A 55,372-nucleotide genomic window follows, 5' to 3' on the forward strand; every position below is an offset into this window, starting at 1 on the left:
CAGGCATCTCCCAGCCCGCAAAATCAACCAACTTACCTCCCAACTCAACATGCAAAGCATAAAGTGGAGTGCGACTAAGTGAGGTCATGACGGATACCTTTCGCAAGTCTATCTGCAGCATGCCGTCAGTCTGAAGAAAGCAGAGCATTTTGCAACGATCTACTTGATTCCATCCCGTCGGCATACGGGTGCATACGTTTCGAATTTCCTATAGGAAACTTTTTTTCGCGGGGCAACACTCAAGATCGTGAAAGTCAATGTTCAGGCGATTTCGACCGCGCGCTCCAGCACCTGCAGACCGGCAATCAGATCCTCCTCGGACGTGTCCTCGGCAAAATCATGGCTGATGCCATTGATCGAGGGCACGAATACCATCGCAACCGGCATCAGACGCGAAACGTTGGAGGCATCGTGCAACGCACCCGACGGCATCCTGCACCAGTTACCCGGTGCGACTGCCTCGGCCCCAGATTCCAGCGCGCCGCGCAGGGTCGGGTCCATCGCAACGGGCTCGATGCCGAACAAATGGCCCATTTCCAAGAACATACCCTGTTCACGAGCCACCTCTTCAACCGTTGTCTGGATGATATCCTCCATCCGCTTCAGCCGGTCGGCATCGCCGTCGCGCCACTGCATCGAGAACTGGACCCGTCCGGGAACGATGGACGATGCGTTGGGATGAAGATCGACGCGCCCGATGGTCCAGACGGTTTGCGGTGCCACCACATTGCGCAGCCGGTCATTGAGACGCGTGTTGAACTGCGACAACGCCTGAAACGCATCGCGGCGCAGATGCATGGGTGTCGTACCGGCGTGGTTCTGCTGACCTGTCAGAGTGATGGTGCGGTCGCGAATACCGACGATATCGGTGACCACACCAATCTGCTCACCCGATTCGTCAAGGGCGGGGCCCTGCTCGATATGCATCTCGATAAAACCGGTGAACCGACTGGGGTCCACGAAATCCTGCGCCAAGCCCCGCATAGATGCGCGCGCTGCCTCAAACGGAATGCCAGCGTCATCAAGCAACTGATCGGCCTCATCCAGCGACCGTCCGCCCGACCAGATCGTCGATCCTGTCAGGGTACCGAACCGCCCTTCTTCGTCCTGAAAACTGACGACCGAGATCGGTCGGTCACTGGCGCGCGCGATTTCTAAGGCGGCAATTACGCCCAACGCGCCGTCCAGCCAGCCGCCTTCGAGCTGGCTGTCGGAATGCGAGCCCATCAGAAGCGACGGCCCATCGGCTAGCCCAAACAGGTTGCCAACCGGATCGAAATGCGGGGTCAGCCCGGCCTGCGCCATACGGTCGGCCAACCACTTGCGCGCGGCGATATCTGCGTCGGAAAAAGCGGGGCGAACAACGCCTTTGCCCACGCCAGAGGCCCCAAATGACCGCAGTTTATGCAGACCGGCCAGAAAACGCGTGTGATCGACAGCCATGCCTTTACCCCTCATTCAATCCTTGGGGGGGACCATAGCGGCAAACCGCGGCGTGACGAGGATTTTTCCACCGATCCACCAAACCCCTCTGGCCCCGGCCCCGAACCTGCCCTAAGACTGCCCCGCAAGAGGGACGGACATGTCACATATCACATTGGTGCGCCACGGGCAGGCCAACACTGCGGCGCGCGACGAGATCAGTTATGACAAGCTCAGCGATCTGGGGCATCAGCAGGCGCGGTGGCTGGGCGCACATCTGCGCGATACCCGCAACCACTATACCCGGACCTATTGCGGCACCCTGACCCGCCATTCCGAAACCGCCGCCAGCATGGGGCTGAGCGAACCGGTCCGCGATGCCCGTTTGAACGAGATCGAATACTTCACGCTCGCGCAGCTCTTCGAAGAACAGCATGGTGTTGCGATCCCGACCGACCGAGAGGGTTTTGTCGAGCATCTGCCAAAGACCTTTGCCGCCTGGGCCGATGGCGCGCTTGAGGGCGCACCCGAGACGTTCGAAGCGTTTGAAACCCGTGTTCGCGAGGCGCTGCATGATATCGGGACCCAGGGTGGGCCAGCCATAGTTGTGACGTCGGGCGGGCTGATCTCGATGGTGGTGCGGCAGGCGATGGGTCTGGATATCCCGTCGATGGCCCGCGTGGCCCTTGCCATCATGAACACGTCGATGCATCGTCTGCACCCGATTGGGGCACATCTCAGCCCGGTTTTGTTCAACGCAGTGCCCCATCTGGAAGCCCCCGACCGGCAATTCGCGCAGACCCATCTGTAAGGAGACCCCGATGCAGCTTTACTACGCCCCGCGCACGATCTCGGTCGCTATTGCGATTGCTTTGGAAGAAGCCGGGCTGGAATACGAGGCGATCAAGCTGGACTTCGCCGGGGGCGAACAGACCAAACCCGCCTATCGGCAGATCAACCCAAAGGGCCGCGTTCCTGCCCTGATCGTTGACGGCGGCATCCTGACCGAGACCGGCGCGTTGCTGGATTATGTTGCGTCCCTTGCGCCGGATGCGGGTCTTGTGCCCGATGATCCGGTGATGGCCGCTCGGATGCGCGAGGTGATGTATTACCTTGCTTCGACCATGCATGTGAACCATGCCCACAAGATACGCGGTGCCCGCTGGGCCGACAAGAAATCCAGCTGGAAGGATATGCAGGGCAAGGTCGCGCAGACCATGACCGCCTCTTGCAACTACATCGTTTCAAACGGGCTGCGCGGGCCATTTATACTGGGTGATGCGTTCTCGCTGGCCGATGCTTACCTCTATGTGGTGTGCAGCTGGCTGGAAGGGGACGGCGTGGATGTCTCGGCCTTTCCCAAGATCCTCGCCTTCCGCGACGCGATGGAGGCACGCGCCTCGGTTCAGGCGGTGCGCGCCGCCGGAATGCTCTGACGCAAAGGAACTGACATGACACATCTCTGGGTCCGGGCAGAACAGCGCCCGAACGAGGAACGGGTCGGGCTGACCCCCGAAGGTGCCGCCGCCCTGATCGCCGCAGGTATCCGCGTGACGGTCGAGGACAGTTCCGTCCGCGCCATCCCGCTGGACGGCTACAGAAACGCCGGGTGTGAGATTGCGGCTGAGAACGCGTGGCCTGACGCGCCGCAGGACGCGATCATCTTTGGCCTGAAAGAACTGCCCGAGGACGGCACTCCCCTGCCCCATCGCCACATCATGTTCGGCCATGCCTATAAGGGTCAGCATTCCGGGCGCGCGCTGCTGGAACGCTTCAAGGCGGGCGGTGGCACGCTGTATGATCTGGAGTATCTGGTCGATCCAGATGGCCGGCGCGTCGCCGCCTTCGGCTATTGGGCCGGTTACGCGGGCGCGGCAGTGACACTGAAAACATGGGCCGCGCAGCAGCGCGGCCAGGAATGCCCCCCAGTCGGCGTCTACCCAAACAAAGACGCGCTGAACGCCGAATTGCTGGCTGAACTGGACGCCACTGGCAACCGCCCGACCGCTATCGTTATCGGCGCTTTGGGGCGCGTGGGCACGGGTGCGGCTGACATGTGTCAGGCCATGGGCGTCGCCGTCACCAAATGGGACATGGACGAAACTGCCAGCGGCGGGCCTTTCCCGGAAATCCTGAACCATGACCTGTTCCTGAACTGCATCTTCGCCCGCCCCGGAACGCCGGTCTTCGTCCCGCGCGAGGCGCTGACCGCGCCGCGCAAACTGACCGCGATCGGCGATGTGGCCTGCGACCCGGACAGCGACTATAACCCCGTGCCGGTCTATGACCGTGCCACCACTTGGGACGCTCCCGCCCTGCGCGTCGCCAGTGATCCGGTGATGGACGTGATGGCCATCGACAACCTGCCATCCATGCTGCCGGTCGAAAGCTCGCAGGACTATGCCGCGCAATTGCTGCCCTCGCTGCTGACCCTGACAAATCTGGACAGCGGCGTCTGGGGCCGGGCGGAAGCAACTTACAAATCACATATTGAAGGGATCTGAGCGATGACAATTCACTGGTGTGGCACCGGCCTGTCGGCCATCCCCGGCCTGCGCCGCCTGATTGAAGGCGGCCACAACGTCACTGTCTGGAACCGAACCATTGAAAAGGCAAAAGCCGAGGTCGGGGACCTGACCGACGACATCCGCGTCTTTGACATCGACGCGCTGGGTGCGGTGCTGGAAAAGGGCGATGTGATCGTGTCGATGCTGCCGGGCGACTGGCACGTTCCGCTGGCAGAACTTGCCATTTCGAAACAAGCTAATTTCGTCTCGTCCTCTTATATCGCGCCCGAGATGCGCGCATTGGATGATGCCGCGCGCGAGGCCGGTGTTGCACTGGTCAACGAGGTCGGGTTGGACCCGGGCATCGACCACCTGATGGCACATGCGCTGGTCGCCGACTACCGGGCATCGGACGCGTTCGATCCGCAAAACCACCTGAGCTTCATCTCTTATTGCGGCGGCATCCCCAAGAACCCCAACCCGTTCCGGTACAAATTCAGCTGGTCGCCTTTGGGCGTGCTGAAAGCGCTACGGTCCCCGTCGAAATCCATCCGCGACTACGCCCCGCTGGACGTCGCTCGCCCGTGGGACGCAATCAGCAGCTATATCGCGCCGCTGCCCACGCCCGAAAGCTTTGAGGTCTACCCGAACCGCGACTCGCTGCCTTTTATGGCCGAATACCAGTTCGAGGATCACTGGACCGTCAAGGAATTCGTCCGCGGCACCCTGCGCCTGAACGGCTGGGCGGATGCGTGGGCGGATGTTTTCACCGAGATCGAAACTCTCTCAGGCCCCGAAGGCGAAGCGCGCCTTAAGGAAATGTCCGATCAGTTCTGGGCCGAGAACGCCTATGACGAAGGCGAACCCGACCGCGTGGTTCTGTGCGTGGGGTTGAAGGCCGAGCGCGACGGTATCCCGGTTTGGCACAAAACCTATGTCATGGACGCCTGGGGCGACGCGCGCGGTACGGCGATGGCGCGGCTGGTCTCGGTCCCCGTCTCACTGGCTGTCGAGGCCGTCCTGAACCGCGCAATCCCGGCCGGTGTTCACGCAGCCCCCAGCGATCCGAAACTGGTGCAGGACTGGATGGGCCAGATCGACATTCTGGCGCAGCATTTGCAGGTGGTGGATCACACGGTTTGAATTTCGGGTGACGACCGGGCTTTGCCCCGGTCGGAGCTCAATTTGCGTAGACATGGGCCAAGTCCAGCAGGTTTAAGCGAACCGCCATGTTGAATTGCTTCTCTGCTAACCGCTCAAATTCCTCTTTTTCCATCGGCGCTATTCCTATCTGCTCATAATCCTCTTTTTCTTCTTCCGATAATTCAAAATAGATGAATTCGCCTCCAGATACACAGTCAAACAATTTGTGAGTTTGAATTAACCGTCTGGGCAAGTCCGATGGAATCGCTTGACTGTCAGAGAGGGGGAACCAACCGCCAAACGTCGAAATGTATTCCCCTGAAATGTAGCGCGTGGCAAGCTGAGTGTCGGAATCGATTAGATCACGCAGCGTCTGATATTCTGTGTTCTTTAGAATGCGCTCGACTTCTACGGGCCTTTCCCGGGAATAGTCTTCAATTACATCATCGCATTCGAGGATTGGGTAGGACCCACGTTTGTCAGGCAACAATGGAGGGCAGTTTTCAGCCAAAAGCATGCAATGATAGCCATATCTCCATCGATATTCTGAGTTATGTAAATCGTCGACCAGATCGTCTCTAAGTTTTAAGGTGATTTTCAAGAACGCTGCGTGACTTTTAGGAAATCGTGATGGGTTCCAGGTTACTTCTTTAACACTGTCACCCGGCAACAGAACTGCAATTTTGCCTTTGGCCCAATCCTGACTAACCAACTCGTCTATGACTTCATATAGCTCCAGTTCCGTGAGAAGTTTGTACTTGGTTCGTAAGGAGTACTTATTGTCGGGGTCCACAACCAGCGACTGATCAATTGCTGTCAGAGCATCCAAGTAGTTTTCGGACTTTATGAAAACGGTTGCTTTCCATTGCCAGGGAACAGGGCTTTCCGGGTCCTCTGCGATGGCCAGATCAGCCTGAACCAAAGCGTCGTCCAATTTCTGCTCGCGTATGAAAGCCCGCAATTTATGCCGGTGCAACAGCGATCGGGTCGAGGGTTCTTTGGCCGTCCAGGTCAGAAGGAAATCACAAGCCTGCAAGGCCTCTTGCGGCGTGGCATCGACCCCGTTGCATGTAAGGACCATTTCCTTGTGTTTCTGACCCAGAAACAAGACCGCGCAGATCGCAAGGATCGTAAACGCCAGCAGCCAGCGGGCAATGGGTGATTTACGCTTTGGCGCGGGATCAGAGGAATTCAAAGACATTAAAAGCAACCAGTTTTATACTTCTGGTTGCATCTAAGACACTCACGCCGAACAAGTAAATGGGTGCGGGTGGGCATCTGGCACTTTGCGGGCCAAACCGAAGGTCTGACCCGCAATTCGTTGTTTCAGATATACTGCGCTATAACCGCTTCGACGTCGATGCGGTTGATGCCCAGCTCGGACAGTTCGTGGTCTGACAACCGGTTCAGCTCTTGCGCGGCATTCACGACATCGGCGCTGATTGCACGCATTTGCATGGCCCGATCAAACAGCAAAAGCGTGCTGTTGTTGGTGCCGGCTCCGATAATTGGTTCTGCGTCAAACATGGTCGTCGCCTCCTCTTCAGGGGTTACAATGTCTCGGACGGCGCGTTAAGCGCCCAACGAAGCGTGTTCGTAGACGCTCTGATGGGCACGTTGCCTGATCTCGGCACGCGGCACGCCAATGTCGTTGAGTTGCTTGTCACTCAGGCCTTCAAGCTGACGCACGGTTTTGGCAAAAAGCTGTTTGCGGAATTGTTCGACCCGCGCCTCGGCATAGTTCGAAAACAACCCGGCAAAGAAGCCGCGATACGGTGTTGCGGTATGCGTATATTCCATGACTTGTTCCTCCAAAAAACTGTTCACCTTGGTTTGGTTACAGTTCAGATAAAGGAACTCATCCTTAACGCTGGCACAGCGTTGCATTAAGACGCGTTAACCTAAGGTCAACTGCCGTCCCGGCTCACATCAGGTCGTTTTCTACATCCTCGGCAGAAATGCCCATCGCATCCAGACCGTTTTCAAGGTGATCCGACATATGCGGCGTCCCGATCATGTAATCGGCGCAGGGGGTCGAGGCCTCGGCCTTGGCGGTTGCGATGGCCTCGGGCAGATCCTCGGCAAAAAAGCTTTCGCGCCCGATCCACATGATGGCAACCAGTTCGGCTTGCTCGTCCTCGCTCATACGGTCGATGAAGGCGCGCAATTCGCCCTCGGCGCGACCCAGTTCGCGCCCCATCATGGCCACCTGAGCAACTTTTCTGGCAGAAATCTCCAGCATCTGACCCTCTCCTTCGTGTTCGCGGTTTCAGGGTCATTCAAACCGCGCAAGAAGGGGATCGTCTTTGATCTCACGCAAACAGCGCAATCATTGCTGCCGTGACCGGGACACCGGATCTGGCGGAACCGGCGCGGTTCGAAACGGCGTGAACCGGGCCTTTTTGAGCGCCAGAATAACGGCCTGCCAAAGGATCAGCGCAAAGGCCCGGCGCGCACCAAAGGGTCGTCGGACCAGCGCCCACAGTATCGCCCGGTTGCTGAGCGAGGCGCGCGGACCGGTCAGGGTCGCGATCAGCCCGCCCTCTTCACGGCTATAATCGATCCAGACGCCAACCCGGTCCTGTCGGTAATCAAAACGGAACGTATAGCTGCCTTCGATCTTCTGGAACGGTGAGACATGCATCAACTTGTCCGCCACGATACGGTCGGTCGGTTCGATCGGCGACCAATCCGGTTTGTGACACAGATAGCTGTGGCGCGTGCCATAGGTGTTGGTGACCTCAGCGACCACGGCAACCAATTGATCCGCGCTGTCAAAGCAGAACCAAAAACTGACCGGATTGAACACATGGCCAAGCACGCGGGGCTGTGTCAGCAGCTCCAGCCGCGCGGGTTGCGCCACGCCCAGCTCATCCAGGCGTGCGCGCAGCCACGCGGCACCTTCCCCTTTGCCGGGTGCACCGCCATGATCCCGATCCCGCCAATTGGTCACATTCGCCCGGTTGAACGAAAACAGTAAAGGCGTCTTTGCCTGCACCTCGGGGTCAAAGAGGATATAGTCAATGGAATATCGAAAGGCGTTTTCAATCGCACCCTTGCGCCCGTGAAAGGTATGCCCTGCAATGTGATCCAGCAAATTCGTTGCGCCTTTTTGCCGATGGTGGCCCTAAACTGTTCTGAGGGCGCAATTTTCCTTGCATTCCTCTGTCAGTCCTTACGATATTTAGCGCAGACCGGATTAAAACAACCAATGAAAGTGATCCGATTTGGGGGATCCCGCGTAATGGGTATATGTTTACCGAACCTGATACCGCGACGCTGGACGCACCATCGCACGATACGGTTGTGGCGCCTCTGCTTTCTGCCAGGAAACGTGTCAGGGGCAAACCGGTGAACGGATCGAATGACAATTGCGATGCACGGCAGGCGTGGGTTCTGCATGTCAGGCGCATCCGGGACGACAAGGATCAGGCGGCCTTTGCCGAACTGTTCCAGCATTTCGCCCCCCGGATCAAAGCGTTCCTGATGAAATCCGGATCCGACGCCACCATGGCCGAGGAATGCGCGCAAGAGGTGATGGCGACCTTGTGGCACAAGGCGCATCTGTTCGATCCGTCCCGTGCCACGGTGGCGACCTGGGTGTTTACCATCGCCCGGAACAAGCGCATCGACGTGCTGCGCAAGCAACGCCGTCCCGAACCCGAAGATTTGGGTTGGGGACCTGAGGCCGAGCCCGAGCAGGCGGACGTCATTGCGCTGCAACAGGAAACCGCGCAGCTGCGGGACGCTTTGAAAGCGTTGCCAGAGGCGCAAAGACAGCTGATCGAGAAAGCGTATTTCGGAGATCTGAGCCATCGAGAGATTGCATCTCAGACCGGATTGCCGCTGGGCACGATCAAATCACGGATACGGCTGGCGCTGGACCGCTTGCGCCATGCGATGAACTGAGATGACGATGATGAGCAACGAGATCAAACATCACCTGACGGACGACCTGCTGATGGCCTATGCCACCGGCACCCTGCCCGAAGCGTTCGACCTGATGGTCGCCACGCACCTGTCGCTGTGTGATCACTGCCGGGCGCGGGCTGAAAGCTTTGACGCCGTGGGTGGTCATGTGCTGGAAGAACAGGCAGCCGCGGCGTCCCTGAGCGAGGACTCACTGGCCGCGACAATGGCCCTGATCGCGCAGAGCGAACCAGTGCGCAAGCCGACGCAGACTTCGTGCTCGGTCCTGCCCGGTCCTCTGCAGGATTATGTCGGCGGTGATGTCGATGCGATCCGCTGGAAACCCATTGGGATGGGTGTAAAGCAAGCCATTCTTCCAACCACGAAAGAGGCGACAGCCCGTCTGCTGTTTATCCCCGCAGGTACAGCGGTTCCGGATCACAGCCACAACGGCATGGAACTGACCATGGTGCTGAAAGGGTCGTTCTCGGATGAGGTGGATCGCTTCGCCCGTGGCGATGTCGAGATTGCAGATGAACATCTGCACCACACGCCCACGGCGGATATCACGGATGACTGCATTTGCCTTGCGGTCACCGACGCGCCGCTGAAATTCAACAAGCTGATGCCCCGGTTGTTTCAGCCCTTTCTTCGAATCTAAAGCGCCGTCAGGAACCGTGATACACTGACCGGGGTTCAAACCACGTGGGTGATCATGATCAAAGCAGCACTTCTTGGGATTTTGCTTCTGCCGCTAGGCACAGGGGCCTTCGCGCAAATGTCGGCCGAGGTGAAGTTCCAGCCCGGCAATTTCGGAACGATGGTGAATGGCACCATCTCTGGCAACGAATACTTCGACTACACCCTGGGCGCCAAAGCCGGGCAAGAGATGTTTGCCGACCTCAAGGTCAGTGGCACCAATGGCAATGGGGTGATCTATTTCAACATCCTGCCGCCCGGCAGTGACGGGGTCGCGATTTATAACGGGTCCATTGACGGCAACACGGCCCGGATCGACTTGTCCGAGGATGGGAACTACACGATCCGCGTCTACCTGATGGGCAATGATCGCGATACCGGCAAGACTGTCGGGTACAATCTGGACCTGTCAATTCAGTAGCGTTCAGCCTTCGGATTTGCCCAGCGGCACGACGTTGGTGTGTTCGTCCGGGGCCAGTTCTTCGAAATCGAAATTGTCCAGACGCTGCGCCCGGCGACCCGCCTTTTCGGCGCTGATCTTGATTTCGGATATATCCTTGGCCGCCTGCCCGAAATGCCGGTCAAGGTTGGTTACACGATCACCAAGTCGGTTAACGTCTTTATGTAAGGCGGTTAGTTCCTTGCGGATCGCGCCCGCCTGTTCCCGCATCCGTGCGTCTTTCAGGATGGCGCGCATGGTGTTGAGCGTGGCCATGCAGGTCGTGGGCGACACGATCCAGACCCGGGCGGCGAACCCCTCACGCACCACATCCGGCAGGCGCGCGTGCAGCTCGGCATAGATCGCCTCGGACGGAACAAACATCAGCGCACCGTCGGCGGTTTCGCCGTCCAGAATATACTTCTCGGAGATCGCCTTGATATGCACCTTCACCGCCGCGCCGAAGGCGCGTAGACATTTTTCAACCTCTTCGCGGGTCTCCGCTGCGGCCAATGCTTCGAAATCCTCCAGCGGGAATTTGGCGTCGATGACGATGGGGCCGGGCGGGTTGGGCAGGTGGATCAGGCAATCTGCCCGTTTGCCATTCGACAACGTGGCCTGCAGCGAATAGCTGTCGGCGGGCAACGCCTTGGAGACGATATCGTTCAGCTGAATCTCACCGAACATCCCCCGCCGCTGCTTGTTCGACAGAATGTCCTGCAGGCTCAGAACATCGCCGGACAGCTTGGTGATATTGTCCTGCGCCTTGTCGATGGCGGCCAGCCGCTCCTGCAATTGCGTCAGCGAGGTCGCGGTTTGTTTCGATGACCCATGCAGGGTTTCTTTCATCCGCTCTTGCATCTCAGCCAGCGCGCGGGCGGATTTCATTGCGTTATCCGCCAGCCGGTCATTCATCTGCTGCTGCACCGAGGACAGGCGGGATTCTACCGTCTGGATCACTTGCACCTGCGCGTTGGCCTGCGTATCCGACACATGCTGCAACCCGCCGCGCAACTGGTCTTGTCCCTGCCCCAATTGCTGCACGTGCTGGCCCAGATGCGCCATCTGCCGTGCCAAGGGCTCGGCCATTTGGGCCGAGCGTTGGGACGCGCGCAAGGACAGGAACAAAAGCAACAGGATCAGCGTCACAACCCCGCCCGCGATCAGGATCAACGGGTCGTTCAGTGCGTATTGGGTTCCAGAAATCTCGATCATATCGCCTCGGATGTTCTTGTTTTATTCTACATGGCCCGACAGGGCGTTTGGTTCAACTCCGCCCGAACAGACGTTCGATATCAGCGAGCTTGAGTTCTACGTACGTTGGACGTCCATGATTGCATTGACCGGAATGGGGCGTTGCCTCCATTTCGCGCAGCAAGGCGTTCATTTCTTCGGCCCGCATCCGGCGGCCCGACCGGACAGAGCCATGGCAGGCCACGCGGCTGAGGATCGCCTCGATCTTTGCTTGCACCATCTGGCTTTCGCCCTGATCGGCCAGTTCATCCAGAATATCCAAAACCATCGCCCGGGCGTCGACCTCGCCCAGAATGGCCGGGGTCTCGCGTACAGCGATGGCTCCGCCGCCAAAAGGTTCCAGTGTCAGGCCAAGACGTGACAAGTCATCGGCGACCGCCATCAGGCGGGCGCAGTCGGTTTCGGACAATTCTACAATCTCGGGGATCAAAAGCGCCTGCGCGGCCACGCCGTTTGCGGCCATCTGGGTTTTGAGTTTCTCGTAAACCAGACGCTCATGCGCGGCGTGCTGATCCACGATCACCATGCCGTCGGCGGTTTGCGCGATGATGTAATTCTCATGCACCTGCCCACGCGCAGCACCCAGGGGCAGGTCTTGCGGGGCGGGGTCTTCGGGCGCCGGCGTGACAGGCGCGGGGTCAATGACGCTGCCGCTGTAATCCCGCGACAGTTCGGCAAATCCGGGCGCTTGCGCCTGATAAGCCGCGTGCCGCGCCGCAACCGAGGGGCGATCCATCTGATAGACGCGTGCCGGGGTCGGCTGGGCGAGTTGCACCGCCTCGGGTCGCATCGCACCTAATGTGGCATGGGCCACGGTCGACGAGGCGCGATGTCCGGCCTCGGCCAACGCGTGCCGTAAGCTTGAGACGATCAGGCCACGTGCAACGCCGGGGTCGCAAAACCGAACCTCGGACTTGGCGGGATGGACGTTCACATCCACCAGCGTTGGATCACAGTCGATAAACAGCGCCGCCGCCGGATGGCGATCACGGCTGAGAAAGTCGAAATAGGCGGCCCGCAAGGCGCCGGTCAGCATCTTGTCACGTACCGGGCGTCCATTGACGAACAGGTACTGCGCGACGGCTGCACCACGAGAATAGGTCGGCAACGCTGCGTAACCGAACAGGCGGATCCCATCGCGTGTGGCGTCGATCCGCAACGCGTTCTCGGCAAATTCGCGGCCAATCACCCGCGCCAACCGGGCGTGCAAGGCATCGAACAGATCGCCGTTTTCGCGATCCGCGCGGAAGGTCACACGGCCCTCACCCCCGCCCGAGACGTCGCGCAGGGAAAAGGTGACAGCCGGTTCCGCCATGGCCAGACGCTTGACCGTATCGGTGATGGCCTGCGCCTCGGCCCGGTCGGTGCGCATGAATTTCAACCGCGCAGGCGTCGCAAAGAACAGATCGCGCAGTTCAACCACCGTGCCCGCGCGCAGGGCCGCGGGTTTCACCGCGCCCATATTTCCGCCATCCACCTGGATGGTCGCGGCATCTGACCCGGGCACCCGGCTGGTGATCGTCAACCGCCCGACGGCCCCGAGGGATGGCAGGGCCTCACCCCGAAATCCGAAGGTGTGGATGTTCAACAAATCCGACCCGTCGATCTTGGATGTTGCGTGCCGGGACAGCGCCAGAGGCAATTCCGATGCAGAGATGCCACACCCGTCATCCGTGACGCGAATCAGCGTCTTACCTCCGTCAGCGATGTCGATGGCGATCCGCGAGGCCCCTGCATCGATGGCGTTTTCAACCAGTTCCTTGACGGCTGAGGCCGGTCGCTCGACCACTTCGCCAGCGGCGATGCGGTTGATCGCGGCATCATCAAGCTGCCGGATCACCGGAGGATTCGCGCGGATGTTGGGGTTTGCTTGTGCCATACCCCAAGACCTAGCACAGGCACCTACGATTCTACCACTGGTTTGAATGCGGCACCAAAGGGGAAACTGTGGGGAAAAATGAATTTGCCCGACCAAGTGAACATTCCGTCAAGGGGGTCGATTACGGTTGGTTCAACTGGCCGGGCAATTCGAAGTGAGTGGTGGTCGTCGTTTAACAATTGAAGAACATATAGCACGAGACAAGGAATAAATCGCCTTAAGAATCCCTTATTGTTTCCGTGCGGCAAAGTTCAGCCGAAACCGCCGAGGACAGCTTGGCATGAATACGCTTGCTAGCCCTGAACGGGCGCTCCGCCACGGGTCCGGCAGGGGCCAAAAACGGCACAGACGGCCAGAACAAGGCCGGACAGGGTGGCGATCATCCCAGCGGCACTGACCGCATCGTTCCGGCCCAGCCATAAGGGCCCGTACCCGGCCAGCACATAGCCTGCCACCGCCGAAAACGCGGCAAACAGAATGCTCCACGCGATCTGCGCCTCCAGCCGGTTTGTCATCATCCTTGCCGCGGCGGGCGGGCAGATGAACATAGCAATCACGATGATCGAGCCCACCGCATCAAAGGCGGCAACGGCGGCAATGGCGGCCATGATAACCAAAACGATCCCAAGCGCCCCGGTGCGGATGCCGATTGTGCGGGCAAAGCCTTCGTCAAAGGTTGAGATTTTCAGGGGTCGCCAAAACAGCCAGGTGAACAGCGAAACGCCAGCCATGGTGACCGCAATGCGCGGCAGTTCCGGCGGCAGCCCCGCCAAAGCCACCGGATCCAGGACCGAACCCCAACCAGTGGCATCCAGCCAGATCAGGCTTTCGAGATTGCCATAGAGCGCATGTTCAACGTCCAGATGCACGGTCGAGGTATCTGTTTGTTCCAACAGCAGCACTCCGGCCGCAAACATGGTGGTGAACACAACACCCATCGCCGCACCCGGTTCGATCTGTCCCAGTCGGCGGATCGCCTCGATCAGCACAACGGCCAGGATCGCCGCCCCAGCGGCACCCAGCATCATGGGCCAGGTCGAGATTGACCCGGTGACCAGAAAGGCCACAACAATGCCGGGCAGAACGACGTGGCTGATCGCGTCCCCGATCAGCGCCTGTTTGCGCAGCACCAGAAAATTCCCTGGCAACGCGCAGGCAATCGCAGCAAAGGTGCCGATCAGCAGCGGTGTGAGGGACAGGGGCACAAATTCTTCACCGCTCATGAGCCAACCCCCTGCGGACCACCGATACGGCGGTCAATTTCAGCGATCTGGTCGCGGGTCAGGACCGTTTCGATATCGCGCAACCCGTCATAGAGCGCCGCTGTTGCCTCGTGCGACTGATCGGAGCGAACGATTTCCCAGCGTTTCTCATCGCGCAGCGCCTTGGCGGCGCGCGCTTTGCCGGCCTCGGTCGCCACACCATCCGCGCGCACAAGATCGGCCCGCCGCAGCAGGCGCAGTGTCAGCGGTTCATAGATCTTTTGCCCCTGCGCCAGGGCCAGCAGGCCCTGACGGATATGGACGCGGCGCTGGAACCTGAGATGCCGCAACACCGCCGCCAAAACCCCACGCGCAGGCGCCAACAGCATGGACAGGGCAAAAAACCCGAAGCTGACCAGAACGATGATCGGACCGGTCGGCAGGTTCGGAGCCGAGGCCGACAAAGCCGCGCCCAGGTATCCGGCCAGCCCGCCAATCGCACCTGCAAGCAGCACAACCTGGTCTGAACGCTGGGTCCAAAATCTGGCTGTAACAGGCGGCAGGATCAGCAGGGCAACAATCAGGATCAAACCGACGATTTTCAGGCCAACCACGGTAACGGCCAGAACCAGACCCATCATGGCAAGATCAATCCGATGGACGGGCAAACCACGGGCCGCGGCGTATTCGGGATCAAACGCAACCATGGTCATCGGCCTGCGGATGATCATCACCAGCAGCAACGTCGCCGCCCCGCCAACGGCGATGATCATGGCATCCGCCCACAGCATCCCCGCGGTCGAGCCAAGCAAGAAACCCTCAAGCCCCGCCTGTCGACCAACGCCCATCGTCTGGATGATGGTCAACAGCACCACGCCGAACCCAAAGAACACGGACAAAACCGCCCCGATCGCGGCGTCTTCGGCCAGCCGGGTATGGCGGGTCAGCCAGTTCATGCACAGCAGGCCCACGCCTGCGGACATGGCAGAGCCCAAAAGCAGGCCTGCCAGATTGCGACCATCCCCGCCCAGCGCGACAAGGACCATAAAGGCCAGGCACACGCCTGGTAGCGTCGCATGGCTGATTGCATCGCTGACCAAAGCACGCTTGCGCAGGAACAGGAAAGTGCCGGTCACGCCAGCGGATATGCCCAATAATGTCGCACCAATGGCGACCAGCGTGGCGTTATAGCCAAGCTGAAGGCTCAGCGCGTCCCAAAGCATGAGTTATCCCAGCGCCCGCGAAATCTGATCGATTTGGGCGGTGGCCAGTCGGCCTCCGTAGGCCAGTTGCAACGTCTCGGCCGTAAAGACCTGAGATACCGGGCCTTCGGCGACTTTGCGCGTGTTGATCAGGAACACATGATCGAAATAGTCGGTCACCGTTGCCAGATCATGATGTACAACCACAACGGTTTTGCCCGCCTCTTTCAGCGATTTCAGAACCGCAATGATGGCTTTTTCCGTGGCCGCGTCGACACCTGCAAAGGGCTCATCCAGCAGATACAGATCGGCGCCCTGGGTCAGGGCGCGCGCCAAAAAGACACGTTGCTGCTGACCGCCGGACAGTTGCCCGATCTGACGATCCGCAAAATCCTGCATTCCAACGCGCGCCAGCGATTCTGCGGCTCTTGCCCGGTGGTGCGCGCGAACGCGCCCCAGCAGGCCCAGTTCACGCGACAGACCCATCAGCACAACATCAATCACGCGGGTTGGGAAATCCCAGTCCACACTGGCCCGCTGCGGGACATAGGCGACACGGCCCCGCTGGCTGTCAAGCGGAAGGCCAAAAACTGTGACCTGCCCGGACAGCGGTTTCAGGATGCCCAACGCAGCTTTGAGCAGCGTGGATTTTCCCGCCCCGTTCGGTCCGATGATCGCCGTCATCGCACCGGGCTGCACCGTCATGTCGATGGAAAACACGGCGGGTTTTTCACCGTACGAGACCGTCAGGCCACGCACGGCAAGGGGGCTGCTGTCCAGCCCCTGCTCGGATAAAGCAACGCCGTGATCGGTGACCAGGTCCAGCATGGTTCAGAACCCCGCCGAAAGTTTGCCGTTCATGCCGCGCCCCGGCACGTCCGCGCCCAGGGCCCCCGCAATCACCGTTATGTTGTGATCAAGCATCCCGATATATGTGCCTTCATAGGTGCCCGGTTCGCCCATCGCATCGGAATAAAGCTCACCGCCCACGCTGACCGTATGGCCTTTGGCGGCTGCCCCTTCAATCAGCGCCCGGATCGACCGGTCCGAAACCGAGCTTTCCACGAACACCGCCGAAATATTGCGGTCGACAAGCACATCCACCAATTCGCCGATCCGGTTCAAACCGGCCTCGGATTGGGTCGAGATGCCTTGGATGCCCATGACTTCGAACCCGTAGCTGCCGCCGAAATAGCCGAAGGCGTCATGGGCAGTGACCAGCAGACGATTGTCTTCAGGCACCTGTGTCAGGGATTGTTTTGCATAGTCCGACAACTTTTCGATCTCGGCCAGATGGGCCTGCGCGTTTGCTGCAAACATATCCGCCGCCTCGGGGCGCGCGTTGGTCAGTGCCGCCTGCACTTCGACCACCACGTCCTGCCACAGATCGGGCGTCATCCAGACATGAGGGTCGAACTTGTCGTCATAGTCATCGTGACCCCGCAATTTGGCCGGGTCGATCCCTTCGGCCACAGCCACCACTGCCTTTTTACGCTCCAGATCGTGAAAGAAATCTTCCATCTGAGCTTCAAGGTAGAGCCCGTGCCACAACACCAGATCCGCCCGTGTCATGGCGACGATATCTGTGCGCGTCTGGCGATAGGAATGCGGATCAACGCCCGGACCCATCAGGCCTTTGACCTCGACCTCATCACCGCCGACTTGGCGCACCGCGTCCGCGATCATGCCGGTGGTTGCCACCACCTTCAGCGGTGCCTCGGCCCATGCCGCGAAGGGCATGGATGCTGCGAAAGCGAGAGCTACAAGAAAGCTGCGACGAATCATTTGAGATCCCCAAAACCGAGTCCTGTTGAGAATGAATATGCGAACCATTCGCAACATAGTCAATGCTATTGAGAATTATTCGCAAGAAAACATGTATTATTTGTCCAAATGGTAAAAATACTACCGCACAGGGACGGGTTTGCCTTCCATTTACGGGCGACCCGTGCGATTTTGGCGCAAACCTCCCAAAGGACACATCAGATGGATACGCAGAGCTCAGACAGCGCCGTGCGCACCGCGCATCTGCCGCAAGTGACCGAGCCCCGAAACCCCGGAACCGAGCTGGATCTGGATTGGGTGCGCGCGGTGCAGGCCAATACCTCGGCCATTGAACGCCGCGCGGCGACCCTGCCCGGGCGTCGATCGGTCAAAAAGGACTATCAGGCGGCGTGGCTGCTCAAGGCGATCACCATGATCGACCTGACCACGTTGTCAGGTGATGACACCGTTGGCCGCGTGCGCCGCTTGTGCGCCAAGGCACGTCAGCCCGTGGCCCCTTCGGTGCTGAATGCGCTGGATATGCCGCCGATGACGACGGGCGCGGTCTGCGTCTATCACGACATGATCGAAACCGCGGTTGCGGCGCTGAAGGGCACCGGTATTCCGGTCGCGGCTGTGTCGACCGGTTTCCCCGCCGGTTTGTCGCCGTTCCATCTGCGCGTGGCCGAGATTGAAGAAAGCGTCAAGGCTGGCGCCGAAGAGATCGACATCGTCATCTCGCGCCGCCATGTGCTTTCTGGCAACTGGCAGGCTTTGTATGACGAGATGAAAGCCTTTCGTGTCGCCTGTGGCGAGGCCCATGTCAAAGCTATTCTGGCAACCGGAGAACTGGGCAGCCTGCGCAACGTCGCGCGCGCCTCGGCCGTGTGCATGATGGCGGGGGCGGATTTCATCAAAACCTCGACCGGCAAGGAAAGCGTCAATGCCACCCTGCCCGTGTCGCTGGTGATGATCCGCGCGATCCGCGACTATTATGACCGCACCGGGTATCGGGTAGGCTATAAGCCTGCAGGCGGGATTTCCAAGGCGAAGGATGCGTTGGTTTATCTGTCACTGATCAAGGATGAGTTGGGCGACCGTTGGCTGCAGCCGGACCTGTTCCGCTTTGGCGCGTCCTCACTGTTGGGCGATATCGAGCGGCAGTTGGAACACTTTGTAACCGGAGCTTACTCAGCCGGATACAGGCATTCGATGGGCTAAGCCCGTGGTGAAGTCCGGACAGTGAGTATTTGGGAAAAGATGAAGTTATGACCGTCAAAGAAATCTTCGAAACCATGGAATACGGCCCCGCACCCGAGAGCGCCGCCGAGGCTTTGGCCTGGCTGGTCGATCAGGGCGACAAGTTTGGGCACTATATCGATGGCGCGTTCACCAAACCGGCCAAGGGCTTTGACAGCCGCAATCCGGCAACCGGCGAGGTTCTGGCCAAGCTGAGCCAGGCCAAGCAATCCGACGTGGACGCTGCCGTGGCAGCCGCGCGCGCGGCACAACCGGAATGGGAGAAGCTGGGCGGCGCGGGTCGCGCGCGGTATCTTTATGCCATTGCGCGGCTGTTGCAGAAGCATTCTCGCCTGTTTGCGGTGCTGGAGAGCCTCGACAACGGCAAGCCGATCCGTGAATCGCGCGATATCGACATCCCGTTGGCGCAGAGGCATTTCTATTATCACGCGGGCATGGCGCAGTTGATGGAATCTGAGCTGCCCGACGCGCAGTCCTTGGGCGTGTGCGGACAGATCATCCCCTGGAATTTCCCGCTGCTGATGCTGTCGTGGAAGATTGCGCCTGCACTGGCCATGGGCAACACGGTGGTTCTGAAACCAGCAGAATATACCTCACTAACCGCGCTTTTGTTTGCTGACATCTGCACGCAGGCCGGGCTGCCGAAGGGCGTGGTCAACATCGTGACCGGAGACGGCGCAGTGGGCGAGATGATCGTGAACGCCGATGTGGACAAGATCGCCTTTACCGGATCAACCGCCGTTGGGCGGCGCATTCGCGAGGCGACTGCCGGATCAGGCAAGGAACTGACGTTAGAGTTGGGTGGCAAGTCCGCATACATCGTGTTTGACGATGCCGATATCGATTCAGCCATCGAAGGTCTGGTGGATGCGATCTGGTTCAATCAGGGTCAGGTCTGCTGCGCGGGCTCGCGCCTGTTGGTGCAAGAGGGCATCGCCGATCGGTTCCACGACAAGCTGCGTGCGCGGATGGATGGCTTGCGCATCGGCGATCCGTTGGACAAGTGCATCGACGTAGGCGCGGTTGTCGACCCGATCCAATTGCAGACGATCAAGGGCATGGTCGACAGCAACACTGTTGGCGAGGTCTATCAGGCCGCCTGCGCGCTGCCCGAGAACGGTTGCTACTATCCGCCGACGTTGATCTCAGGTCTGGAAACCTCGGACCCGCTGATGCAGGAGGAAATCTTTGGCCCGGTTCTGGTGTCCTCGACCTTCCGCACGCCCGCCGAGGCGGTCGAATTGGCCAACAACACCCGCTACGGGCTGGCCGCGACAGTCTGGACCGAGAACGTCAACCTCGCACTCGACATCGCGCCCAAGCTGGTCGCAGGCGTGGTCTGGGTCAATGCCACCAACCTGTTCGACGCCGCCGCCGGATTTGGCGGCGTGCGCGAAAGCGGCTTTGGTCGCGAAGGCGGATGGGAAGGTCTGGCGGCCTATACCAAGCCCAAGGGCAAAGCCAAGCCGCTGGCCAAGGTCGAAGCCGCGATGGGCGAAGGTGCCCCGGTCAACCCGATTGACCGCACCGCCAAGATGTATGTCGGCGGCAAGCAGGCGCGGCCTGACGGTGGCTATTCGAAACCGGTCTGGGGCAAGTCCGGTCTGTTGGGGCATGTCGGCATCGCCAACCGCAAAGATGTGCGTAACGCGGTTGAGGCTGCAGCGGGAGCCAAAGGGTGGTCCAAGACAACGGGTCATCTGCGGGCTCAGATCCTGTATTACATTGGCGAAAACCTTTCGGCCCGCGCGGATGAGTTTGTGGCCCGTATCAACGCCATGACCGGCAAGAAAAGCGGCGCGAAAGAAGTTGAGGCGTCGATCCAGCGCCTGTTCACCGCCGCCGCCTGGGCCGACAAATATGACGGTCAGGTGCATGGCGTCCCGATCCGGGGCGTTGCGATTGCGATGAAAGAACCGGTCGGTGTGATCGGCGCGCTATGCGCGGATGAGGCACCTCTGCTCGGTCTGGTGTCGGTCCTGGCCCCGGCGATTGCGATGGGCAATCGGGTGGTGCTGGCCGCGTCCGAGCCCTATCCGCTGGCCGCCACCGATTTCTACCAAATCCTGGAAACCTCAGACGTACCGGCGGGCGTGGTCAACATCCTGACCGGCAGCCATGCGGAACTGGCCAAACCGCTGGCGTCGCATCTGAACGTGGATGCGGTCTGGTCGTTCTCGTCCACCGATCTGTCGGCCCAGATCGAGACGGCGTCCGCCGGGAACCTGAAACGCACCTGGGTCAATAACGCCACGGTATTTGACTGGGGCGTGGACCATTCCCGCCGCTTCCTGCAGGCTGCGACCGAAGTGAAAAACATCTGGGTGCCCTACGGCGAGTAGAGCTCCCGTTCAAGGGAGGCCTACATGGGTTTTGCAAACCAAACCGTCATCGTCATTGGCGGCACCAGCGGCATCAACCGCGGCATTGCCGAGGCCTTTGCGGCCTCGGGCGCCAAGCTGGCCGTTGCCAGCCGCTCGCAAGACAAAGTGGATGACACGGTCGCCGCGTTAATAGCCGCGGGCGCCGCCGACGCAATGGGGGCGGCCTTTGACGTGCGCGACCCGGATGCGGTGGCCGCAGGGCTGAAACAGTTCCACGACGCATATGGCGATATCGACGTGCTGATCTCGGGCGCGGCGGGAAACTTTCCGGCGCTGACGGCGGAGATGTCGGTCAACGCCTTCAAAACCGTTGTCGATATCGACTTGATGGGAACCGTCCATGTTCTGAAAGGGGCCTATCCGTTCCTCAAACGCCCCGGTGCCAGCATCATCAACATCTCGGCCCCGCAATCCTATCTGCCTTACGAAGGTCAGGCCCATGTCTGTGCAGCAAAGGCAGGCGTCGATCAGATCACCCGCACCCTGTCGATGGAATGGGGGATCGAGGGCATCCGTGTGAACTCGGTCGTGCCCGGGTTCATCGAGGGCACAGAAGGGGCGAAACGTCTGGCCCCAACGCCGGATGCCGGAGAAGCCCTGCGCCGCGACGTGCCGCTGGGCCGATGGGGGCAGCCACAAGACGTGGCCAATGCCTGTCTGTTCCTCAGCTCGGACATGGCCAGTTATATCAGCGGCACGGTGCTGGCCGTGGACGGCGCGCTTTATCAACGCGGGTCGGGCAAGTTTGGCCAGATGATGGGGCAGATGTTGCGTGCGCAGGCAAAGGCGCAGTCATAAGGACGGAATACTTGTGACCTTGTTCATATACGGCCGTTAACCTTTAGGTCAGTGTCCAGCCTATCCAATATTGTGGGTAGGCCGAAACATGCTGAATTTACCAGTGGAACTTCCCGAGGTCGCACAGATTGCAACACTGATCGGTGTGCTGGGCGCGGGGCTCTATATTCTGAACTATTTCATGCTGCAGCTGAATGTCATCCGAGGTAGCGGCGTTCTGTATCCGATGATCACGATATTCGCCGCCAGCTTCGTGCTGATCAGCATGTCGGCCGAGTTTAATCTGGCCGGGTCAATCATCCAGATGGCCTATATCTCGATCTCGGTCATGGGGTTGTTGCGCGGTTATGTTTCACGCCATCTGGTCCGGTTCTCAAAGCCGGAACGGCAGTTCATCTCACACTACCTCGAAACGCTGAAGCCTTATCAGGCACGACGTTTGCTCAACACCGCGAAAACCGTCCAGTACAAGCCCGGCGAGGTTCTGATCGAAGAAGGCAGAACCACCGATTTCCTGGGCTTTGTCCTCAGCGGCAAGACAACCATTCTCAAGGAAAACCAGGTCATCAATCGATGCGGCGCGGATGAGATCCTGGGCGAGCTGACCTTTGGTCTTGGCATGCCGGCCACCGCAACTGTCCGCGCAAGCGAGCCGACATCCTGTCTGATCTTCGACAGTTTAAAACTGACCCGCCTGCTGCGCAGAAACCGTCATATCGATGACGCGCTGAAAGCCGCGCATTTCAGACATGCGCGGCAGAAACTTCTCAGCAGCAACTCTCATACAGTCAGCGCGCAAAATCGCGTCGCCGCGGCCTGACGGTTAGCCGTCCAGACCCACCGGCTTGCCCACGATGGTGAAATGCAGGCCCTCGGGGTCCAGCAACTCGGCCGCGACGCGGTTGATATCTTCCAGCGTTACCGCGTTCACCTTGTCATTGCGCGTGGCGATGTAGTCGATGGGCAGATCGTCCATCTGCATCCCCACCATGATCCCGGCGATCTGGCCATTGCCGTCAAACCGCAGCGGATACGCGCCGGTCAGATAGGTTTTGGCGTCGTCCAGTTCCTTCTGCGTGACCCCTTCGGTCGCGGCCCGCGCCCATTCGGCCCGGATCACATCAACGGCGTCGGCAATCCTGTCATTGGCCGAAGACACCGACCCCAGATAGACCGAGGCCAGATCCTTGGGCACCAGATAGGTTCCAATCCCGTAGGTCAGGCCGCGTTTTTCGCGTACTTCCTGCATCAGGCGGCTTTCAAAGCCGCCGCCGCCCAGAATGTGGTTCAAGACAAAGGCCGCGAAAAAGTCCGGATCGTCGCGATCAATGCCGCGCTGCGCAAACAGGGCAACGGATTGCGGCGTGTCGAATTCGACCACACTGACGCCGCCCTGAATGTTCACATTCGCCTTGTCCGGGATCGGCTTGCCGGTTTCGGGAAAATCGGCCAGCAGCTTGTCCAAAATGTCACCCAATTCAGCCGGGGTGATGTCGCCGACAGCCGAGACATAAAGGCGATCTTTGGCGAAGACACTGCCATAGGCTTCGACCACATCGTCTCGCGTCAGGGCGGTCACGCTTTCAATCGTGCCCTTGCCTTCGGAACCATAGGGATGGTCGCCATAGGCCATCTTGGCAAAGCTGCGCCCCGCGATGTCGTTGGGATCGGTCTGATCCGATCGCAGCCCCGACAGGACCTGCGCCCGTACCCGGTCCACCGCATCCTGATCAAAGCGTGGCTCGTGCAGCGTTGTCCGCAGCAGGTCGATCGCCTCGTCGCGGTTTTCGGTCAGGAACTGCGCAGAGATCGACACCGTGTCATCCGAGGCGCGATAGCCGAACGAAGCCGCCAGCGCCTCAAGCTCGCGCGCATAGGTGCGGGCATCCATGTCGCCCGCGCCTTCCTCGATCAGGCCGCTCATCAGATTGACCGCACCGCGTTTTTCCGGGTCATCCAAAGAGGTGCCCCCACGGAACCGCAGTTCCAGCGCGGTGAAGGGGATCGAGTGATCCTCGACCAGCCACGCGGTGATACCACCGGGTGAGGTGACCTCTTCGATCTTGATCTCGGCCCAGGCGGGCAGGGCTACAATCAGGGCGATCAGTGTTGCAAAGAGATGTTTCATTGGGTCACCTCCTCATCGCGCATCAGCCAGCCGGTGACCGAGGCTTCGGGTTGCAGAACTTCGCGGGCGGCGGCGATGACATCTTCGCCGGTGACTGCTTGCAGGATATCGGGCCAGGCCTGAACATCCTCTACCGTCAGGCCACTGGTCAACGCCCGGCCATAGCGGTTGCCGATCCCGTCCACATTGTCACGGGCATAGGTCTGGGACGCGCGCAATTGCAGTTTGATCCGGTCCAGATCTTCCTGGTTCACACCTTCAGCGATGAAATCGGCAACGGCCTGATCCATGGCATCTTCGGCTTCTTGCAGCGTTACACCTTCCGCAGGCACGACCAGCAGATCAAACGTTGTATCGTCCAGAGAGACACCGCGATAGAACGCGCCGGTGTAGACGACCTTTTGCTGTTCGAACTGCAGTTTTTCGTTCAGGTAAGACGTCGTGCTGCCGCCAAGCAATTCCGCCAGCATGAACAAGGCCGCGGCCTTTTCCTGCGCACCGGCGTCACGTTCGGGCGCCAGATAGCTGCGCTGCACATAGGGTTGCGAGACACGCGGATCCTTGTAGGTCAGCCGCCGTTCCGCCGTTTGCGGCGGTTCTTGCGAGCGGATGCGCTCGGGCAAGTCCGGATTGGCGGGGATCACACCGTAATATTCATCTGCAAGGCTGCGCACCTCTTCCGGGTCCACATCACCGGTGACAACCAGAATGGCGTTGTTGGGCGAATAGTGGATTTTGTAGAAATCCAGCGCATCCTGCATATCCAGCGTTTCCATCTCGTGTTTCCAGCCGATGATCGGCACACCGTAGCGATGGTTCAGATATTGCGCCGCATTCATCTGCTCGCCGAACAGGGCGCGCGGGTTGTTTTCTGTGCGCTGGTTCCGCTCTTCTAGGATCACGTCACGCTCGGTCAGGATGTCTTCTTCGGTCAGACGCAGGTTGCGCATCCGGTCCGCTTCCATCTGCATCATAAGTTCCAGCCGGTCGGCTGCGACGCGCTGAAAATAGGCGGTGTAATCGTATGAGGTGAAGGCGTTGTCATTGCCGCCATTGGCCGCAACCGTGGCAGAGAACTCGCCCGGCTCAAGCGTATCGGTGCCCTTGAACAACAGATGTTCCAGAAAATGCGCCACGCCCGAGGATCCGATAGGCTCGTCCGCCGATCCGGCCCGGTACCAGACCATATGCTGCACCACGGGCGCGCGGTGATCTTCGATCACAACCACGTCCATGCCGTTGTCCAGCGTAAAAGTTGTCACCGCTTCCTGCCCGCTATCGGCAAAAAGCGGGGTCGCAGTCATCAAGGCGGCAGACAATGCCAGGGCCCGAACCATGGGGCGTCCTCCGTTTCGTTTCACGTTTCAAACTACGGTGGCGCGACGAGGGTTCAAGGCCGATGACGGAAAGTTAAGAAAAATTCAGTCTTTGAGAGGTGGCGCAGAGGGCGTTTCAATCCCTTGCCGACGCGCGGCCTCGTTCTGGGCATTGGCATCCAGCGATTGCTTGCGATAGGCCTGCTCGTACCGATCCACCTTGAACAGGCGCAAACGCGTGAACCGGCCCTTGCGCTTGCGATACTTCGCATCCTCTTCCGCCGTGACCTGACGGGTATTGGCGGGCACGCCATACCGGCTTGAGGCCGTCACCAGCGCCGCATCCGTTGACGGAATGGCCGTGTTCGGGTTCAGTGCCGCCTCGCTGCCACCCAATGCAACAACGGCATCCGCCTCGGGATTTGGGTCTGTCAGATTGCTGCCACCCGGTGTCGGTGCGGGCAAAAAGGCGTAGTCCTTGGGTTGGGTCAGCGGTTTGACCGGCAAAACCGAAAACTCATCGGGGCCCTGTCCGGGAGGCTCAAGATGGCGCAATCCAATATCAGAACATGCCGCCATAAAGGCAGGCAGTGTCAGAACAACAAGGGCGCGCGGCATCCGCATAAGAGTCTCCAGCCAGTTTCCGGCGCTTTTATCGCATTTCCAAACCCGCGTCACGAGGGCTTTTTGCTGTCAAAGAGGATCAGACCCAAAGCTCCCGCAAATATGAACACGTCGGCCAGGTTGAACACAAAAGGGTTGTTGATGCCGCAGCAGGACATGTTGAGGAAATCCAGCACATAGCCATGCAGCACCCGATCCACCACGTTGCCCAGCGCGCCGCCGATCAACAAACCACCGCAGAGCTGCATGAACCGTGTCGGCGTATTTCGCCCCAGCCAGATCAATACGCCGATGCAAATCGCCAGCGAAACGCCGATCAGTACCCAGCGCGCAGCCTCGGAATTGCCTTGGAACAGGCCGAAATTGATACCGCGGTTTTCGCCGTATTTGAACACCAGTAGCGGTGGCAGAACGTCGATGTCACCTTGGGCCACGCGCAGGACGTGAACAACCAGATACTTGCTGATCTGATCGATCAGAAACGCGGCCAGACCAGCCCAGAGGAGGAGCGGATACCGCATCAGTGCCGGAAATGCCGCATGCCGGTAAAGACCATGGCCAGCCCGGCCTCATCCGCCGCCGCGATCACCTCGTCATCGCGCATCGAGCCGCCCGGCTGGATGACACAGGTCGCGCCCGCCTCCGCCGCTTCCATCAAACCATCGGGGAAGGGGAAGAACGCGTCCGAAGCGACAGCAGAGCCGATGGTCAGCGGCTGCGGCAGGTCCAGCGCGTCCGCCATGCGTTCGGCTTTCTTGGCGGCGATCAGGGCTGAATCCACGCGGCTCATCTGACCGGCGCCAACACCGACAGTCGCGCCGTCTTTGACGTAGACGATGGCGTTGGATTTGACGTGTTTGGCGACTTTCCAGGCAAATAACAGGTCGCGCATCTGGTCTTCGGTTGGTGCCTTCTTGGTCACAACCTTCAGGTCATCCATGCCGACAAATCCATTGTCCTTGTCCTGAACCAGAAGACCTCCGGCCACCTGACGCACAGTCTTGCCTCCAGCGGTCACATCTGGCAGCGCGTCGGTGGTCAGCAGGCGCAGGTTTTTCTTGGCGGCAAAGATCGCCTTTGCCTCATCGGACGCGCCCGGAGCAATCACCACTTCGGTGAAAATCCCGGTGATCTCCTGCGCGGTTTCCGCATCCAGCGGTTGGTTCAGCGCCACGATCCCGCCGAAAGCCGAGGTTCGGTCACAATCGAACGCGGCCTTATAGGCGTCCAGCAGCGTGGCGCCCTTGGCCACACCACAGGGGTTGGCGTGTTTGATGATGGCGCAGGCTGCACCCTCAGCAGGGTCGAACTCCGCCACCAGCTCAAACGCGGCGTCGGTGTCGTTGATGTTGTTGTAGCTCAGTTCCTTGCCCTGATGCTGAACGGCAGTGGCCACGCCGGGGCGGCCCGAGCCATCCACATAAAACGCCGCCTGCTGATGACTGTTTTCGCCATAGCGCAAGGTCTGTTTCAGCTCACCTGCAAAGGCGCGGCGTTTGGGGGCTTCAAGCTGCAGCGCATCGGCCATCCAGTTCGACACCGCCGTGTCATAGGCCGCCGTGCGGGCATAAGCCTTTTGCGCCAGCCACTGGCGGAACCCGTAAGAGGTCTTGCCGTAATTCTCTTCAAGCTGGTCCAGCAGCGACGAATAGTCTTCGACATCGACCACGACATTCACAAAGGCATGGTTCTTGGACGCCGCGCGGATCATCGCCGGACCACCGATATCGATGTTTTCGATGCATTCATCATAACCCGCGCCTTTGGCCACGGTGGCCTCGAACGGATAGAGGTTCACCACCAGCAAATCGATTGCGCCAATGCCATGTTCATCCATTGCGGCCACATGGGTGTCGTTGTCGCGCAGCGCCAGCAAGCCGCCATGCACCATCGGATGCAGGGTTTTGACCCGGCCATCCATCATCTCGGGAAACCCGGTGATCTCGCTGACGTCTTTGACCTCAAGCCCCGCATCGCGCAGCGCGCGCGCAGTACCGCCGGTTGACAACAGTTCGATCCCGCGTTCGGCCAGCGCCTTGCCCAGTTCGATCAACCCGATCTTGTCGGAAACGGAAAGCAACGCGCGGCGCACGGGGTGAAGATCGGTCATGGGTCCAAAGGTCCTTTTGGCGTCAGTCGAAATCGGGCTCGTCCCGGTGGATGTCTCGCACGGCGTAGGCAGTATCCTGCGCCTTGCTCAGCGTCCACTGGATGCGCGTCGCATACTCCATTGCGCGGCCAGATAGAACGATCTGTTTTGTCGCGCGTGGCTTTAGACGGCCTTTTTCCAGATAAACGCTTGGTTCGACTGACAACTTTCCAATGTTGTCATGGCGGAAAACCCAGATCTCTCCGCTTTTGAGCGCCATGGACACCGCAGCACCCCCAAGATCCAGCGCCGCATCAACGTCTGGATGCAGGTGAAACCGGACATCAAACGGCACGCCTTTCAGCCCGGTGGCGTCCAGCGCGCGGTCAAATTGCTTTTTGGCCTTGTCGGTGCTGGTCAGCAGAATGTCTTCGCCAATCAGCTCTCGCCCGTCAAAGCGCAGCTCGAATGTGCGGGCATGGGTCAGGCCGAACACTTTGGCATAGCCGTCATGGCCGACCATGAACCTTTGGCCTTCAAATGCCTCTTCGGTGTCGGTCGGAACGCTCGTTGGACCGTCCACAAGCGCCTCATGCGCAGTTCCGCGGGCCGGTTCGGTCAGGCGCGCGCTGGAAAACCCATCGACCGCCAGCGTTGAATGAGATGGGGTCGCACGCCCTGCCCGCCGCCAGTCGCGCCCGAAGCTTGCGCCCGATCCACAATTCACGATCAGCGGCCGCCGGCCCGAGGTCAGCTCGAACGCCCCGGTGGAGGCATGCGCATTGTACGATGCCGCGCCGGTGGGCGGCGCGCTTGCGTCAATGATCAGGCTGGTTCTGGCGGCGGTCAGCCGGGCAAACCCCATCGACAGGCCCGGCACAGGTTGGGCCTTGACGCCGCTTTGCGCCAGCGCCTGATCCAGACGCCCGTCCAACCCGCGCCCACCGCCGTGAAACCGCGCCAAAGCGCCGTCGGAATGGCGCAGATTTCGCAGAGTGGGTGCGACGCGCCGGATCGCCTCGGTCTGCGCAGCAGGCGTGCCCCGACCGACCTCGCTGAGCGCGGCAGAGGTCCAGGACAGAAGCGTGAAGACCTCAAGCAGTTCTTCGGGATTACGGGTAGGAATGCCGCCCTGAGCGTCGATCTGGCGTTCACATTCGCGCGCCAAACCGCGCAAGGCCGGATCGGCCAACTGTTCCAGCCCCTCCAGCGCAAGGCCCGCCTGAACCAGACCGCACAGCGCCTCGAACCGGGGCAAACCGGGTGTGGCGGCTTGCCAGCGTTTTGAAAGAAACCAGGATTGCTGTGCCAGTGACCGGAAGAAAAGCTTGGACTGCGTCTCATCCATGCCACGCAACAGAAACAAGCCGTGATTGATCCAGCGCATCACGCGCCGCCCCGTCAGATCGGGCGCCCAACCGGCGCCCTGACCCTGCCCATGGGCCTCAATCCAGCCCCAGACCCAACGCTGGGCTTTCTCGCGGGCACGCATGTCGCCCACGGCAGCCAGATCATCCAGCCAGGCAAAACCGTGGCGTTCATCATCAAAATCGACGCTTGGGGCGGTGACATCCCACAGCTCGGTATCGTCAGCCTCGACCAGAAACCCGGCAAACAACAAGTTGCCCGCGACCAGCTGGCGCCCGCGTGCGAAGGATCCGACCGTGCGCGGCTCGGGTTGACCGACAAAGCCCGACACCGCTTTGCGCCGCTGGCTGAGCCGCGCATAAAGCCGGTTGCGAAACCGCATCCATCGGTTGGTCATGGTGTCTGACTGTGACATGACGCTCGTTACTCTGCCCCTGACGCTCTGCTGGCGCCTGACCCAACGATAGACGGGTTAGAAGGTCAAGTCATCGAAAAGAACAGGCTTAGGCACTTTTGTTGAGGCACGCGATGTAGAACCCGTCCATTCCGCCCTCCTCTGGCCAGTAATCCGGGCGCAGACGCAACCCACCTTCTTCGGTGATCCAGGCGGAATCGACACCCGCAACTTCAAGTGCGGTCCGGTCCACAGACATGTCACTATGCTGCGCCAGCGCCTCTTCGATCTGCACTTCGCCTTCGTCCGGCAACAGCGAACACGTGCAGTAAACCAGCCGCCCGCCGGGTTTCAAAAGGGTCCAGGCATGGGCCAGCATCTGCGCCTGCAGATCGATGAGCGCTCCAAACTCGGACCCGTCCTTGGCAAAAGGCAGATCCGGATGGCGGCGAATGGTTCCGGTGGCAGAGCACGGCGCATCCAGCAGGATCGCGTCGTACTGGCCCTGATGTTCCAGCGCGTCGGCCGCAATGACTTCTGCCGTCAGTCCGGTGCGCGCAAGGTTTTCGCGCACACGCTCCAACCGTCCTTCCGAGACATCCAGCGCTGTGACCTTGGCCCCTGCTGCGGCGATCTGAAGGGTTTTGCCGCCCGGTGCCGCACAGAGGTCCAGGATAGCCTCGCCCGGTTGCGGGTCCAGAATGCGGACAGGCAAAGCGGCCGCCGCGTCCTGCACCCACCAGTCCCCGGCGGAATAGCCCGGCAAGGCCGATACCTGCCCCGCATCCGCCAACCGGACCGACCCGGTGGGCAAGGCTGTACCACCCGGCCCGGTGACACCCGGTTTCAGGGTCACGTCCAGCGGTGCGCCCGCGAATTGGGCCTGTTCCATGCCCATGACAGCATCGGCACCCCAAGCCATGATCAATGGCTCTCGCAGCCAGTCGGGCAGGCGCGGCACTCGCATTTTGGGCCAGGCTTCGGGTCCTTCAGCGGCGACCTTGCGCAGAACCGCATTGACCAATCCCTTGAGGCGGCCATGTTTTCGGGACCTGCCGACAATCTCGACCATTGAATTGACCACACCATGCGCCGCTGCACCCTGGCAAAGCTCAACCGTGGCCAACCGCAGGGCGTTGTATGCGGTCAAATCAGGCGTGCGCTTGAGATGATTGTCCAGCAGGCGATCCGCACGCTCCAGCCCTCGCAGGGTTTCCAGCGTCAACCGCTGTGCGCGGGCACGATCTTCGGGGTCCAGGCGGTCTAGGGCACCGGCAGACAGGCATTCGGACAGCAACCGCCCTTCGCCCAATATCTGATCCAGCAGGTAGATCGCGCTGCGCCGCGCCGCTGTTGCACTGTCGGACATGGGTATCGCCTTTTTCTCAGATTGCGCCGCATTGCCAACGGCGGACGGGGGCGTATATCAAGGCCATGCACGGAAAGGAACCCGATGTCATGAGTGACGAGCGCAAAGACCTGCCCCCCGCCGCCCAGCGCGCACTGGCCGAAGCGGAAGAGCGCCGCCGCAAGGCCCGGGCGCAGGCCAAAGAGCAGCCCAGGGAACTGGGCGGCCGCGAGGGTCCCGACCCGGCCCGCTATGGGGATTGGGAAAAGAAGGGCATCGCCATCGATTTCTGATCAGGCCACGCCTTTCAGCGCAGTCAGGAAATCTTCGATCAAATCCCGCTGCTTTCTGGATCGCAGTTGATCGTCGGGCCATGTCAGCCAATACCCATCCTTGGTTTCCAGCTTTGGCAAGTCCAGTTGACGCAGCTGACCCGATTGCAGGGTTCCCGACGCCAGAGGGATGGAACCCAGAACAACCCCCAACCCCTGCCGCGCCGCAACAAGGGCATGACCCATCGAATCAAAGCTGAGCCGCGTTGACGGCAGCTCATCAATCCCCGATTTGCGCGCCCAGTCCCGCCAACCGGGCCGTTCACCGCGCTGATCCACCAGCGGCGCGCCCCAGTCCACACCGGGTGCGGCCATCGGGACCAGTGCTTCGCGGGCGATCAGCTTGGCCTCGCGCCCCGGCCAGGCACCACGACCGTATCGGATTTGCAGCCAGGTCTTCTCTTCGTTCATCGAAGATCGCCGCGCCATCGAATCCGTCATCAGGCGCACCTTTGGCCGCAGTTGCGCAAACTGGGGTATGGCAGGCAGAACCAACGCATGGATATGCGAAGACAAACCTGCGACCCGCAACTCTCGTGGGGATTTCCCGAACAGGTCTTCGGTATTTCGCTCCAGCGCCTGCAAGCTGTCCTGCACCAACGGCAGATAGCTTTCGCCCTCAACAGTCAGCGAGACGCCCCGCGCCTCGCGCACGAACAAGGTCCGGCCCAGCCAGGATTCCAGATTGCCGATGCGCTGACTGACTGCGGCCTGCGTCAGCCCGAATTCGCGCGCCGCGGCTGAGAATCCACCCAGGCGCCCTGCAGCCTCGAACACGCGCAGCCAATCCAGCGGTGGCAATCCGACCTTTTTCTTAGCCATTAGTTATTCCATGCCTCAGCAGAAAGAAGGATTAATTGTCGTAATGCCATGAAGCGCGTATTCCCTCAAGCAAAGCCCGCGCCAGACAGGAGAGACCCCATGCTGCGCAACACCACCCACAACGCGTCCGTCGTGACCGTTGAGTTTGCGGACAGAACGACCTCGCGCTTTCACGCCATCTGGTTGCGCGACAATGCGCTTGACCCCGAAACCCGCGCACCAGGCAATGGTCAGCGGCTGATCACCATCGGTGATATTCCCGCGGACCTATCGGTCAGCGATGCCGCACTTGTGCAGGGTGATCTGCAAGTCACTTTCCAACCCGAAGGCAAAACCGTCACCTTTCCGGGCGATTGGCTGGCGGCCCACAGCTATGACCGGGATCTGGGCGAAGAAGCCGGGCGCATCGCCGCTGGCATCACCACCTGGGACAGCGGCCTGACCGCGCCCAGCGGTGACTGGGCCGCGGTACATGCCAACCCGGCGACGAAACGCGACTGGCTGGCGGCGATTGCCGAGTTTGGTTTTGCCAAACTGACCGGCGGCCCAACCAAGCCAGAATCGCTGCTGCAAGTCGCCGATCTGTTCGGCTTTGTGCGCGAAACCAACTACGGCCCCTATTTCGAGGTGCGTACCGAAGTGAACCCCAGCAACCTCGCCTATACCGGGCTGGGCTTGCAGGCGCACACCGATAACCCCTATCGCGATCCGGTGCCGACGCTGCAAATCCTCTATTGCCTGGAAAACAGCGCCGAAGGCGGCGATTCGATCGTTGTCGACGGGTTCCGAGCGGCCGAAAAGCTGCGCGAGCAAAACCCCGACGGCTTTGCCCTGCTGGCCGGTTACCCCGCCCGGTTCGAATACAAAGGTTCGGACGGGGTTTGCCTGCGCGCGCGCCGGCCGATGATCGAGCTGTCGCCGGATGGCGAGTTGATCGGCATCCGGTTCAACAACCGCTCGTCCGCGCCGTTCGTGGACGTGCCCTTCGACAAGATGGCGGCGTTTTATGCCGCCTATCGTCAGCTTGGCGACATCATCGACGATCCGGCCATGGGTGTTTCCTTCAAACTGGAGCCGGGCGAGAGCTTTATCGTCGACAATACCCGCGTGCTGCACGCGCGGCTTGGCTATTCCGGCGCGGGCTCGCGTTGGTTGCAGGGATGCTATGCCGATAAGGACGGTTTGCTGTCTACGCTGGCCGCACTGAACATGACACAACCGGAGGCCGCAGAATGAAACCTGACTTTTCGACCCTCAACCAAGACAATATCGTCGCTTTCATCGCTGATATTTTTGCCCGTCGCGGCAGCGAGGAATATCTGGGCGAACCCGTCACCATAGCCGAACACATGCTGCAGGGCGCAACAATTGCCGAACAGAATAGCATGCCCGAAGAGATCATCGTGGGCGCGTTGCTGCATGATATCGGGCATTTCACCTCGGAATTCGGCAGCTATCACCCCGATGACACCGAAGATCGCCATCACGAGGATGCAGGCGCCGCAGTGCTGGAGCAATTTTTCCCCTCGATCATCACCGATTGCTGTCGGTATCACGTCGCAGCAAAACGCTATCTCTGCGCAACCAAGCCCGACTATTTCAACCGCTTGTCAGAGGCCTCGGTCCATTCTCTGGAATTGCAGGGCGGTCCGATGAGTGCCGACGAAATCGCCGAATTCGAAGCCAACCCGAACCTGAAAGAGATCATTCAGGTCCGCTATCTGGATGAGGCAGGCAAACGGATCGGTATGGAAACCCCCGATTTCGCCCATTTTGCGCCCATGGTGCAGCATATGGTCGACAAGCATATGGGTGCGTCGTGAACGCACCCGAGTACATCTTTGAAGCCAGCACAAAACCGTCGCTGCCGTGGCATGAGGTCCCGCTGATCCGCGCCACCGACGCCTCGGTCAAGGGCTACGGCTGTCTGGTCGATGACCCCGAAGGGTTCGAGATCGAAATCACCCGCTGGCCGCAGCAAGGTTGGCGGCCCATCGACGAAGGCACCGGCGACGAAGGCGGCTGGGTCGAGGGCACGTTCCGCGCCGACTGGAAGGGCGATGTGCTCTATGGTGAAAACGAGGCGGTCAAAGGCCATTACGTTCTGGGCTGGTCCGCCGATCCGCAGCAGGCACAGACCACACGGCAAACGGCCCCCCGCGATCAGGTCCTGCTGTGGCACATGAACTATCACCCGGATGGCGGGCAGATGTTCTGGCCGCTGGACAATAGACCTTTCATCGTCCCCGCCGCCCTGCCGGGCGACAATCTGACGCCTGACAAGGTGGTGGCGTTCTGGTGCGACGGGTCACGCGGCCTCTATATCCATCCCGGCATCTGGCATGAGGGGATTTTCCCGGTCGAGGACAACCAGCGCTTTCTGGATCGTCAAGGCGCGGTCCACGCGCGGGTCAGCGCCGATATCGGGCAAGAGTTCGGCGTCTACCTCGCATGCCCGCTGCGAGCGGATAAAATCAAGGACCTCTAAAGTATTTTCAGAATTCCTTAACCGTCCGCCCAAACATCTGCGATACTCTGCTTATGCGAGCATCAGGGAGGCGCAGATGGCATTGAACAGACGCAAAGTGGTTCAGTTGGGAACGGCAGCGGCGCTCAGCACTGTCGCACCCCGTTTGGCAACCGGCGCGACAGGTGAAAACAACGCTTTTGAGGCTGAGTTCGCAAAAACCATCGCTGGCCTTCAGGCGGCGTTTGCGGGCATGGGCTTTGCTCAATCGGGCCCGTTACCGATTGTCACGGGAAACACCGACTACAATGGCGGGCTGAGGCACGATTTCGATCAGGACGTCCTGCCGGCGAATGCGTTCATCATCCAACCCCTGGCCCGCGTCGACGATGTGGATGAAAAAGCCCGTCCGGACGTCCTGCCCCTGTTTCACGAGGTTGGGTGCCACCCCGGCGCAGATATCTCGGGCCGGGACACAACCGCGTTGATGCTGCGCATCCTGACCGGTGACTTCGGGCTGGACCCATCCCGCATTGCCTTTGTCAGCGTCCCGCAGGCCGAAGACATGCGCCCTGTTCTGGATGATCTGGATATGCCGTTTGCTCAGAAGGTCCTGCTGCGCGATCAGGCCGAGGCGCTGGCCGCCCGCGATGCCTCGGGCTATTTCTTTCCTGACCCGTTTGGCCAGGACTATCTGGTGACAATGGGTGTCTATTACCGCGTCGGCGATGTGGACGAACCCGCGCCGACCGCCTATCCCCCATCCGCTAATTGGACCGAAATTGGCGAGATCATCATCGGCGGCGATGCCGCGCCTCTGGGCATCTCAATAGGGGCCGAACGCCTGACTTATGCACGCACTGGCCAGTTCCCCGCATGGAACCAACGGCTAGGCGCCCTTTTCGCGCAGGTTCAACAAGACGGCACGGAACCGCCGGGACTGGCCGCGTTTCGCTAAAGCGGATTACAGCCCCAGTACATCCACCATGTCATACTGACCGGGCGCCTTGCCCTGCCCCCAGAGCGCTGCCTTGAGCGCGCCGCGCGCAAAGATGGCGCGGTCGGTGGCCAGATGGCGAAGGACGATGCGCTCGCCGGGGGCGGCGAACAGGACGTCATGCTCTCCGACGATGTCTCCGCCCCGCACCGCGTGAAACCCGATATGGCCTCGTTGGCGGGCGCCGGTAATGCCGTCGCGGCCCCGGTCGGACACATCCGCCAGACTGACACCGCGCCCTTCGGCGGCGGCTTCACCCAGCATCAGCGCCGTGCCCGAGGGCGCGTCGACCTTGTGGTGGTGATGGCCTTCGATCACCTCGATATCGAAATCCTCATCTAGCGCGGCGGCAACCTTTTTGGTCAGTTGAACCAGCAGGTTGACGCCAAGGCTCATGTTGCCCGCGCGCACGATCACCGCATGGCGCGCGGTCGGTTCCAGCGCCGCGATCTGCTCATCGCTCATGCCGGTGGTGCCGATTACATGCACGCAACGGGCCTGCGCGGCCAATGCAGCAAATTCCAGCGTTGCCTCGGGCGCGGTGAAGTCGATCACCGCTTGCGCCTGCGCAAACGCCTCCAGCGGGTCATCCGTCACGGTGACGCCCAGCGCTGACCCGCCCATAGCCTGACCTACATCCTGACCGATCCAGTCATGGCCCGCACGCTCGACCACGCCGACCAGACGGGCCTGATCGCTATCCGACACGGTCTTGATCAGCATCTGCCCCATACGGCCCGAAGCCCCTGTGATGACGATCCCCGTAATATGGGTCATGGCGGTGTTCCCTTGCTGCAAACTGCTCAAAGCCTCCTACCCGGTTCGCGCCCGCTTGGCAAAGGTGGGATTTGGGCTTAGATCGAAGACATGGCAAAGAACAAATTCCACGACGGCCCCGGCCCGTCCCAACGGCAACTGCGTGTCGGCGAACTGATCCGCCGCACCCTGTCCGAGGTTCTGGCGCGCGGAGATGTCCACGACCCCGATCTGAACCGAATGTCGATCACCGTAGGAGAGGTGCGCACCTCGCCCGATCTGAAAATCGCCACCGCCTATGTGCTGCCTTTGGGCGGCAAGGGGCAGGAGGACGTGATCGCGTTGCTGGCCCGCAACAGGGGCGAGCTGCGGCGCATGGTTGGCAAGAAGGTCGGCCTGAAATTCTCGCCCGATCTGCGGTTTCGGCTGGATGACACGTTCGATCGTCTGGACGACACCCGCCGCATGTTCGAACAGGACGCGGTGCGCCGCGATCTGGACGAGTGATCCGGGCAGCCGTCACGACAGGCGCGCTCCTGTGGGCCGCGCAGGCCGCTGCGGTGACCTGTGAAAAGATAACGCACGACAACAACCGCTACACCGTGTGTACAGCAGACGCTGCAAACCAAGAGTTGCGTCTGTTTCTGAACGACGCGGAGGGCACGGTTCTTGGCCATTTTTCTTCGGTGAACGAGGCGCTGTCTGCGGAAGGCAAACGTCTGGCCTTCGCGATGAATGCGGGCATGTATCACGATGACCGCTCCCCGGTCGGGCACTATGTCGAAGACGGGCACGAGCAGATGCGCGTGATCGCAAACCCCGGGCCCGGAAATTTTGGTCTTCTGCCCAATGGTGTGTTCTGCATCCGTGAGAGCCGCGCCGATGTGTTCGAGACCCTGGATTTTGTCGATCAGGCCCCCGAATGCCGCTTTGCCAGCCAATCCGGCCCGATGCTGGTGATCGACGGCGCGCTGCACCCTCGTTTTCTGCCCGATTCAACGTCGCGCTATATTCGCAACGGCGTCGGCACCAGCGACGACGGAACGCGCGTGGTCTTTGCGATATCAGAGGATTACGTCACGTTTCACGAATTCGGCAGCCTGTTTCGCGACGTGCTGAAAACGCCCAATGCGCTGTTCTTCGACGGCAATATCTCTCGGATGTATGACCGGGCTACGAACCGTTCCGATGCAGGCTTTTCGCTGGGCCCCATCGTGGGTGTGGTCGAAAACACTCCGGAAAATTGACAGCGTCCCGATCATCCGCTAGGTCGCGCGCCTTGGCAGGACTCTGGGTGCAATATGGGACGAAAACGTAAGGGCCGCGACATTTCCGGTTGGCTGGTGGTGGACAAGCCTGCGGGCATGACCTCGACATCCGTGGTCAACAAGGTGCGTTGGGCGATGGATGCCAAAAAGGCGGGTCACGCGGGCACGCTGGATCCCGAGGCGACCGGCGTTCTGGCCGTGGCCTTGGGCGAGGCGACCAAGACGGTTCCTTACATCACTGATGCGTTGAAAGCCTACACGTTCACCGTTCGTTTGGGTCAAGCTACCAACACTGACGACGCCGAGGGCGAGGTGACCGCGTCCAGCGACGCGCGCCCGTCGGATGATGAAATCAAACAGGCGCTGGTGCCGTTTTTGGGCGACATCATGCAGGTCCCGCCGAAATTCTCGGCGGTGAAGATCGACGGTCAGCGCGCCTATAAACTGGCCCGCGATGGCGAGGATGTGGAACTGACCGCGCGGCCTCTGTGGGTCGAAGAACTGATCCTCGTCGACCGCCCCGACGAAGATCACGTGGTGCTGGAGATGACTTGCGGCAAAGGGGGTTATGTTCGTTCCATCGCCCGAGATCTCGGGGCCGCTTTGGGCTGTCACGGCCATGTCAAGGAACTGCGCCGCATCTGGTCCGGCCCGTTCGAGGCCGAAGATGGACTGACCATCGAACAGATCGACGAAATGGCCAAGACCACCGCGCTGGACGGCTATCTGCACCCGCTGGAAACCGGCCTGTCCGACCTGCCCGAACTGAAATGCACCCCCGAGGGCGCCACCCGCCTGCGCAACGGAAATCCGGGTATGGTTTTGGCCTCGGACGTGGAATACGGCGACGAAGCCTGGGCCTCGCTCGATGGCAAGGCCGTGGCCGTGGGTGTCTACAAATCCGGCGAATTGCATCCAAGCCGGGTATTTGTACAGGGCGATCCGAATTAAACGGCAGACTGCAGCTGATGACCCAGCCGTAGAACCTCGGACACCAAAAGCTCCAGATCTTGCGCCTGGGTACGATGATTGTTGATCGCCACCCGCAGGCAATGTTCGCCGCGAACGGATGTATCTGAAAGAACCGCCGTGCCTTCTTCTTGCAGGCATAGCATTATCTCAGAGTTGAGGGCGCGCAGCTTGTCCGGGGCCAGCCCGCCCGGATCGAACCGGAAACAAACGATGTTGATATTGGTGGGGAACATCAGGCTGAGGGTCTTTTCCGCCTCGATCAACGATGTCAGATATTGCGCCTTTTCGATATCCTGATCGATCAGCCGACCGAATTTCTGCACGCCATTTTCACGCAATGACATCCAGACCTTCAACGCCCGAAACCCGCGCGATGTCTGGAATCCGTAATCGTGCAGGAACGCCGCCCCTGCAACGCCCCGTTTTTGCGGTTCCAGATACTCGGGCGTCAATGTGAAGGATGCGTGATGCGCGTCGTGATCCCGTACCAGTGCACAGCCAACTTCGAACGGGGCGTGCAGCCATTTATGCGGGTCCAGCGCGACAGAATCCGCCCTCTCGATCCCGGACACACGCCAGCCATTCGCGGGCGCAATCGCAATAAGCGCGCCGATACAGCCATCGACGTGAAACCAGAGGCCCTCACGCTGACAAAAATCCGCAATCGCGTTTAGATCGTCGATGGCGCCGGTATTCACGGTTCCTGCGGTGGCAATGACGCAAGCCGGATTCAGACCGTCCGCGCGGTCCTGCTGCACCATCTGACGCAACTGCTCCAGATCCATCCTCTGGTCTTCACCGGTTGGAACCCGACGCAGGGCCTGATCCCCCAATCCGAGCGTCTCAAGCGATTTCTGATGGCAGCTGTGCATCTGATCCGAACCATAGTAGCGCATGGGGCGATCCATCGCTGCAACACCCAGTTTGCGCATATCGATCCCCGATTGCACATTGCGCGCCACGGTCAGGCCGATCATGTTTGCCACGCTGCCACCGCTGACCAGCGTCCCGCTTGACCCCTGCGGCAGGCCGATCATTTCGCGCAGCCAGTCAACGACCTGCCGGTCGATCAAAGCCGCCGCATGATTGCCTCCACCCAGGTTCGAGCCCTGAACGGCCGCAAGAAAATCCGCGATGGCGCCAGTAAAGTTGCTGGCCCCCATATACCAGCCCCAGAACCGGGGATGGATATTGCCCATCGGGTATTCCATGACCCGCGCGCTCACGTCATCCAGAAGGTCGCCCAGCGGCATTCCCTGCTGAGGCGCGGGGGTTTCAAACCCATTGCGAATGTCGGTTGGCATATCCTGCCAGATCGGCCGGTCGCGCACATCCCGCGTGTGATCCAGTGCCATGTCCAACATTTCATGAGCCAGCCTGCGGGTCTCTTCCCAATCAGACGGGTCTAGTGTTTCAAAATTGGTCATTCTGCCCCCAAAGAGTTCGATCAAATGCCAGCAGCCTAGCACATCTGCCGCTCGGCGCCCTCCCTCTTGTGAATCCGGTGGAAACCGGCCAAACCCGGCGGATGATCACCCGAACGCATACCAAGGGCGACGCGCCCTCGACCGCTGTCTATTCCGATTGCGAAAACTATCGCTATAGCCTGACCCGTGTGTGGGATCCCAAGGGGCGCAAAGCGCTGTTTGTGATGCTGAACCCCTCGACCGCGACCGAGGTACAGAACGACCCGACCGTGGAACGGTGTGAACGCCGCGCGCGGGCGCTGGGGTTCGGGGCCTTTCAGGTGACCAACATCTTTGCCTGGCGCGACACGGACCCACGCAAAATGCGCGCAGCCGCCGATCCGGTGGGGCCAGAGAACGACCAAGCCATTCTTGAGGGCGCGGCCTGGGCCGATCAGATCATCGCGGCCTGGGGCACCCACGGCGCACATCTGGAGCGTGGCCCGGCAGTGGAAAATCTGTTGCGCGGCACGGGCCAAGATCTGTTTCATCTGGGTCTCAGCAAGGCGGGCCATCCAAAGCACCCCCTGTACATCGCATATACCCAGCAGCCAGAACCGTGGTGACGAAAGGTTAACCACAAGCTCAGGTTGGTTTTGACCAACCGCCTGACAGTATGGAACATTTTCCCCGGGGCAATGCGTTCACGGAGGGTTCCCATGTTTCTGATCGGATTGCTGGGTCTGGCCGCCGTCGGTACCGCAGCTTATGCAGTGGGTGACGTGCTGTCTGCTGACGCGAACACCGAGAACGAGCCCGAGGATTTGCCGGAAGACAAGATTGATGAGGGAGCCTTTCTGGATATCGGCGACCTTGAAGCAACGGCCGAGGAACACCCGCCGGAAGATGCCCCGCCAGAATCCGATGAGGGCAAAGAAAACCCGGAGGCAGGCAGCGAACCCCAGGACACCGGCGATCCGCTGTATGGCGATGACATTCTGGTCGGCAGCGACGATCCGGATCATCTGCGCGGCGGCGACGGTGACGACGCGATCGAGGGGGCCGGGGGCGCCGACATCCTGCATGGCGAAGCCGGGGAAGACACGCTGTTGGGCGGGGATGGCGATGACGAGCTGTTCGGGCATGGCGGCGATGACATCCTGAACGGAGGCGACGGCAATGACGAACTGACCGGAGGAGAAGGGGACGACACTCTGTCCGGTGGCAACGGGAATGACGTGATCCAGGCCGGTTATGGCCATGACACGGTTACGGGTGGCGCCGGGCAAGACACTCTGTTCGGCGGGGATGGCGATGACGTGATCATCGGCACCGAAGGGGATGATCCGGCGGCGTCAGATTTTCTGAATGGCGGCGCAGGTGATGACAGCATCTTCGCCGGCGCAGGCGACATCGTCACCGGTGGTGAAGGGGCGGACAGTGTCATCATCGATGGCAACAGTGACCAAGAGGATGTCACCGTCATGGGCTTTCAACCCGGCGAGGATAAATTGTTGATCACTTGGGAAGATCAGGACCCACCCGAAATCAGGATCGAAACCGACGTCGAAAAGCCCAGCATGACCCGTGTAATGCTCAACGATCAGGACGTGGCCCATTTGTTCGGGGCCGAAGGGATTACCGTGGAAGATATCCAACTGATCACCGAGGCGGAATTGGCACGCTTTGGCACCCTGGCCTGAGCGCGCAGAATCCCTTTGCCATTTACCCGGAAAGCGCCTATACGCGCCCATCCGCATCGGAATCGGTGCGGTTTTCTCCATGGGCCTGTGCTGGACGACATCCCGGCCTGCGCCATTCACTCTAACCTTCAAAGGAGACCCCGATGTCGATTACTGCCGCTGAAAAAGCACGCGTCATGAAAGAATTCGCAACCAAGGACGGCGACACCGGTTCGCCTGAAGTCCAGGTTGCCATCCTGACCTCGCGCATCAACACCCTGACCGAGCACTTCAAGACCCACAAAAAAGACAACCACGGTCGTCGCGGTCTGCTGAAAATGGTCGCCCAGCGCCGTAAGCTGCTGGACTACCTGAAAGGCAAGGAAGAAGCGCGCTATCAGGACCTGATCAAAAAGCTGGGCATCCGCCGCTAAGGTTTTTTTGCCTCGGACTTGAGGCCGGAGTTTTCTGGTCGAAACGCCCGCCAATTCGGCGGGCGTTTTTTCTTGATCGTTATGGTGCAGGACCTGCGATTTCAACAGTTACTCTGTCGCATTTCACAAGGGTATCACACAGGTTACATTCCATATAAATTCTTTAAGTTACAAAGGCTTATTCATGATCGACCCTGTTGATCATCATTACATTCCAAAGTTCTACCTCAGGCGCTGGGCGATAGATGATGGTGAATTATTTTGTTTCAAACGCTCATATGGCAATAAGCTTGCAGGAAAGCCAGTTTCACCGAGTGGAACGGGATACATACCGCATCTTTATTCAATGCGTATTCAAGATGGCGTCCCAGACCCATTGATGGAAAAAAACTTTATGTCACTCGTAGATGATGAAGCCGCCATTGCCTTGGAGATTCTGGAAAAATGGCTTCCTGAAAACAAATGGAATACCCGAAACCGAAATGCATGGTCTCGGTTCATTTGGTCCATGCAAATCCGAACACCAACCGCGATTGCTCAACTCCGGTCTATGGTCAGGGAACCGAGTGAAAAGATTACCCCTGGCTTGAAAGAAGCATACGACAAAGTCCGCGAAGAAGATGGGCCGGACAATGTGGATGACTACCTTGCCAATCTAGAACCGCACGAGGTGGATCGGATATTTCGTTTCCTTCCAAAACTCATGGATAATCCACGTATCGGCGAGTTCATCAACTCCATGCACTGGAAGGTAATAGACTTCGAACAAACAGGTATCCCGCTGATGACTTCTGATCGCCCTGCTTGGATGTCTCCGGCTTTTGCAGACCCTGATCCAGCAATAGCTATGCCTATCGGCCCAACCCGGTTGTTTGTGGCAACACGCGATGCGGGAACAATGAAACGCATCAAAGGTCAAAGCCGCCGTCAGATGGCGAAAGAAATGAACCGGTCCAGTGTTCAGCATGCGTCCCTGTTTGTCTACACAACGCAGGCCTCGGTCACACCAAAGACAAAGGCGTTCATTGGAAAACACTTCGGAACACACCCACAAGCCGACCCGCTGGAAAAGATTGCAGCAAAACTTGGGCAACGGATCGTCGCGCAGAGTGACCCGCAGTAGAAGATAAGCACAGGGATAATAAACCACTCCCAAAGCAGTTACTAGTTCCCGGCGGCACTTCCCCCGGTTTTGCGCGTTCCTGCGCTGCCAAGATGGTTGAACAGACCCAGTGACCAATCCAGGCGGTCATCGCCGTCCTCCAACAGTTCGACCTGCGCGCTCTCCAGTTGGAACGTGGCGCGCATGGGCACCAGCCCGTCGATCAGATCGATCTCATGCGCGGTGGGGTCGATGGTCAGCACACCGGTCAGTAGAACGGGTTCGTGAAACCGCTCGGGCTGCCAGTCGCCGGTCAACCGCACCCGGATCATCTGGTTCGGCGGTGGTGGAGGGAAATGACTGCACATGCCGAATTGCGGAACCAGATAGGCGATGGCCTGACCATCCGCCGCTGCCGGGGCCGGGATCGCAAACCCGGCAATCGTTACAGTTTGGCCATCCAAAGCAGGGTTGCCGCGCGCGCGGGCCTTGTTTCGACGTTCAGTCACCGGCTGGCGCTGATCCAGCAGCCAGTCAATATCTATCCCGTCCGTGGCCAGCGCCTCTTCGGTCGCGGTCAGCAGGTCCTGCCATTTTTGTCGCTCCTCCGGGGTACCAAGGTCCTGCTGCAGCCGGTTTCGAAGGCGGATTACAAATAGAAAATCGTCAAACTGCTCGGCGTTCAGATCGCGAAACGGGTCGTCAAACTGTTGTGCTGCAGGGTCGGGCAACGCAGCCCAATCCAATGTGTTGATCCCCGCCAAAGCGGCCTGACCCACAGTCAAGATCGCAATCGCAAAACCAAAGACCCAAGCTTTCATCCGCAACCTCCCCAACGCTATGATCAATCTAGGGCTTCTCGACCCACGATTGTAGGGCCAGAGGCTTTGGTTTATCCAGCGGATCATGGTCCGGGTGAATTGACATCACATATGAAACGGTATGTTACTACAGGCACAACCATAAGACGTTTTGCATTGATTTCATGACACTTTTCTTTCGTTCGCTTGTTCTATCGCTCTCGGTGTTTGGGCGCATGATCTTTCCCGTTTTGGTAATCTCAGTCGCCTCCACTTTTGTTTGGACACTGGCCAGCATTCCGACCTTGGGCCTGTCGATCTATGTCAGCGAACCGATCACTGCTGCGTTCATCAGCCTGTTCGGCATTCGCATGGCACTTGCGGTCAAAGGCGATCTACGTCGTTACGAGATCGGTATCCTGCTTTTAAAGGCCGTTCTGTTTGGTCTTTTCTTCTTTGCGGTCAACTCAGGCCTGAACTGGACCCTCACATTTTTGTCCAAGCTTTTTGCGCTCTGGCAAGTTGGCGACGTGTCTCCGCTGGACATTAAGGATGCAGCAGAATCCACTCGCTTCGCGTTCGCTCTGATTTGGTTAGGCTATAAAACGGTTCTGGTGATCCTCGCAGTGTCCGTTTTTCAGGCCATTATGGCCGTACCGTTGGCAAGTGCTGCGCGCGAGGCAAGCCACAGGGAACCAAGTCGCGGATTTTTCTACGGTGCTGGACGCTGCTTCCTGCCTTTGTTCTGCGTTTTCTTCGTGTCCGTATTTTTGCAGATCTATTTTGGGTTCTATTCCTTTCTTTTTGCGATGATTCCGCTGTTTCTTTCTGTGTTCATGATCATTCTTGGGCAACCCCTGCCCGAGCTTGACCTTGAAATGCTGATGAAAGGGATCGGTGCATTGGCTGGGCTGTTGTGGCTGCATTCGTGGATCTGGTCGGCTTCAGCCTTGGCGTTGCTCAAATTCGTAGATGCGCCGGTTCAGCCAGAAGCACCGACAACCACCGACAATGACAAGACATCGACAGATATCCGCGCGCTGCGCAAATCCCGCGAATAAGCTGCCTTCCCGCCATTGTTCCACCCCCATCCGCCCGAATATGGGCATGGGCCGATGACCCTTTCAATCCGGTTCATTCTCATGTATGCGCGCGGTTATCTGAGACGTTGTGCCCTGACCCCGGCACTCGAACGGAAGATAAAATGGGGTCGGCGGCAATGGGGCCGCCATGCAAACCGGAGACCCGCAGGGGCGGGAGTGCTCCGATCTAGGATACGCATATGTTTGATGTAACGAAGAAATCAATGCAGTGGGGCGAAGAGACGCTGACACTGGAAACCGGCAAGGTTGCCCGTCAGGCCGACGGCAGCGTGATTGCCACGCTGGGCGAAACCAGCGTCATGGCAAACGTGACCTTTGCGCGGGCGCAAAAGCCCGGTCAGGACTTTTTCCCGCTGACCGTGCATTATCAGGAAAAATACTATGCCGCCGGTAAGGTTCCGGGCGGCTTTTTCAAGCGCGAGGCGCGCCCGACCGAGAAAGAGACGCTGACCGCGCGTCTGATCGACCGTCCGATCCGCCCGCTATTCGTTGACGGCTTCAAAAACGAAGTTCTGGTGATGTGCACCGTGCTGTCCCACGATCTGGTCAACGACCCCGACATCGTTGCAATGATTGCTGCCTCGGCTGCGCTGACCATTTCCGGCGCGCCGTTCCGTGGCCCGATCGCCGGTGCCCGTGTTGGGTTTGAAGATGGCGAATACGTCCTGAACCCGACCGTCGACGACATGCAGGATCTGCGCCTGAACCCTGAACAGCGTCTGGATCTGGTTGTTGCCGGCACCAAAGACGCCGTGATGATGGTGGAATCGGAAGCCTATGAGCTGTCCGAGGCGGAAATGCTGGGCGCGGTGAACTTTGCCCATGCGCAGATCCAGCCGGTCATCGACCTGATCATTTCGCTGGCCGAAGAAGCCGCGAAAGAGCCGTTTGACTTCCAGGCACCGGATTACTCCGAGCTGTCCGCTGCCGTTAAGGCTGCGGGTGAAGAGCAGATGCGCGCCGCCTTTGCGATCACCGACAAGCAAGAGCGCACCGCCGCTGTAGCCGCTGCCCGCGAAGCGATCAAAGAAGCTCTGACCGAAGAGCAGCTGGAAGACGGCAACCTCGGTTCCGCAATGAAAAAGCTGGAAGCTGGCATCCTGCGCGGCGACGTGGTCAAAGGCGGCAAGCGGATCGACGGTCGGTCGACCACAGACATCCGTTCGATCGTTGCAGAAACCTCGATGCTGCCGCGGACCCATGGGTCTGCCCTGTTCACCCGTGGTGAAACGCAGGCGCTGGCCGTGACCACGCTGGGCACCGGTGACGATGAGCAGTTCATCGACGCGCTGCATGGCAACTTCAAATCGAACTTCCTGCTGCACTACAACTTCCCTCCGTATTCGGTTGGTGAAGTTGGCCGCGTGGGTGGCCCCGGCCGTCGTGAGATCGGTCACGGCAAGCTGGCATGGCGCGCCCTGCAGGCGGTTCTGCCTGCGGCGACCGACTTCCCCTACACGATCCGCATCGTGTCGGAGATCACTGAATCCAACGGCTCCAGCTCGATGGCATCAGTCTGCGGCGGTTCGCTGTCGATGATGGATGCGGGCGTTCCGCTGAAAGCACCGGTTGCCGGTGTGGCCATGGGTCTGATCCTGGAAGATGACGGCGACTATGCCATCCTGTCGGACATTCTGGGTGACGAAGACCACCTGGGCGACATGGACTTCAAAGTGGCTGGTACCGAAAACGGCATCACCTCGCTGCAGATGGACATCAAGGTTGCGGGCATCACACCCGAGATCATGGAGAATGCCCTGGCGCAAGCCAAGGACGGCCGGATGCACATTCTGGGTGAGATGGGCAAAGCCCTGTCCGAGACCAACGAATTCTCGGTTCACGCCCCGCGCATCGAGACCATGAACATCCCCACCGACAAGATCCGCGAAGTGATCGGCTCGGGCGGTAAGGTCATCCGCGAAATCGTCGAGGTTTCGGGTGCCAAGGTCGACATCAACGACGACGGCGTGATCAAGATTGCCTCGCCCGATGGTGAATCGATCAAGAAGGCCTATGAGATGATCCACTCGATCGTCGCCGAGCCGGAAGAGGGTCAGATCTACACTGGTAAGGTCGTGAAGATCGTCGACTTCGGCGCCTTCGTGAACTTCTTTGGCAAGCGCGACGGTCTGGTGCACGTGTCGCAGATCGAAAACCGCCGTCTGAACCACCCTTCGGATGTTCTGAAGGAAGGTCAGGAAGTCAAGGTCAAACTGCTGGGCTTTGACGATCGCGGCAAGGTTCGCCTGTCGATGAAAGTCGTCGATCAGGAAACCGGCGAAGAGATCGTGCCCGAGAAAAAAGAAAAGAAAGAAGACGCGGAGTAATCAGCGCTTTCATACGACAACAAGGCCCCGGTGATCTGCCGGGGCCTTTTTTATGTTGCAACTGTCAACGCAGCGGCAAATCCCACTCGCGGTAGAGATTCTGTAAGTCTTTTGATGTATTACATTTCACAAAGGGCTTACCAGTTTTGCAAATTATGTCCTCATACCTAGCGGCTTTGTTGCGGGTCGTGATAATCCAACTTGTCATCTTCCATGAAAGCTTGTCTTGGCTACCTTCCAGGTGACCCGCACGCGCGCTGTTGTTGTTCAAAGTGCGCTTGAGATATCGATAGTAACGCAGCCAGACATTCGAAGTGACCAGGATGATGCCCGACGCGCGATCAAGGCGCTGAGGTAAAAGGCGCGAATAGTTTCCCTCCATCACCCAACGTTCTTTCAAGATCGCAGCATCATGGAGCCTCGCGAATTCCTCGTCCGGGCGCTCAAGCCAATTGGTGTTTGGCAAGTGCCGCAATTGGTCAAGATGCACGGCTTGAAGCGACAGCTTTTTGGCAATCGCAACCGCAAGCGTCGATTTGCCGGAATTTGAAGGGCCAACAATGACGATGCGCTGCCCAAGTGCGGATAGTGAACTCATTTTAGGCCTCGAAACGTATACGCTTGCAAATCATATCAAATTTAGAGGCTGTCTTAACTGCCGTCAGGATTCAAACCGTCAAGGTAAACCAATTCTTAACACTTATAAGTTGAGTTAGTTCACAGTTAAGGAAATCCGGGACTTCGCTCCGCTGTGGACTTTATCACCATCTACGAAATTGACGGCGACCCGTTCGGTAATCCAAGTGTCACGGTCACCCAAGGGTATCAGGTGGTGGTCACTGACAACGACAATTTCCTGCAAGACCCCGACAGCGGTGAACAGTTTGATACCAGCTCGATCCCCAATCTGAACAATTCCGCGAACTTCCAGATTTTCGAAGGCTATGCAGCCACAGTTGATGGCGCGCCGGTTACCTATACGCTTTTACAGTTTTCCGGGACGCAATACATCGTCGTGACCTCGGGCGATGTCGCTGTCGGGGATGAGCTGGTGGGCAATGCGACAGTGCAAAACCCGGCCCCGCCGGTGGCCTATGACAGCCTTCCCAGCTTTGTCTGCTTCACAGCCGGGTCTTACATTCTGACACCTTCGGGTCAGCGTCTGATTGACGAGATCAGGGCCGGGGACGCGGTTGTTGTTGCAGATGGCTCCAGCCGTCCGGTGCGCTGGGTCGGCAAAAGACGGCTGAGCAAAAGCGATCTCCAGCAGACACCGAAACACTGTCCGATCCGGATCAGCGCGGGCAGCCTTAGGCCGGGGACGCCGTCGCGGGATCTGTTGCTGTCGCCGCAACATCGCGTCGTGGTGTCTTCGCCTGCGATGGAGTTGCTTCATTGCCACCGGAACATGCTGGCCCCCGCCAAATCGCTGATCAACGGCAAAACAATCAACCAAACGCTGCCCAACCAAGGGGTGGAGTATATTCACATCCTGTTCGACCAACATGAGCTGGTGAATGTCGAAGGGTTGTGGTCCGAGTCGTTTTTTCCAGGTGATTGCACCCTGGACGCGATGAGCATGACGGTGAAACAAGAGCTGTTCGCGTTGTTCCCCGAGCTTGACGCCGGTGCAAGCGGGTATGGCGATACCGTTCTACCGGTTCTGAAACCGTTCGAGGTTCAGATGCTGCGCCCGGATCTGTCCGTCCCTGTGGGGTCGGCAACCGCATTTGTTCACTGAGCGGCGCTGACGGGGGCCGGAACCCCCGCCCTTTTGTTGATCAAGACGGCGCTTTGGTCTTGCGCAGGTAGGGGAAGATCGTCTCGAACTCACCAAATTTCGCCTTGGCATCTTCGTTTGAGACCGCTGGCGGGATGATCACATCCTCACCCGGCACCCAGTTCGCAGGTGTTGCGACGCCTTTGGCGGACATCTGCAACCCGTCCAGCGCGCGCAGGATCTCGGCAAAGTTGCGGCCCACGGTCATCGGATAGGTCATCGACAGTTTCAGCTGCTTGTCGGGCCCGATGATAAAGACGGACCGCACTGTGGCACTGTCGGCGGGGGTGCGGCCATCGGGCAGGTAGGCCTCGGCCGGAAGCATGTCGAAGGCTTTCGAGACAGCAAGCCCGTCATCGGCAATGATCGGAAAGCCGGGATTGGCGTTGCCGTAGGCTTCGATGTCTTTCTTCCACTTCTTGTGGTCCTCGACACCGTCAACCGATACGCCGATCACCTTGGTATTCCGCGCCGCCCATTCGTCATTCAACTGTGCTACAGCCGAAAACTCGGTGGTGCAGACAGGGGTGAAATCTTTGGGGTGGGAAAACAAAATGGCCCAGCTGTCGCCGATCCAGTCATGAAACTGAATGGTGCCCTGATCCGTTTCTGCGGTGAAATTCGGGACGGTGTCGTTGATACGCAAACCCATTTTGTTTCTCCTTTCCTGAGAAATGTCCGAGTCGAATGGTGCAAACTTAATCAGTTTGCGCGCGGGTTAAACCACCGATGTCGACCCTAGCCAGATTTGAAGGGTTCTGACCCACAGAAAATCGACTTGCCCGCACGTGTTGCCGGTGACAGAGTGGCCCGCAAAGCCGACCAATCGGTCGGTTGATTCCGGATCAGGAGGAACTGCCATGATCGAAAAACGCGATTTCTATATCAACGGCCAGTGGGTCGCGCCTGCGCAATCGAATGACTTTGCGGTCATCAACCCATCGACCGAAGAGCCCTGCGCCGTGATCTCTTTGGGGTCGCAAGCGGACACCGACGCAGCGGTTGCGGCAGCAAAAGCGGCGCTGCCCGGGTGGATGGACACACCTGTGTCAGAGCGTATCGCGCTGGTGGAAAAGCTGATCGATATCTACAAGGACCGTTCCGAAGATCTGGCGCAGGCGATGTCGCTGGAAATGGGCGCGCCGATCGATATGGCCCGCACGCAGCAATCCGGAGCGGGTATCTATCATCTGAAGAATTTCGTGCGCGCGGCTAAAGCATTTCAGTTCGAACGCCCCTTGGGCGAGCATGCCCCTAATGACCGGATCATCTATGAGGCGGTTGGCGTCACCGCGCTGATCACACCTTGGAACTGGCCGATGAACCAGATCACGCTCAAGGTCGGTGCGGCCGCCGTTGCCGGGTGCACGATGGTGTTGAAACCTTCGGAACAGAGCCCGCTGAACGCGATGATCTTTGCCGAGATGATGGACGAAGCCGGGTTCCCGGCGGGTGTGTTCAACCTTTTGAACGGGGATGGCGCAGGCGTGGGATCGCAGCTGTCGGCTCATAACGACGTGGATATGATCAGCTTCACCGGATCGACCCGCGCGGGCACAGCGATTTCCAAGAATGCAGCGGACACTTTGAAGAAAGTGCATCTGGAACTGGGTGGAAAAGGCGCGAATGTCGTCTTCGCGGATGCGGATGAAAAGGCCGTAAAGCGCGGCGTGCTGCATATGATGAACAACACCGGTCAAAGCTGTAACGCCCCCAGCCGGATGCTCGTTCAGCGCCCGATCTATGATCAGGCGGTGGAAACGGCGGCGGAAGTGGCGGGCAAGGTCACCGTTGGCAACGCTGCGGAAGAGGGCCGCCATATCGGCCCCGTGGTGAATGAGGTGCAGTGGACCAAAATACAAGACCTGATCCAGAAGGGCATCGACGAAGGCGCGCGCCTTGTAGCGGGTGGTACGGGCCGTCCGGAAGGTCTGAACAAAGGGTACTATGTGCGCCCGACCGTCTTTGCCGATGCCAACAACCAAATGACCATCGCACGTGAAGAGATCTTTGGCCCGGTGCTGACCATGATCCCGTTCGATACCGAAGCCGAGGCGATCGAGATCGCCAATGACACGCCTTATGGTCTGACCAACTATGTCCAGACACAAGACGGCGACCGCGCCAACCGAATGGCGCGGCACCTGCGATCGGGCATGGTCGAGATGAACGGCCAGTCGCGCAGTGCGGGCTCTCCGTTTGGGGGGATGAAGCAATCCGGCAACGGGCGCGAGGGCGGTGTGTTTGGGCTGGAGGATTTCCTTGAGGTCAAAGCCGTCGGCGGCTGGGCTGCCGAATAATCCCGTTTTGACGTGATCCAGTTGTGAGGCACCTGACGGTGCCTCGCTCTGGTTCCTCAGGCTTCCGCCTGAGCGGCCTCATAGGCCAGCATGGCGCGTTTGACCGGCAGGCCCCAGTGATAGCCACCCAGTCCGCCCGATTTACGCAACGCCCGGTGACATGGGATCAACCAGCTGACCGGGTTACGACCCACGGCGGTACCCACGGCGCGCACCGCCTGCGGTGAGCCGACCCGCTGCGCAATCTCTGAATAGGTGGTGACCTGGCCCGAGGGGATGTGCATGAGCGCCTCCCAGACCTTGATCTGCAAAGGTGAGCCGATCAGGTGCAGCGGGGTTTCCGAGCGATCAGCACCGAAGGACGCATCGACCCAGAGGCGCAGTCTTTCGGTATCTTCGACGAAATTGGCTTTGGGCCAGCGTGAGACCATGTCCTGCATCGCATGGCTTTCACCGGTTTCCGCGCCAAAGGCCATGCCACAGATGCCCTTGCCGGTGCCCATCACCAGCGCGGGTCCAAAAGGGCAGTCGAACCAGCCCCAATATATCGTGAGACCATCCCCCTTGCGGGCGTATTCGCCAGGGCTCATGGATTCCCATTTCAGGAACAGATCGTGCAGGCGGCCGCTGCCGGACAGGCCGACGTTGTGGGCGGTTTCCAGCGTGGTGAACCGTTCACGTAGCAACGCCTTGGCATGACCCAGCGCCAGATATTGCTGATACTTTTTGGGCGACACGCCGGTCCAGCGTGAAAACAGGCGCTGGAAATGGGCGGGACTCATGTCCATCTGGCGGGCCAGTTCATCCAGGCTGAGGGATTCGCCGCCTTGATCGATCAACTCGATCGCACGCCGCATGACGTTATAGTGGTATCCGCTTTCGGGGGTTTGGACGTTCATGGTTCACCTCAATTTCTGACAGAACCATAGCGCTTCGGTCACGCGCCCGCGACCCGGAACATGCGCATTGGCTTTAGGCTTGTATCGCAGGCCCTCGGGCGGCATTAAGGCGCGGATGGCAAAGCAACTCGATTACCACACGATCCGCGAGATCTTTACGCGTTTTCAGGACGCAGACCCCGAACCCAAGGGTGAGCTGGAGCATGTGAACGTCTACACTCTGGTCGTCGCCGTGGCGCTTTCGGCGCAGGCAACCGATGCAGGCGTTAACAAGGCCACACGGGAATTGTTCAAAATCGCCGATACGCCGCAAAAGATGCTGGATCTGGGCGAAGAGGGGCTGATCGAACATATCAAAACCATTGGGCTCTTCCGCCAGAAGGCCAAGAACGTCATCAAGCTCAGCCGCATTCTGGTCGACGACTACGGCGGCGAGGTTCCCAATTCCCGCGCCGCGCTGCAATCCCTGCCCGGTGTCGGGCGCAAGACGGCCAACGTGGTTCTGAACATGTGGTGGCGGCAACCGGCGCAAGCGGTGGATACGCATATCTTTCGCGTCGGCAACCGCACTGGTATTTGCCCCGGCAAGGACGTAGACGCCGTCGAACGCGCCATCGAAGACAATATCCCTGCCGACTTCCAACTCCATGCGCATCACTGGCTGATCCTGCATGGCCGGTACCATTGCAAGGCGCGCAAGCCGCAATGCCCGACCTGCATCATCCGTGATCTCTGTCAATTCGAGGACAAGACCCTATGAAGACCTACCAACTGACCGGCATCGGAAATGCGGTTGTCGATGTGATTTCCCAGGCCGATGACAGTTTCCTGGAGCTGATGGGCATCGAAAAAGGCATCATGCAACTGATCGAGCAAGAGCGCGGCGAGGTGCTGTATGCCTCGATGGAAGGCCGCGTGCAGACGCCGGGCGGCTCGGTTGCCAACACCATCGCGGGCGCTGGCGCGCTGGGTCTGGATGCGGCCTTTATCGGGCGCGTGCATGATGACGCTTTGGGCCGGTTCTATGCGGATGCGATGAACGAGGACGGGGTCGATTTCGTGAACCCTCCGGTCCCGGGCGGCGAGCTGCCGACGTCGCGGTCGATGATCTTTGTCTCGCCCGACGGCGAGCGATCGATGAACACCTATCTAGGGATTTCCTCGGAGCTGTCCTCGCAGGATGTCTCGGATGAGGTCGCGGGCAGCAGTCAGATCATGTTCCTTGAGGGCTATCTGTTCGACAAGGAAAAGGGCAAGGCGGCATTTCTTGAAGCCGCACGCGCCTGCCACAAAGGCGGCGGCAAAGCGGGGATCGCGATTTCCGATCCTTTCTGCGTGGAACGGCACCGGGTCGATTTCCTGCTGCTGATCGAGAACGAGCTGGATTTTGTCATCGGCAATGAGGCCGAGATCAAATCGCTATTCGAAACTGATGATCTTGAGGACGCGTTGGCGAAAACCGCCGCGATTTGCCCTCTGGTCGTGTGTACACGGTCAGGCGACGGGGTGACGGTTTTGCATGACGGTCAGCGCGTTGACGTGCCGGTTGAAAAAGTGGTGCCCGTGGATGCCACCGGCGCGGGCGATCAATTCGCCGCCGGGTTCCTGTTTGGTATGGCAACGGGCCGCGACTACGAGACCTGCGCCAAGATCGGCAACATCTGTGCGCGTGAGGTGATCAGTCACATCGGGCCTCGCCCCGAGGCGAATATGCAGGAGTTGTTGCGCGCCGAAGGGTTGCTGTAAGCGCTGAGCCGCGCGATTACCGGACCACGGGATGGCGATCGCGCGGCGGACTGACGGCCTTGGTTCCGCGCCGTTAAAAGCCCGCTGCAGCGTCGTTTAGTGCCCAATCGTACTCATATGCGCTTACCCTTGGGGTTTCCTGCAGCCGTGCCCGCAGCTCAGGCTCAGCAGCCGTTTCGAGATAGGCGATCACCGCTTTCTCATTCGCCCCGAAATCCTCGCGGAACCAGATATAGATCTTCGACAGGATCAGCCGCCCGCGCGTGTCATATCGCACTCCGCGTGGGTCGTTGACATAAGCGCGTTCGGCGGCGGCAAAATCACGTTCCAGCGTGTCCGCCTGCCAGGCCCGGTCCATCAGGTTGGGGCAACCGACAGCGGCGCAGTTCAGGGCATAGTGAATGCGCGGCTCTTTGAACGTCGGGCGGATGATCCGATGTTCGATATCGTTCAGCGTTAGTGTCTGGCCGGAAACCCGCGCAAATGGGCGATCCCAGGGTCCAAAGGAAAACGCCCCATCGTTTATGTCGCGGATTGAAGCGACCGGATAGTTTTCAAGGATCAGATCAACCGTCAGCGCATTATAGAGATTGATCCAATAGGCCAGTTGCTGATCGCGGGTCAGCCGGTCTGGCGCCACGGTCTGCAATTCCGCCAGATAGCCGTCCAGCCGTGCCCGGTCTGACCGTGACACCTGGCCATACGCCACCCGGTTCACACCTTGCGCGTCCTGGGTCACGTAACGGGACAGGAATGCGCTCCAATCGCGATGGTCAACCCGCTCACCCGGTGGTGGCGCTGTTTGCGTCAGGGCCGTTTCAGGCAAAGGAGCAGCTGCCGGCAAGGCCAGACGCTCGACGCTGGCGCAGGCGGCCAGAAGCGGCAGTAACAGGATCAACAAAATCGCTCTCATGAGGCAGTCTTTCTGTTCCGGCGTTCCGCTCGCAATTGCCCTTTGAGCTTTTTGAGCGGGGCCTGTTCCGGGTGCTGCAGATCGGGCAGTGTCGCTTTTTCCGAAAGGGTCCGCACCGCTGAATTCCACCACCGTTG

57 protein-coding genes (1 of these 57 cut by a window edge) are annotated in these 55,372 nt (G+C 59.6%); 29 read left to right on the plus strand and 28 right to left on the minus strand.

What is annotated here, in order from left to right; all coding sequences use genetic code 11:
• Nucleotides 1–261: 261 nt before the first annotated feature.
• A complete protein-coding gene (locus tag ACR0AG_RS13970; RefSeq protein WP_480839872.1) occupies nt 262–1,443 on the minus strand; it encodes a Zn-dependent hydrolase in 1,182 nt (393 codons plus the stop codon).
• A gap of 139 nt (nt 1,444–1,582) precedes the next feature.
• Between ACR0AG_RS13970 and ACR0AG_RS13975 the strand changes: the two genes are divergently transcribed.
• Genes ACR0AG_RS13975 through ACR0AG_RS13990 form a run of 4 tightly spaced genes read left to right on the plus strand, consistent with a single transcriptional unit; the run spans nt 1,583 to nt 5,072 of the window.
• Nucleotides 1,583–2,233, plus strand: coding sequence for a histidine phosphatase family protein (locus ACR0AG_RS13975; RefSeq protein ID WP_480839874.1), 651 nt, complete (start codon nt 1,583–1,585; stop codon nt 2,231–2,233).
• A gap of 10 nt (nt 2,234–2,243) precedes the next feature.
• Complete coding sequence (locus ACR0AG_RS13980) at nt 2,244–2,858, plus strand: glutathione S-transferase family protein (protein ID WP_480839876.1); 615 nt, start codon at nt 2,244–2,246, stop codon at nt 2,856–2,858.
• A gap of 15 nt (nt 2,859–2,873) precedes the next feature.
• On the plus strand, nt 2,874–3,926 hold the full coding sequence (locus tag ACR0AG_RS13985) for a saccharopine dehydrogenase (protein ID WP_480839878.1): 1,053 nt from the start codon (nt 2,874–2,876) through the stop codon (nt 3,924–3,926).
• A 3-nt stretch (nt 3,927–3,929) separates the two neighbouring features.
• Nucleotides 3,930–5,072 carry a saccharopine dehydrogenase family protein gene (locus ACR0AG_RS13990; protein ID WP_480839880.1) on the plus strand — a complete coding sequence of 381 codons (1,143 nt, stop codon included), beginning with the start codon at nt 3,930–3,932 and terminating at the stop codon, nt 5,070–5,072.
• A gap of 37 nt (nt 5,073–5,109) precedes the next feature.
• On the opposite strand, the gene ACR0AG_RS13995 is transcribed toward ACR0AG_RS13990, so the two are convergent.
• The 5 genes from ACR0AG_RS13995 to ACR0AG_RS14015 form a co-directional block, all read right to left on the minus strand.
• Entirely contained in the window at nt 5,110–6,273 is a 1,164-nt protein-coding gene (locus tag ACR0AG_RS13995) for a tetratricopeptide repeat protein (protein ID WP_480839883.1), read from the minus strand.
• Nucleotides 6,274–6,398: 125 nt separating this feature from the next.
• Nucleotides 6,399–6,599 (minus strand): DUF1127 domain-containing protein, encoded by a 201-nt coding sequence (locus tag ACR0AG_RS14000; protein WP_480839885.1) that lies wholly within the window; start codon nt 6,597–6,599, stop codon nt 6,399–6,401.
• A gap of 45 nt (nt 6,600–6,644) precedes the next feature.
• Nucleotides 6,645–6,872 carry a DUF1127 domain-containing protein gene (locus ACR0AG_RS14005; RefSeq protein WP_480839887.1) on the minus strand — a complete coding sequence of 76 codons (228 nt, stop codon included), beginning with the start codon at nt 6,870–6,872 and terminating at the stop codon, nt 6,645–6,647.
• Between the two features lie 124 nt (nt 6,873–6,996).
• On the minus strand, nt 6,997–7,314 hold the full coding sequence (locus ACR0AG_RS14010) for a DUF3775 domain-containing protein (RefSeq protein WP_480839889.1): 318 nt from the start codon (nt 7,312–7,314) through the stop codon (nt 6,997–6,999).
• An 87-nt stretch (nt 7,315–7,401) separates the two neighbouring features.
• Nucleotides 7,402–8,169: a DUF1365 domain-containing protein gene (locus ACR0AG_RS14015; protein ID WP_480839891.1), complete on the minus strand. Its 768-nt coding sequence runs from the start codon at nt 8,167–8,169 to the stop codon at nt 7,402–7,404.
• 155 nt (nt 8,170–8,324) lie between these two features.
• Between ACR0AG_RS14015 and ACR0AG_RS14020 the strand changes: the two genes are divergently transcribed.
• The 3 genes from ACR0AG_RS14020 to ACR0AG_RS14030 are packed head-to-tail and all read left to right on the plus strand — an operon-like array spanning nt 8,325 to nt 10,101.
• Complete coding sequence (locus ACR0AG_RS14020) at nt 8,325–8,981, plus strand: sigma-70 family RNA polymerase sigma factor (protein WP_480839893.1); 657 nt, start codon at nt 8,325–8,327, stop codon at nt 8,979–8,981.
• Nucleotides 8,982–8,991: 10 nt separating this feature from the next.
• A complete protein-coding gene (locus tag ACR0AG_RS14025) occupies nt 8,992–9,642 on the plus strand; it encodes a ChrR family anti-sigma-E factor (RefSeq protein WP_480839895.1) in 651 nt (216 codons plus the stop codon).
• A gap of 54 nt (nt 9,643–9,696) precedes the next feature.
• Nucleotides 9,697–10,101: a hypothetical protein gene (locus ACR0AG_RS14030; RefSeq protein ID WP_480839898.1), complete on the plus strand. Its 405-nt coding sequence runs from the start codon at nt 9,697–9,699 to the stop codon at nt 10,099–10,101.
• Between the two features lie 3 nt (nt 10,102–10,104).
• On the opposite strand, the gene ACR0AG_RS14035 is transcribed toward ACR0AG_RS14030, so the two are convergent.
• From ACR0AG_RS14035 to ACR0AG_RS14060, 6 genes are all read right to left on the minus strand, one after another.
• Nucleotides 10,105–11,334 carry a DNA recombination protein RmuC gene (locus ACR0AG_RS14035; protein ID WP_480839899.1) on the minus strand — a complete coding sequence of 410 codons (1,230 nt, stop codon included), beginning with the start codon at nt 11,332–11,334 and terminating at the stop codon, nt 10,105–10,107.
• A 52-nt stretch (nt 11,335–11,386) separates the two neighbouring features.
• Complete coding sequence (gene mutL / locus ACR0AG_RS14040) at nt 11,387–13,252, minus strand: DNA mismatch repair endonuclease MutL (RefSeq protein ID WP_480839901.1); 1,866 nt, start codon at nt 13,250–13,252, stop codon at nt 11,387–11,389.
• 293 nt (nt 13,253–13,545) lie between these two features.
• Entirely contained in the window at nt 13,546–14,475 is a 930-nt protein-coding gene (locus ACR0AG_RS14045) for a metal ABC transporter permease (RefSeq protein ID WP_480839904.1), read from the minus strand.
• On the minus strand, nt 14,472–15,677 hold the full coding sequence (locus ACR0AG_RS14050) for a metal ABC transporter permease (RefSeq protein ID WP_480839906.1): 1,206 nt from the start codon (nt 15,675–15,677) through the stop codon (nt 14,472–14,474). The genes ACR0AG_RS14045 and ACR0AG_RS14050 overlap by 4 nt, the downstream gene beginning before the upstream one ends.
• Nucleotides 15,678–15,680: 3 nt before the next feature.
• The gene (locus ACR0AG_RS14055; protein WP_480839908.1) at nt 15,681–16,484 is read right to left on the minus strand and encodes a metal ABC transporter ATP-binding protein; all 804 of its coding nucleotides are present in this window, start codon (nt 16,482–16,484) and stop codon (nt 15,681–15,683) included.
• Nucleotides 16,485–16,487: 3 nt separating this feature from the next.
• Nucleotides 16,488–17,441, minus strand: coding sequence for a metal ABC transporter solute-binding protein, Zn/Mn family (locus ACR0AG_RS14060; protein ID WP_480839910.1), 954 nt, complete (start codon nt 17,439–17,441; stop codon nt 16,488–16,490).
• 201 nt (nt 17,442–17,642) lie between these two features.
• Here ACR0AG_RS14060 and deoC point away from each other — a divergent pair, with 201 nt between their 5' ends.
• The 4 genes from deoC (at nt 17,643) to ACR0AG_RS14080 (ending at nt 22,682) form a co-directional block, all read left to right on the plus strand.
• Entirely contained in the window at nt 17,643–18,641 is a 999-nt protein-coding gene (gene deoC / locus ACR0AG_RS14065; RefSeq protein WP_480839912.1) for a deoxyribose-phosphate aldolase, read from the plus strand.
• A gap of 47 nt (nt 18,642–18,688) precedes the next feature.
• On the plus strand, nt 18,689–21,022 hold the full coding sequence (locus tag ACR0AG_RS14070; protein ID WP_480839914.1) for an aldehyde dehydrogenase family protein: 2,334 nt from the start codon (nt 18,689–18,691) through the stop codon (nt 21,020–21,022).
• A 24-nt stretch (nt 21,023–21,046) separates the two neighbouring features.
• A complete protein-coding gene (locus ACR0AG_RS14075) occupies nt 21,047–21,862 on the plus strand; it encodes an SDR family oxidoreductase (protein ID WP_480839916.1) in 816 nt (271 codons plus the stop codon).
• A gap of 88 nt (nt 21,863–21,950) precedes the next feature.
• The gene (locus ACR0AG_RS14080) at nt 21,951–22,682 is read left to right on the plus strand and encodes a Crp/Fnr family transcriptional regulator (RefSeq protein ID WP_480839923.1); all 732 of its coding nucleotides are present in this window, start codon (nt 21,951–21,953) and stop codon (nt 22,680–22,682) included.
• 3 nt (nt 22,683–22,685) lie between these two features.
• Here ACR0AG_RS14080 and ACR0AG_RS14085 read toward each other — a convergent pair whose 3' ends face one another.
• The 7 genes from ACR0AG_RS14085 to ACR0AG_RS14115 all read right to left on the minus strand — a co-directional run bounded on the left by ACR0AG_RS14085 (nt 22,686) and on the right by ACR0AG_RS14115 (nt 31,150).
• On the minus strand, nt 22,686–23,990 hold the full coding sequence (locus ACR0AG_RS14085) for a M16 family metallopeptidase (RefSeq protein ID WP_480839925.1): 1,305 nt from the start codon (nt 23,988–23,990) through the stop codon (nt 22,686–22,688).
• Nucleotides 23,987–25,327: a M16 family metallopeptidase gene (locus ACR0AG_RS14090; RefSeq protein ID WP_480839927.1), complete on the minus strand. Its 1,341-nt coding sequence runs from the start codon at nt 25,325–25,327 to the stop codon at nt 23,987–23,989. The genes ACR0AG_RS14085 and ACR0AG_RS14090 overlap by 4 nt, the downstream gene beginning before the upstream one ends.
• A gap of 84 nt (nt 25,328–25,411) precedes the next feature.
• Entirely contained in the window at nt 25,412–25,930 is a 519-nt protein-coding gene (locus ACR0AG_RS14095) for a DUF3035 domain-containing protein (RefSeq protein WP_480839929.1), read from the minus strand.
• Between the two features lie 50 nt (nt 25,931–25,980).
• Entirely contained in the window at nt 25,981–26,451 is a 471-nt protein-coding gene (lspA, locus tag ACR0AG_RS14100) for a signal peptidase II (RefSeq protein ID WP_480839931.1), read from the minus strand.
• Nucleotides 26,451–28,040 (minus strand): bifunctional phosphoribosylaminoimidazolecarboxamide formyltransferase/IMP cyclohydrolase, encoded by a 1,590-nt coding sequence (purH, locus tag ACR0AG_RS14105; protein WP_480839933.1) that lies wholly within the window; start codon nt 28,038–28,040, stop codon nt 26,451–26,453. Before purH ends, lspA begins: the two co-directional genes overlap by 1 nt.
• A 22-nt stretch (nt 28,041–28,062) precedes the next feature.
• On the minus strand, nt 28,063–29,802 hold the full coding sequence (locus ACR0AG_RS14110) for a heparinase II/III family protein (protein WP_480839935.1): 1,740 nt from the start codon (nt 29,800–29,802) through the stop codon (nt 28,063–28,065).
• 88 nt (nt 29,803–29,890) lie between these two features.
• The gene (locus tag ACR0AG_RS14115; protein WP_480839937.1) at nt 29,891–31,150 is read right to left on the minus strand and encodes an RsmB/NOP family class I SAM-dependent RNA methyltransferase; all 1,260 of its coding nucleotides are present in this window, start codon (nt 31,148–31,150) and stop codon (nt 29,891–29,893) included.
• A gap of 89 nt (nt 31,151–31,239) precedes the next feature.
• Between ACR0AG_RS14115 and ACR0AG_RS14120 the strand changes: the two genes are divergently transcribed.
• Entirely contained in the window at nt 31,240–31,422 is a 183-nt protein-coding gene (locus tag ACR0AG_RS14120) for a DUF1674 domain-containing protein (protein ID WP_480840247.1), read from the plus strand.
• On the opposite strand, the gene ACR0AG_RS14125 is transcribed toward ACR0AG_RS14120, so the two are convergent.
• Nucleotides 31,423–32,283: a LysR family transcriptional regulator gene (locus ACR0AG_RS14125; protein ID WP_480839939.1), complete on the minus strand. Its 861-nt coding sequence runs from the start codon at nt 32,281–32,283 to the stop codon at nt 31,423–31,425.
• Between the two features lie 99 nt (nt 32,284–32,382).
• Between ACR0AG_RS14125 and tmpA the strand changes: the two genes are divergently transcribed.
• From tmpA to ACR0AG_RS14145, 4 genes are all read left to right on the plus strand, one after another.
• Nucleotides 32,383–33,519 carry a 2-trimethylaminoethylphosphonate dioxygenase gene (gene tmpA / locus ACR0AG_RS14130; RefSeq protein ID WP_480839941.1) on the plus strand — a complete coding sequence of 379 codons (1,137 nt, stop codon included), beginning with the start codon at nt 32,383–32,385 and terminating at the stop codon, nt 33,517–33,519.
• Nucleotides 33,516–34,106, plus strand: a complete 591-nt coding sequence (gene tmpB, locus ACR0AG_RS14135; protein ID WP_480839943.1) for a (R)-1-hydroxy-2-trimethylaminoethylphosphonate oxygenase — start codon at nt 33,516–33,518, stop codon at nt 34,104–34,106. The genes tmpA and tmpB overlap by 4 nt, the downstream gene beginning before the upstream one ends.
• Complete coding sequence (locus tag ACR0AG_RS14140) at nt 34,103–34,771, plus strand: ureidoglycolate lyase (protein WP_480839946.1); 669 nt, start codon at nt 34,103–34,105, stop codon at nt 34,769–34,771. The genes tmpB and ACR0AG_RS14140 overlap by 4 nt, the downstream gene beginning before the upstream one ends.
• A gap of 76 nt (nt 34,772–34,847) precedes the next feature.
• On the plus strand, nt 34,848–35,708 hold the full coding sequence (locus ACR0AG_RS14145; protein ID WP_480839948.1) for a hypothetical protein: 861 nt from the start codon (nt 34,848–34,850) through the stop codon (nt 35,706–35,708).
• Nucleotides 35,709–35,714: 6 nt separating this feature from the next.
• Here ACR0AG_RS14145 and dapB read toward each other — a convergent pair whose 3' ends face one another.
• The gene (dapB, locus tag ACR0AG_RS14150; protein WP_480839950.1) at nt 35,715–36,524 is read right to left on the minus strand and encodes a 4-hydroxy-tetrahydrodipicolinate reductase; all 810 of its coding nucleotides are present in this window, start codon (nt 36,522–36,524) and stop codon (nt 35,715–35,717) included.
• 90 nt (nt 36,525–36,614) lie between these two features.
• On the opposite strand from dapB, the gene rbfA reads away from it, so the two are divergent.
• The 3 genes from rbfA to truB are packed head-to-tail and all read left to right on the plus strand — an operon-like array spanning nt 36,615 to nt 38,722.
• Nucleotides 36,615–37,010 carry a 30S ribosome-binding factor RbfA gene (rbfA, locus tag ACR0AG_RS14155; protein WP_480839952.1) on the plus strand — a complete coding sequence of 132 codons (396 nt, stop codon included), beginning with the start codon at nt 36,615–36,617 and terminating at the stop codon, nt 37,008–37,010.
• Nucleotides 37,007–37,750 (plus strand): phosphodiester glycosidase family protein, encoded by a 744-nt coding sequence (locus ACR0AG_RS14160; RefSeq protein ID WP_480839955.1) that lies wholly within the window; start codon nt 37,007–37,009, stop codon nt 37,748–37,750. The genes rbfA and ACR0AG_RS14160 overlap by 4 nt, the downstream gene beginning before the upstream one ends.
• A 54-nt stretch (nt 37,751–37,804) precedes the next feature.
• Entirely contained in the window at nt 37,805–38,722 is a 918-nt protein-coding gene (gene truB, locus ACR0AG_RS14165; RefSeq protein ID WP_480839957.1) for a tRNA pseudouridine(55) synthase TruB, read from the plus strand.
• Here the strand turns inward: truB and ACR0AG_RS14170 are convergent.
• The gene (locus ACR0AG_RS14170; RefSeq protein WP_480839960.1) at nt 38,719–40,170 is read right to left on the minus strand and encodes a pyridoxal phosphate-dependent decarboxylase family protein; all 1,452 of its coding nucleotides are present in this window, start codon (nt 40,168–40,170) and stop codon (nt 38,719–38,721) included. The genes truB and ACR0AG_RS14170 overlap by 4 nt on opposite strands.
• A 101-nt stretch (nt 40,171–40,271) precedes the next feature.
• Between ACR0AG_RS14170 and ACR0AG_RS14175 the strand changes: the two genes are divergently transcribed.
• From ACR0AG_RS14175 to ACR0AG_RS14190, 4 genes are all read left to right on the plus strand, one after another.
• Entirely contained in the window at nt 40,272–40,775 is a 504-nt protein-coding gene (locus ACR0AG_RS14175; RefSeq protein ID WP_480839962.1) for a DUF1643 domain-containing protein, read from the plus strand.
• Nucleotides 40,776–40,868: 93 nt separating this feature from the next.
• Nucleotides 40,869–41,852, plus strand: coding sequence for a calcium-binding protein (locus ACR0AG_RS14180; RefSeq protein WP_480839964.1), 984 nt, complete (start codon nt 40,869–40,871; stop codon nt 41,850–41,852).
• 143 nt (nt 41,853–41,995) lie between these two features.
• A complete protein-coding gene (rpsO, locus tag ACR0AG_RS14185) occupies nt 41,996–42,265 on the plus strand; it encodes a 30S ribosomal protein S15 (RefSeq protein WP_068336567.1) in 270 nt (89 codons plus the stop codon).
• A gap of 184 nt (nt 42,266–42,449) precedes the next feature.
• Entirely contained in the window at nt 42,450–43,388 is a 939-nt protein-coding gene (locus tag ACR0AG_RS14190; RefSeq protein WP_480839968.1) for a DUF4238 domain-containing protein, read from the plus strand.
• Between the two features lie 41 nt (nt 43,389–43,429).
• Here the strand turns inward: ACR0AG_RS14190 and ACR0AG_RS14195 are convergent, their stop codons facing one another.
• Nucleotides 43,430–44,188, minus strand: a complete 759-nt coding sequence (locus ACR0AG_RS14195) for a DUF3299 domain-containing protein (RefSeq protein ID WP_480839970.1) — start codon at nt 44,186–44,188, stop codon at nt 43,430–43,432.
• Between the two features lie 350 nt (nt 44,189–44,538).
• On the opposite strand from ACR0AG_RS14195, the gene ACR0AG_RS14200 reads away from it, so the two are divergent.
• Both ACR0AG_RS14200 and pnp read left to right on the plus strand, forming a co-directional pair.
• Entirely contained in the window at nt 44,539–45,228 is a 690-nt protein-coding gene (locus ACR0AG_RS14200; protein ID WP_480839973.1) for a hypothetical protein, read from the plus strand.
• Between the two features lie 221 nt (nt 45,229–45,449).
• Entirely contained in the window at nt 45,450–47,597 is a 2,148-nt protein-coding gene (gene pnp / locus ACR0AG_RS14205) for a polyribonucleotide nucleotidyltransferase (RefSeq protein WP_480839975.1), read from the plus strand.
• A gap of 64 nt (nt 47,598–47,661) precedes the next feature.
• Here pnp and ACR0AG_RS14210 read toward each other — a convergent pair whose 3' ends face one another.
• Nucleotides 47,662–48,195, minus strand: a complete 534-nt coding sequence (locus ACR0AG_RS14210; RefSeq protein ID WP_480839977.1) for a P-loop NTPase family protein — start codon at nt 48,193–48,195, stop codon at nt 47,662–47,664.
• Between the two features lie 153 nt (nt 48,196–48,348).
• Between ACR0AG_RS14210 and ACR0AG_RS14215 the strand changes: the two genes are divergently transcribed.
• Entirely contained in the window at nt 48,349–49,338 is a 990-nt protein-coding gene (locus ACR0AG_RS14215; protein ID WP_480839979.1) for a Hint domain-containing protein, read from the plus strand.
• A 40-nt stretch (nt 49,339–49,378) separates the two neighbouring features.
• On the opposite strand, the gene ACR0AG_RS14220 is transcribed toward ACR0AG_RS14215, so the two are convergent.
• Complete coding sequence (locus tag ACR0AG_RS14220; protein WP_480839982.1) at nt 49,379–50,029, minus strand: peroxiredoxin; 651 nt, start codon at nt 50,027–50,029, stop codon at nt 49,379–49,381.
• A gap of 208 nt (nt 50,030–50,237) precedes the next feature.
• On the opposite strand from ACR0AG_RS14220, the gene ACR0AG_RS14225 reads away from it, so the two are divergent.
• A complete protein-coding gene (locus ACR0AG_RS14225) occupies nt 50,238–51,677 on the plus strand; it encodes an aldehyde dehydrogenase family protein (protein WP_480839984.1) in 1,440 nt (479 codons plus the stop codon).
• A gap of 56 nt (nt 51,678–51,733) precedes the next feature.
• Here the strand turns inward: ACR0AG_RS14225 and ACR0AG_RS14230 are convergent, their stop codons facing one another.
• Entirely contained in the window at nt 51,734–52,576 is an 843-nt protein-coding gene (locus ACR0AG_RS14230; RefSeq protein ID WP_480839986.1) for a methylated-DNA--[protein]-cysteine S-methyltransferase, read from the minus strand.
• A 115-nt stretch (nt 52,577–52,691) separates the two neighbouring features.
• On the opposite strand from ACR0AG_RS14230, the gene nth reads away from it, so the two are divergent.
• Nucleotides 52,692–53,336 carry an endonuclease III gene (nth, locus tag ACR0AG_RS14235; RefSeq protein ID WP_480839988.1) on the plus strand — a complete coding sequence of 215 codons (645 nt, stop codon included), beginning with the start codon at nt 52,692–52,694 and terminating at the stop codon, nt 53,334–53,336.
• Complete coding sequence (locus ACR0AG_RS14240) at nt 53,333–54,322, plus strand: adenosine kinase (protein ID WP_480839991.1); 990 nt, start codon at nt 53,333–53,335, stop codon at nt 54,320–54,322. The genes nth and ACR0AG_RS14240 overlap by 4 nt, the downstream gene beginning before the upstream one ends.
• A 73-nt stretch (nt 54,323–54,395) precedes the next feature.
• On the opposite strand, the gene ACR0AG_RS14245 is transcribed toward ACR0AG_RS14240, so the two are convergent.
• Entirely contained in the window at nt 54,396–55,235 is an 840-nt protein-coding gene (locus ACR0AG_RS14245; RefSeq protein WP_480839993.1) for a DUF547 domain-containing protein, read from the minus strand.
• On the minus strand, nt 55,232–55,372 hold the end of the coding sequence (locus ACR0AG_RS14250) for a radical SAM protein (RefSeq protein ID WP_480839996.1). Its footprint extends 1,233 nt past the window's final position; 141 of the gene's 1,374 nt are visible here — the last part of the coding sequence; the start codon falls outside the window, past its right edge; the stop codon is at nt 55,232–55,234. Before ACR0AG_RS14250 ends, ACR0AG_RS14245 begins: the two co-directional genes overlap by 4 nt.

It is taken from the genome of Ruegeria sp. H6 (genome assembly GCF_056532975.1).

Bases quoted from the DNA above. Each gene is read 5' to 3' on its own strand.
- ACR0AG_RS13970 (WP_480839872.1), bottom strand. From the start codon at position 1,443: ATGGCTGTCGATCACACGCGTTTTCTGGCCGGTCTGCATAAACTGCGG.
- ACR0AG_RS13975 (WP_480839874.1), top strand. From the start codon at position 1,583: ATGTCACATATCACATTGGTGCGCCACGGGCAGGCCAACACTGCGGCG.
- ACR0AG_RS13980 (WP_480839876.1), top strand. From the start codon at position 2,244: ATGCAGCTTTACTACGCCCCGCGCACGATCTCGGTCGCTATTGCGATT.
- ACR0AG_RS13985 (WP_480839878.1), top strand. From the start codon at position 2,874: ATGACACATCTCTGGGTCCGGGCAGAACAGCGCCCGAACGAGGAACGG.
- ACR0AG_RS13990 (WP_480839880.1), top strand. From the start codon at position 3,930: ATGACAATTCACTGGTGTGGCACCGGCCTGTCGGCCATCCCCGGCCTG.
- ACR0AG_RS13995 (WP_480839883.1), bottom strand. From the start codon at position 6,273: ATGTCTTTGAATTCCTCTGATCCCGCGCCAAAGCGTAAATCACCCATT.
- ACR0AG_RS14000 (WP_480839885.1), bottom strand. From the start codon at position 6,599: ATGTTTGACGCAGAACCAATTATCGGAGCCGGCACCAACAACAGCACG.
- ACR0AG_RS14005 (WP_480839887.1), bottom strand. From the start codon at position 6,872: ATGGAATATACGCATACCGCAACACCGTATCGCGGCTTCTTTGCCGGG.
- ACR0AG_RS14010 (WP_480839889.1), bottom strand. From the start codon at position 7,314: ATGCTGGAGATTTCTGCCAGAAAAGTTGCTCAGGTGGCCATGATGGGG.
- ACR0AG_RS14020 (WP_480839893.1), top strand. From the start codon at position 8,325: ATGTTTACCGAACCTGATACCGCGACGCTGGACGCACCATCGCACGAT.
- ACR0AG_RS14025 (WP_480839895.1), top strand. From the start codon at position 8,992: ATGAGCAACGAGATCAAACATCACCTGACGGACGACCTGCTGATGGCC.
- ACR0AG_RS14030 (WP_480839898.1), top strand. From the start codon at position 9,697: ATGATCAAAGCAGCACTTCTTGGGATTTTGCTTCTGCCGCTAGGCACA.
- ACR0AG_RS14035 (WP_480839899.1), bottom strand. From the start codon at position 11,334: ATGATCGAGATTTCTGGAACCCAATACGCACTGAACGACCCGTTGATC.
- mutL (WP_480839901.1), bottom strand. From the start codon at position 13,252: ATGGCACAAGCAAACCCCAACATCCGCGCGAATCCTCCGGTGATCCGG.
- ACR0AG_RS14045 (WP_480839904.1), bottom strand. From the start codon at position 14,475: ATGAGCGGTGAAGAATTTGTGCCCCTGTCCCTCACACCGCTGCTGATC.
- ACR0AG_RS14050 (WP_480839906.1), bottom strand. From the start codon at position 15,677: ATGCTTTGGGACGCGCTGAGCCTTCAGCTTGGCTATAACGCCACGCTG.
- ACR0AG_RS14055 (WP_480839908.1), bottom strand. From the start codon at position 16,484: ATGCTGGACCTGGTCACCGATCACGGCGTTGCTTTATCCGAGCAGGGG.
- ACR0AG_RS14060 (WP_480839910.1), bottom strand. From the start codon at position 17,441: ATGATTCGTCGCAGCTTTCTTGTAGCTCTCGCTTTCGCAGCATCCATG.
- deoC (WP_480839912.1), top strand. From the start codon at position 17,643: ATGGATACGCAGAGCTCAGACAGCGCCGTGCGCACCGCGCATCTGCCG.
- ACR0AG_RS14070 (WP_480839914.1), top strand. From the start codon at position 18,689: ATGACCGTCAAAGAAATCTTCGAAACCATGGAATACGGCCCCGCACCC.
- ACR0AG_RS14075 (WP_480839916.1), top strand. From the start codon at position 21,047: ATGGGTTTTGCAAACCAAACCGTCATCGTCATTGGCGGCACCAGCGGC.
- ACR0AG_RS14080 (WP_480839923.1), top strand. From the start codon at position 21,951: ATGCTGAATTTACCAGTGGAACTTCCCGAGGTCGCACAGATTGCAACA.
- ACR0AG_RS14085 (WP_480839925.1), bottom strand. From the start codon at position 23,990: ATGAAACATCTCTTTGCAACACTGATCGCCCTGATTGTAGCCCTGCCC.
- ACR0AG_RS14090 (WP_480839927.1), bottom strand. From the start codon at position 25,327: ATGGTTCGGGCCCTGGCATTGTCTGCCGCCTTGATGACTGCGACCCCG.
- ACR0AG_RS14095 (WP_480839929.1), bottom strand. From the start codon at position 25,930: ATGCGGATGCCGCGCGCCCTTGTTGTTCTGACACTGCCTGCCTTTATG.
- lspA (WP_480839931.1), bottom strand. From the start codon at position 26,451: ATGCGGTATCCGCTCCTCCTCTGGGCTGGTCTGGCCGCGTTTCTGATC.
- purH (WP_480839933.1), bottom strand. From the start codon at position 28,040: ATGACCGATCTTCACCCCGTGCGCCGCGCGTTGCTTTCCGTTTCCGAC.
- ACR0AG_RS14110 (WP_480839935.1), bottom strand. From the start codon at position 29,802: ATGTCACAGTCAGACACCATGACCAACCGATGGATGCGGTTTCGCAAC.
- ACR0AG_RS14115 (WP_480839937.1), bottom strand. From the start codon at position 31,150: ATGTCCGACAGTGCAACAGCGGCGCGGCGCAGCGCGATCTACCTGCTG.
- ACR0AG_RS14120 (WP_480840247.1), top strand. From the start codon at position 31,240: ATGAGTGACGAGCGCAAAGACCTGCCCCCCGCCGCCCAGCGCGCACTG.
- ACR0AG_RS14125 (WP_480839939.1), bottom strand. From the start codon at position 32,283: ATGGCTAAGAAAAAGGTCGGATTGCCACCGCTGGATTGGCTGCGCGTG.
- tmpA (WP_480839941.1), top strand. From the start codon at position 32,383: ATGCTGCGCAACACCACCCACAACGCGTCCGTCGTGACCGTTGAGTTT.
- tmpB (WP_480839943.1), top strand. From the start codon at position 33,516: ATGAAACCTGACTTTTCGACCCTCAACCAAGACAATATCGTCGCTTTC.
- ACR0AG_RS14145 (WP_480839948.1), top strand. From the start codon at position 34,848: ATGGCATTGAACAGACGCAAAGTGGTTCAGTTGGGAACGGCAGCGGCG.
- dapB (WP_480839950.1), bottom strand. From the start codon at position 36,524: ATGACCCATATTACGGGGATCGTCATCACAGGGGCTTCGGGCCGTATG.
- rbfA (WP_480839952.1), top strand. From the start codon at position 36,615: ATGGCAAAGAACAAATTCCACGACGGCCCCGGCCCGTCCCAACGGCAA.
- truB (WP_480839957.1), top strand. From the start codon at position 37,805: ATGGGACGAAAACGTAAGGGCCGCGACATTTCCGGTTGGCTGGTGGTG.
- ACR0AG_RS14170 (WP_480839960.1), bottom strand. From the start codon at position 40,170: ATGACCAATTTTGAAACACTAGACCCGTCTGATTGGGAAGAGACCCGC.
- ACR0AG_RS14175 (WP_480839962.1), top strand. From the start codon at position 40,272: ATGATCACCCGAACGCATACCAAGGGCGACGCGCCCTCGACCGCTGTC.
- ACR0AG_RS14180 (WP_480839964.1), top strand. From the start codon at position 40,869: ATGTTTCTGATCGGATTGCTGGGTCTGGCCGCCGTCGGTACCGCAGCT.
- rpsO (WP_068336567.1), top strand. From the start codon at position 41,996: ATGTCGATTACTGCCGCTGAAAAAGCACGCGTCATGAAAGAATTCGCA.
- ACR0AG_RS14190 (WP_480839968.1), top strand. From the start codon at position 42,450: ATGATCGACCCTGTTGATCATCATTACATTCCAAAGTTCTACCTCAGG.
- ACR0AG_RS14195 (WP_480839970.1), bottom strand. From the start codon at position 44,188: ATGAAAGCTTGGGTCTTTGGTTTTGCGATTGCGATCTTGACTGTGGGT.
- ACR0AG_RS14200 (WP_480839973.1), top strand. From the start codon at position 44,539: ATGGCACTTGCGGTCAAAGGCGATCTACGTCGTTACGAGATCGGTATC.
- pnp (WP_480839975.1), top strand. From the start codon at position 45,450: ATGTTTGATGTAACGAAGAAATCAATGCAGTGGGGCGAAGAGACGCTG.
- ACR0AG_RS14210 (WP_480839977.1), bottom strand. From the start codon at position 48,195: ATGAGTTCACTATCCGCACTTGGGCAGCGCATCGTCATTGTTGGCCCT.
- ACR0AG_RS14220 (WP_480839982.1), bottom strand. From the start codon at position 50,029: ATGGGTTTGCGTATCAACGACACCGTCCCGAATTTCACCGCAGAAACG.
- ACR0AG_RS14225 (WP_480839984.1), top strand. From the start codon at position 50,238: ATGATCGAAAAACGCGATTTCTATATCAACGGCCAGTGGGTCGCGCCT.
- ACR0AG_RS14230 (WP_480839986.1), bottom strand. From the start codon at position 52,576: ATGAACGTCCAAACCCCCGAAAGCGGATACCACTATAACGTCATGCGG.
- nth (WP_480839988.1), top strand. From the start codon at position 52,692: ATGGCAAAGCAACTCGATTACCACACGATCCGCGAGATCTTTACGCGT.
- ACR0AG_RS14240 (WP_480839991.1), top strand. From the start codon at position 53,333: ATGAAGACCTACCAACTGACCGGCATCGGAAATGCGGTTGTCGATGTG.
- ACR0AG_RS14245 (WP_480839993.1), bottom strand. From the start codon at position 55,235: ATGAGAGCGATTTTGTTGATCCTGTTACTGCCGCTTCTGGCCGCCTGC.